Source organism: Pseudomonas xionganensis (assembly GCF_009763245.1).
In the GTDB taxonomy this organism is placed as follows: Bacteria; Pseudomonadota; Gammaproteobacteria; order Pseudomonadales; family Pseudomonadaceae; genus Aquipseudomonas; species Aquipseudomonas xionganensis.
In genome coordinates, this window is the sequence record NZ_WKJZ01000005.1 from 96,716 (window position 1) to 147,436 (window position 50,721).

At 63.5% G+C, this 50,721-nt stretch carries 42 protein-coding genes, 3 tRNA genes and 1 pseudogene (1 of these 46 running past the window's edge); 7 read left to right on the forward strand and 39 right to left on the reverse strand.

From position 1 onward, the window contains the following. The 5 genes from GJV18_RS18220 to GJV18_RS18240 all read right to left on the reverse strand — a co-directional run. On the reverse strand, positions 1–112 hold the start of the coding sequence (locus GJV18_RS18220) for a cyclic nucleotide-binding domain-containing protein (protein ID WP_160347911.1). Its footprint begins 995 nt before the window's first position; 112 of the gene's 1,107 nt are visible here — the first part of the coding sequence; its start codon is at positions 110–112; its stop codon lies off the left edge, out of view. Next, positions 109–1,107, reverse strand: coding sequence for a 1-aminocyclopropane-1-carboxylate deaminase/D-cysteine desulfhydrase (locus tag GJV18_RS18225; protein ID WP_160347912.1), 999 nt, complete (start codon positions 1,105–1,107; stop codon positions 109–111). Before GJV18_RS18225 ends, GJV18_RS18220 begins: the two co-directional genes overlap by 4 nt. A gap of 3 nt (positions 1,108–1,110) precedes the next feature. Further along, positions 1,111–2,487 (reverse strand): chromosome partitioning protein ParA, encoded by a 1,377-nt coding sequence (locus tag GJV18_RS18230; RefSeq protein ID WP_160347913.1) that lies wholly within the window; start codon positions 2,485–2,487, stop codon positions 1,111–1,113. A 299-nt stretch (positions 2,488–2,786) separates the two neighbouring features. Next, positions 2,787–3,158 (reverse strand): nuclear transport factor 2 family protein, encoded by a 372-nt coding sequence (locus tag GJV18_RS18235; protein ID WP_160347952.1) that lies wholly within the window; start codon positions 3,156–3,158, stop codon positions 2,787–2,789. Between the two features lie 128 nt (positions 3,159–3,286). Next, positions 3,287–5,320, reverse strand: a complete 2,034-nt coding sequence (locus tag GJV18_RS18240; protein ID WP_160347914.1) for an NADPH-dependent 2,4-dienoyl-CoA reductase — start codon at positions 5,318–5,320, stop codon at positions 3,287–3,289. Positions 5,321–5,528: 208 nt separating this feature from the next. Between GJV18_RS18240 and GJV18_RS18245 the strand changes: the two genes are divergently transcribed. Continuing rightward, positions 5,529–6,566 (forward strand): AraC family transcriptional regulator, encoded by a 1,038-nt coding sequence (locus GJV18_RS18245; protein WP_160347915.1) that lies wholly within the window; start codon positions 5,529–5,531, stop codon positions 6,564–6,566. A 260-nt stretch (positions 6,567–6,826) separates the two neighbouring features. On the opposite strand, the gene GJV18_RS18250 is transcribed toward GJV18_RS18245, so the two are convergent. The 12 genes from GJV18_RS18250 to gspE form a co-directional block, all read right to left on the reverse strand. Next, positions 6,827–6,903: transfer RNA gene (locus GJV18_RS18250), tRNA-Asp, on the reverse strand. 98 nt (positions 6,904–7,001) lie between these two features. Next, positions 7,002–7,078 (reverse strand) — tRNA-Asp (locus tag GJV18_RS18255). 32 nt (positions 7,079–7,110) lie between these two features. Continuing rightward, positions 7,111–7,186: transfer RNA gene (locus GJV18_RS18260), tRNA-Val, on the reverse strand. Positions 7,187–7,327: 141 nt separating this feature from the next. Next, positions 7,328–7,834, reverse strand: coding sequence for a type II secretion system protein M (locus tag GJV18_RS18265; RefSeq protein WP_407692374.1), 507 nt, complete (start codon positions 7,832–7,834; stop codon positions 7,328–7,330). An 11-nt stretch (positions 7,835–7,845) separates the two neighbouring features. Then, positions 7,846–8,973 (reverse strand): type II secretion system protein GspL, encoded by a 1,128-nt coding sequence (gspL, locus tag GJV18_RS18270; RefSeq protein WP_160347917.1) that lies wholly within the window; start codon positions 8,971–8,973, stop codon positions 7,846–7,848. Beyond that, entirely contained in the window at positions 8,970–9,935 is a 966-nt protein-coding gene (gspK, locus tag GJV18_RS18275) for a type II secretion system minor pseudopilin GspK (RefSeq protein ID WP_160347918.1), read from the reverse strand. The genes gspL and gspK overlap by 4 nt, the downstream gene beginning before the upstream one ends. After that, positions 9,932–10,621: a type II secretion system minor pseudopilin GspJ gene (gspJ, locus tag GJV18_RS18280; protein ID WP_160347919.1), complete on the reverse strand. Its 690-nt coding sequence runs from the start codon at positions 10,619–10,621 to the stop codon at positions 9,932–9,934. The genes gspK and gspJ overlap by 4 nt, the downstream gene beginning before the upstream one ends. After that, positions 10,618–11,007, reverse strand: coding sequence for a type II secretion system minor pseudopilin GspI (gene gspI / locus GJV18_RS18285; RefSeq protein ID WP_160347920.1), 390 nt, complete (start codon positions 11,005–11,007; stop codon positions 10,618–10,620). Before gspI ends, gspJ begins: the two co-directional genes overlap by 4 nt. Beyond that, entirely contained in the window at positions 11,004–11,528 is a 525-nt protein-coding gene (gene gspH, locus GJV18_RS18290) for a type II secretion system minor pseudopilin GspH (protein ID WP_160347921.1), read from the reverse strand. Before gspH ends, gspI begins: the two co-directional genes overlap by 4 nt. Before the next feature lie 6 nt (positions 11,529–11,534). Continuing rightward, a complete protein-coding gene (gene gspG / locus GJV18_RS18295) occupies positions 11,535–11,960 on the reverse strand; it encodes a type II secretion system major pseudopilin GspG (RefSeq protein ID WP_160347922.1) in 426 nt (141 codons plus the stop codon). A 3-nt stretch (positions 11,961–11,963) separates the two neighbouring features. Next, positions 11,964–13,181 (reverse strand): GspF family T2SS innner membrane protein variant XcpS, encoded by a 1,218-nt coding sequence (gene xcpS / locus GJV18_RS18300; RefSeq protein ID WP_160347923.1) that lies wholly within the window; start codon positions 13,179–13,181, stop codon positions 11,964–11,966. Continuing rightward, the gene (gene gspE, locus GJV18_RS18305; RefSeq protein ID WP_160347924.1) at positions 13,181–14,668 is read right to left on the reverse strand and encodes a type II secretion system ATPase GspE; all 1,488 of its coding nucleotides are present in this window, start codon (positions 14,666–14,668) and stop codon (positions 13,181–13,183) included. The genes xcpS and gspE overlap by 1 nt, the downstream gene beginning before the upstream one ends. 248 nt (positions 14,669–14,916) lie before the next feature. On the opposite strand from gspE, the gene GJV18_RS18310 reads away from it, so the two are divergent. Together GJV18_RS18310 and gspD are read left to right on the forward strand one after the other, a co-directional pair. Next, positions 14,917–15,549, forward strand: a complete 633-nt coding sequence (locus GJV18_RS18310) for a type II secretion system protein N (RefSeq protein WP_160347925.1) — start codon at positions 14,917–14,919, stop codon at positions 15,547–15,549. Positions 15,550–15,553: 4 nt separating this feature from the next. Continuing rightward, on the forward strand, positions 15,554–17,503 hold the full coding sequence (gene gspD, locus GJV18_RS18315) for a type II secretion system secretin GspD (RefSeq protein ID WP_160347926.1): 1,950 nt from the start codon (positions 15,554–15,556) through the stop codon (positions 17,501–17,503). Positions 17,504–17,592: 89 nt separating this feature from the next. Here the strand turns inward: gspD and GJV18_RS18320 are convergent, their stop codons facing one another. The 16 genes and pseudogenes from GJV18_RS18320 to leuC all read right to left on the reverse strand — a co-directional run bounded on the left by GJV18_RS18320 (position 17,593) and on the right by leuC (position 38,872). Next, positions 17,593–20,337: a peroxidase family protein gene (locus tag GJV18_RS18320; RefSeq protein WP_160347927.1), complete on the reverse strand. Its 2,745-nt coding sequence runs from the start codon at positions 20,335–20,337 to the stop codon at positions 17,593–17,595. 117 nt (positions 20,338–20,454) lie between these two features. After that, positions 20,455–23,073 carry a LuxR C-terminal-related transcriptional regulator gene (locus GJV18_RS18325; RefSeq protein WP_160347928.1) on the reverse strand — a complete coding sequence of 873 codons (2,619 nt, stop codon included), beginning with the start codon at positions 23,071–23,073 and terminating at the stop codon, positions 20,455–20,457. Between the two features lie 161 nt (positions 23,074–23,234). Then, on the reverse strand, positions 23,235–24,446 hold the full coding sequence (locus tag GJV18_RS18330) for an O-succinylhomoserine sulfhydrylase (protein ID WP_160347929.1): 1,212 nt from the start codon (positions 24,444–24,446) through the stop codon (positions 23,235–23,237). Positions 24,447–24,554: 108 nt separating this feature from the next. Further along, complete coding sequence (gene purF, locus GJV18_RS18335; RefSeq protein ID WP_160347930.1) at positions 24,555–26,063, reverse strand: amidophosphoribosyltransferase; 1,509 nt, start codon at positions 26,061–26,063, stop codon at positions 24,555–24,557. A 58-nt stretch (positions 26,064–26,121) separates the two neighbouring features. Then, the gene (locus GJV18_RS18340; protein WP_160347931.1) at positions 26,122–26,670 is read right to left on the reverse strand and encodes a CvpA family protein; all 549 of its coding nucleotides are present in this window, start codon (positions 26,668–26,670) and stop codon (positions 26,122–26,124) included. A gap of 69 nt (positions 26,671–26,739) precedes the next feature. After that, positions 26,740–27,306, reverse strand: coding sequence for an SPOR domain-containing protein (locus GJV18_RS18345; RefSeq protein WP_160347932.1), 567 nt, complete (start codon positions 27,304–27,306; stop codon positions 26,740–26,742). Then, a complete protein-coding gene (folC, locus tag GJV18_RS18350; protein WP_160347933.1) occupies positions 27,290–28,597 on the reverse strand; it encodes a bifunctional tetrahydrofolate synthase/dihydrofolate synthase in 1,308 nt (435 codons plus the stop codon). Before folC ends, GJV18_RS18345 begins: the two co-directional genes overlap by 17 nt. Beyond that, on the reverse strand, positions 28,594–29,478 hold the full coding sequence (gene accD, locus GJV18_RS18355; RefSeq protein ID WP_160347934.1) for an acetyl-CoA carboxylase, carboxyltransferase subunit beta: 885 nt from the start codon (positions 29,476–29,478) through the stop codon (positions 28,594–28,596). Before accD ends, folC begins: the two co-directional genes overlap by 4 nt. Positions 29,479–29,675: 197 nt before the next feature. Then, positions 29,676–30,302, reverse strand: a complete 627-nt coding sequence (locus GJV18_RS18360) for a phosphoribosylanthranilate isomerase (protein ID WP_160347935.1) — start codon at positions 30,300–30,302, stop codon at positions 29,676–29,678. Between the two features lie 50 nt (positions 30,303–30,352). After that, positions 30,353–31,219: a tRNA pseudouridine(38-40) synthase TruA gene (gene truA, locus GJV18_RS18365; protein WP_160347936.1), complete on the reverse strand. Its 867-nt coding sequence runs from the start codon at positions 31,217–31,219 to the stop codon at positions 30,353–30,355. A 3-nt stretch (positions 31,220–31,222) separates the two neighbouring features. Continuing rightward, positions 31,223–34,072 carry a FimV/HubP family polar landmark protein gene (locus tag GJV18_RS18370; protein WP_160347937.1) on the reverse strand — a complete coding sequence of 950 codons (2,850 nt, stop codon included), beginning with the start codon at positions 34,070–34,072 and terminating at the stop codon, positions 31,223–31,225. 154 nt (positions 34,073–34,226) lie between these two features. Continuing rightward, positions 34,227–34,316: pseudogene (locus tag GJV18_RS18705) on the reverse strand (hypothetical protein); the annotation flags it as partial. Between the two features lie 118 nt (positions 34,317–34,434). Then, a complete protein-coding gene (gene asd, locus GJV18_RS18375) occupies positions 34,435–35,547 on the reverse strand; it encodes an aspartate-semialdehyde dehydrogenase (protein ID WP_160347938.1) in 1,113 nt (370 codons plus the stop codon). A 55-nt stretch (positions 35,548–35,602) separates the two neighbouring features. Then, positions 35,603–36,685 (reverse strand): 3-isopropylmalate dehydrogenase, encoded by a 1,083-nt coding sequence (leuB, locus tag GJV18_RS18380; RefSeq protein WP_160347939.1) that lies wholly within the window; start codon positions 36,683–36,685, stop codon positions 35,603–35,605. 100 nt (positions 36,686–36,785) lie between these two features. After that, on the reverse strand, positions 36,786–37,433 hold the full coding sequence (gene leuD, locus GJV18_RS18385; RefSeq protein WP_160347940.1) for a 3-isopropylmalate dehydratase small subunit: 648 nt from the start codon (positions 37,431–37,433) through the stop codon (positions 36,786–36,788). Between the two features lie 11 nt (positions 37,434–37,444). Beyond that, positions 37,445–38,872 carry a 3-isopropylmalate dehydratase large subunit gene (gene leuC / locus GJV18_RS18390; RefSeq protein ID WP_160347941.1) on the reverse strand — a complete coding sequence of 476 codons (1,428 nt, stop codon included), beginning with the start codon at positions 38,870–38,872 and terminating at the stop codon, positions 37,445–37,447. A 161-nt stretch (positions 38,873–39,033) separates the two neighbouring features. Between leuC and GJV18_RS18395 the strand changes: the two genes are divergently transcribed. Continuing rightward, positions 39,034–39,915: a LysR family transcriptional regulator gene (locus GJV18_RS18395; RefSeq protein WP_160347942.1), complete on the forward strand. Its 882-nt coding sequence runs from the start codon at positions 39,034–39,036 to the stop codon at positions 39,913–39,915. Between the two features lie 115 nt (positions 39,916–40,030). Next, entirely contained in the window at positions 40,031–43,327 is a 3,297-nt protein-coding gene (locus GJV18_RS18400; RefSeq protein WP_160347943.1) for a sensor domain-containing protein, read from the forward strand. 47 nt (positions 43,328–43,374) lie between these two features. Here GJV18_RS18400 and GJV18_RS18405 read toward each other — a convergent pair whose 3' ends face one another. Beyond that, a complete protein-coding gene (locus tag GJV18_RS18405) occupies positions 43,375–43,824 on the reverse strand; it encodes an Hsp20 family protein (RefSeq protein WP_160347944.1) in 450 nt (149 codons plus the stop codon). A 126-nt stretch (positions 43,825–43,950) separates the two neighbouring features. On the opposite strand from GJV18_RS18405, the gene GJV18_RS18410 reads away from it, so the two are divergent. After that, complete coding sequence (locus GJV18_RS18410; RefSeq protein WP_160347945.1) at positions 43,951–44,697, forward strand: SDR family oxidoreductase; 747 nt, start codon at positions 43,951–43,953, stop codon at positions 44,695–44,697. A 3-nt stretch (positions 44,698–44,700) separates the two neighbouring features. On the opposite strand, the gene GJV18_RS18415 is transcribed toward GJV18_RS18410, so the two are convergent. The 3 genes from GJV18_RS18415 to GJV18_RS18425 form a co-directional block, all read right to left on the reverse strand. Then, on the reverse strand, positions 44,701–45,681 hold the full coding sequence (locus GJV18_RS18415) for a tRNA dihydrouridine synthase (protein ID WP_160347946.1): 981 nt from the start codon (positions 45,679–45,681) through the stop codon (positions 44,701–44,703). Between the two features lie 121 nt (positions 45,682–45,802). Next, a complete protein-coding gene (locus GJV18_RS18420) occupies positions 45,803–46,252 on the reverse strand; it encodes an acyl-CoA thioesterase (protein WP_160347947.1) in 450 nt (149 codons plus the stop codon). After that, positions 46,249–46,899 carry a bifunctional 4-hydroxy-2-oxoglutarate aldolase/2-dehydro-3-deoxy-phosphogluconate aldolase gene (locus GJV18_RS18425; RefSeq protein ID WP_160347948.1) on the reverse strand — a complete coding sequence of 217 codons (651 nt, stop codon included), beginning with the start codon at positions 46,897–46,899 and terminating at the stop codon, positions 46,249–46,251. Before GJV18_RS18425 ends, GJV18_RS18420 begins: the two co-directional genes overlap by 4 nt. 231 nt (positions 46,900–47,130) lie before the next feature. Between GJV18_RS18425 and GJV18_RS18430 the strand changes: the two genes are divergently transcribed. Next, positions 47,131–48,996, forward strand: a complete 1,866-nt coding sequence (locus tag GJV18_RS18430) for a sensor domain-containing diguanylate cyclase (RefSeq protein ID WP_233280219.1) — start codon at positions 47,131–47,133, stop codon at positions 48,994–48,996. Here the strand turns inward: GJV18_RS18430 and GJV18_RS18435 are convergent. After that, the gene (locus GJV18_RS18435; RefSeq protein ID WP_160347949.1) at positions 48,966–49,805 is read right to left on the reverse strand and encodes an alpha/beta fold hydrolase; all 840 of its coding nucleotides are present in this window, start codon (positions 49,803–49,805) and stop codon (positions 48,966–48,968) included. The two genes, GJV18_RS18430 and GJV18_RS18435, sit on opposite strands and share 31 nt — an antisense overlap. An 11-nt stretch (positions 49,806–49,816) precedes the next feature. Further along, entirely contained in the window at positions 49,817–50,356 is a 540-nt protein-coding gene (locus GJV18_RS18440; protein ID WP_160347950.1) for a TetR/AcrR family transcriptional regulator, read from the reverse strand. Between the last annotated feature and the right edge of the window lie 365 nt (positions 50,357–50,721).

A 50,721-nucleotide genomic window follows, 5' to 3' on the forward strand; every position in this document is an offset into this window, starting at 1 on the left:
GGAGTAAAGGCTGGGGCGTCAACTGGCCACGCAATTCGCGCCACTGCTGCTCGGACAACACATTGAGCGGCGTCAGGCTGCGTAACTGTTCGGGGTTGAGGGGTTCGCTCATGGAATTTCCAGGCTCCGCTGGTCAGACTTCAGTGTAGCCATCTTGCTTGGCTCGGCATATGCGCTGGCTCGACACGCCTGCACTGCAGCCTTGCGCCCTTGCAAGCCACCTGTGTGCACAAACAGCAGGCGGCTGCCGCGAGCAAAATAACCGGCCTGCACGCGCTCACGCAACGCCAGCAATGCCTTGGCGGTATAAACCGGCTCCAAAGGCAGGGCCGTTTCGTCTTCGCACTGGCGCATAAAGGCCAGTAACTCGTGATCAACCCGGGCAAAACCGCCCCGCGCCGCCGGCACCAGTGCGTAGCCCTGATCCGCCGCGCCGGCCTCTCGCAGGATCTCCCGCACCTGGGTGGCGATGCCATAACGTTCGGGCACCGCCAGCGCCCCATAGACCACACGCCGCCCCGCCTCGGCCAGCACCAGCCCGGCCAGGGTAGTGCCACTGCCGACAGCCAGCCACCAGGCATCAAAGTCCGCCCAGCCGATGGCGGCGAGTTGGCTTTCCAGCAGTTCGCGCAACACGCCACAACCGCGCGCACCCAACAAACCGCCGCCACCCTCGGGCACGGCATGAAATGCCGGATATCGTTCCAGCCAGGGCCACCAGAACCCAGGCTGATGGCGAGCCCGATAAGCGCCATAGTCGAGCCAGTGCAGCTGCATGCCAAAAGCCTGCAGATCGCGCACCGTAGGGGTGTCTTGAGGTTCGCCACGCAGCAGGCCAACCGTGGCAAAGCCGAAACGCCGGCCCGCAGCGGCCAGGGCATGCAAATGATTGGAATGGGACCCGCCCAGGCTGATCAGGCCTTGTGCCTCCTGGGCCGCTGCCTGTTCCAGGTGATACCTGAGTTTGAACCATTTGTTGCCGCTGATCAGCGGATCCAGCAGATCCAGGCGCAATACCGCCAACTCAACCCCAGCCGCAGCCGCCCAGGACGTGGCGAAGACCTGCAGGGGTGCCGACGGCGACCAGGCTGGCGCGATAACAGGCAAGGCTTAGCTGACGGTGCGCAGGCGGCTGCTGGCTTTGTGCCGGGCACAGCAGTTGGAGTCACCCATGATAAAGCGGCTCGGCGTATCCACCCGGTCGATGGGGATGGCGCAGCGTTCGCCACTGGACAGCAGCCCCTCGCAGCAGGGCTGCTGATAATGGGCCAGCCACTGGCGATACTGCTCTTCGGAGACATAACACTTGGCCGCCACATAGGCCATGGGATTGTCCTGATAGGCGGCGATATCCTGCAGGGCAATGGTCAGGTGACCGGCGCCCGGGTGATACACGACAAAGACCACGCCCAGTTTGGCCAGACGCTCAAGCACCTGTCCGCCGCCCTGGCTGGCCAGCTCGTCACGCTCACGTTTGAGACGCTCGATCTCTTCCTTGAGACGAGCCTCCTGCTCGCCGTGATAGGCCAGTTCGACATCACGGATGGCGATCTGTTCCTTGTACTCGATGACCGCGCTGGCCACTTTGGCCTGCAGCTCGCTCTCCAGCTGCGCGCGCAGGCCATCGCTGGCACTGCGACCATGCTGCTCCAGCGCCTGAATCTGCTTGGTCATTTCCTCACGGGAACGTTGCAAGCTCTGAGCCTGGGCAGCTAACTCCTGCTTCAGGCTGGCATTCAGGGCTTCCTGCTGCTGCAGGGCCTGATGCAGGCCATGTATCTGAGCCTGCAGGCCCTTACTCTGCTCATCATGGACCAGCTTCAGCTTGGCCAATTCTTCCTCATGCTGGCGAGTCAGACTGCTGATGCGCAGGCGTTGTTGCTTGATCAACTGCGCCGTCTTGAGGCGATGCTCCTGGTCGTGTTTTTCCCCGCTGCGCTCCGCTTCGGCCTTCTCCAGGGCCTGTTCCTGGGTATACCAGCGGTCTTCAGAGGCCATCTGCAAGCGTTCGGGTGCCACCACCTGGGACGCTTCTTCTTCAATCAGAATGCCCAATACATTGCGTTTGACCGCATCGCGCAACAGAATCAGGTCGTTCTGCCCCGGTGCAAGGCTCGGGTCCCACATATGCATCTGGTGCCAGGACACCGGGCACTGGCTGCGACAGGCCAGACGAATCGGTCCGGCGCCCAGATCGGGGCCACGACCGGCCTTTTCCGCCAGGTGCTGCAGGGGCATGTTCCAGCCCGAGTCGGGCGCACCCTTCTCGTCGAAGTCCAGATAGAAGAACACCAGCGCCTTGATCATCAACCGCGGATTGATCAGCACATAGGCCACGCGCATCTGCTGATCGGCAAACTCAGGCAGGTTGACCACGCCATCGAGCAGGGCTTCAAACTCGGGCAGGAACATCTGCTTGCAGATACCGCCGCGTTCGCTGAAGAACATCACGGCCTCAACCATCTGCGGCTTGCTCTGCATGCTCATGGACTTTCCTCTATGCCGAAACGGGGCGCACCGTTCAACGCGTAACAGCAGTTCGCTCAATGACACCACAGCCAGGCGCATTGAACAAACAGACCATCATCTGACAGCTCAAGTTCTGCACCTGTGGAGGCAGCACGGCTGAATTCAGACAAGTCTAGGGGAAAAGCTGCGCGCAGCAATGTGACTGGGTTGGCACTGACCCGGCAGGTGCTGCGACAAAAGCACGATGGCAGGGAAAAAATGTGATGGGTTTGGTGCAACCAGCCGAAAAACGGCTGGCACACCGGTACTCGATCGGCTTACACGCCCTTGGCGGCAGCCAAGAAAGGCGCCAAACGCCGCCCCATTTCATCGCCAAGGGCCTGCAGGCCGCTCATGGGCCGAATCATCACCTCGAACTCGACGATCTTGCCCGCCTCATCGAAGCGGATCATATCGATTCCCTTGAGTTCACGCTCGCCCACCCGGGCACTGAATTCCAGCACCACGCTCAGGCCATCGGCCGTGCCCAGCTCGCGGTGGTAGGCAAAATCGACAAAGACCTTGCTCACGGTATTCAGGATCAGCGACACCATGGGGGCGCCGACGTATGGCTTGAAGGCCATGGGGGAACGGAACACCGCTTGCGGATGCAGCAGCTCAGGCAGCCGGCTCAGGTCATTGCCCTGCATCAGGCCATGCCACTGCGCAAGGGTGGCGGCCGCAGCCAGCTGCAGTTGGAGGTTGGCGGTCACGGGTTTCTCCTTTTTTATTATTGGCCATCTGCAAAACGCCCCGCACGAGGCGGGGCGTTTTGTCATCAGAGGGCAGCGGCGAGGCGCGAGCCCTGGTTGATCGCCCGCTTGGCATCCAGCTCGGCGGCGACGTCGGCACCACCAATCAGGTGCACAGTCTGCCCGGCGGCCACCAGGTCGTCGTGCAGCTCGCGCAGCGGGTCCTGGCCGGCGCAGACGATCACGGTGTCCACCGGCAACACCTGCGGCTCACCTTCGCCGATGCGGATATGCAGGCCGGCGTCATCCACCTTGAGGTATTCCACCGAGTTGAGCATCTGCACGTTCTTGTTTTTCAGGCCCGTGCGGTGAATCCAGCCAGTGGTCTTGCCAAGACCGTCACCGACCTTGGTTTTCTTGCGCTGCAGCAAAAATACCTCACGCGCCGCCGGATGCGGATGGGCCTGCACGCCGGCAACACCGCCACGGGCTTCCAGGGCGGTGTCGATCCCCCACTCTTTCCAGAACTCCTCGCGGTTGAGGCTGGTGGCCTCGCCCTGGTGGGTGATGAACTCGGAGACATCGAAGCCGATGCCGCCGGCACCGATCACCGCCACTTTCTGGCCGACCGGCTTGCGCTGCAGGATGGCGTCCAGATAGCTGATCACCTTGGCATGCTCGATACCCGGAATGGCTGGGGTGCGCGGGGCGATACCGGTGGCCAGGATGATCTCGTCATAACCGCCCTTGGTCAGATCCTCGGCAGATACACGGGTATTCAGGCGCAGGTCGACACCGGTGGTTTCCAGCTTGCGCTTGAAGTAACGCAGGGTCTCGAAGAACTCTTCCTTGCCCGGCACACGCTTGGCCACGTTGAACTGGCCGCCGATTTCGCTGGCCGAATCGAACAGGGTAACGCTATGGCCGCGCTCGGCGGCTACGGTGGCGGCGGACAGACCGGCCGGGCCGGCGCCGACCACGGCGATCTTCTTCACCGCAGTGGTAGGGATATAGTTCAGCTCGGTTTCGTGGCAGGCGCGCGGGTTGACCAGGCAGCTGGTCAGCTTGCCGCCGAAGGTGTGGTCCAGGCAGGCCTGGTTGCAGCCGATGCAGGTGTTGATCTCGTCCGCGCGGCCTTCGGCGGCCTTGTTGACGAAATCCGGGTCGGCGAGGAACGGACGGGCCATGGACACCATGTCGGCATCACCCTCGGACAGCACCTGCTCGGCCACTTCCGGGGTGTTGATGCGATTGGTGGTAATCAGCGGAATGCTCACCTCGCCGCGCAGCTTGGCGGTGACCTTGGTGAACGCCGCACGCGGCACCTTAGTGGCGATGGTCGGGATGCGCGCCTCGTGCCAGCCGATACCGGTGTTGATCAGGGTCGCGCCAGCCTGCTCGATGGCCTTGGCCAGCAACACGATCTCGTCCCAGGTGCTCCCGCCCTCGACCAGGTCGAGCATGGACAGGCGGTAGATGATAATGAAATTCGGACCGACGGCCTCGCGCGCACGGCGCACGATTTCCACCGGCAGGCGCATGCGGTTCTCATAGCTACCGCCCCAGCGGTCGGTGCGCTGGTTGGTGTGGGCCACCAGGAACTGGTTGATGAAGTAGCCTTCCGAGCCCATGATCTCGACGCCGTCATACTCGGCCTGCTGGGCCAGCACGGAGCAATTGACGAAGTCCTGGATCTGCTTCTCGATGCCCTCCTCATCCAATTCCTTGGGTTTGAACGGGTTGATCGGCGCCTGGATGGCGCTCGGTGCCACCGATTTGGGGCTGTAGGCATAGCGGCCGGCATGCAGGATCTGCATGCAGATCTTGCCGTCGGCTTCATGCACCGCGCGGGTCACGATCTTGTGCTTCTCGGCTTCTTCCGCAGTGGTCAGCTTGGCCGCCCCGGAATACACGCCGCCTTCCTCGTTCGGGCCAATACCGCCAGTCACCATCAGGCCGACACCGCCACGGGCACGTTCGGCGAAATAGGCCGCCATGCGCTCGAAGCCACCCGGCTTCTCTTCCAGCCCGGTGTGCATGGAACCCATCAGGGTGCGGTTCTTCAGGGTGGTGAAGCCCAGATCCAGCGGGGCAAGCAGGTGCGGGTAGTGAGCAGTCATGAAGATCTCCACATCGGATGTCGGCTTTTCACGGAAGTGCTGCGGCCTCTTGATGGGCTGCAGTCGATATGGTCTAGACGATAATCAGGCCAGGCGAGAGCCTCAATGACTTAAAGTGACAAGTTATTGATCAAAAATAACAGTACAGTCTTGGCAGATCACCCGGCCCTGCCTAAGCTGCCGCACAAACGCCCAACACGAGCTCAGCATGCAAGCACCGCGCATCCGCCTTGGCGATCTTTCGGTCGGTTTTGTCAACAGCCTGGCCGACGCCATGCGCCACCAGGGGCATGACCCGCAACCCTTGCTGCTCAGCTATGGCCTGGATGCCGCACGCCTGGCTGAACCCCGTGCCCGCCTGTCGATCCCGCGTTATATGCGCCTGGGTCATGCGGCCATCCATCTGACTGGGCAACCCGGCCTGGGCCTGCTGATGGGCAGCTGCAGCCGCCTGAGCCAGGCCGGCCTGGCGGGCGTCACCGCGGCCCAGGCCCCTACCGTGCGTGAAGCCGCCCGCGCCCTGATCCGCTTCGAGCCGCTGTATGCCGCCAACTACCGGGGCCGGTCGAGCCTGCACGAAGACGCCCAGGGCGCCTGGCTGCGCTTCTACTCGATCAGCCCTTACAACGCCTATAACCGTTTTGTGGTGGATTCGCTGCTGGCGGGCTGGGCACAGCAACTGGGTCGCCTGGCCCAGCAGCCATTGCCGGTGGAGAAAGTGCAAATCGAATTCTCCGCCCCCGACTATGCCGAGCAATATGCCGAGCTCTTCGCCTGCCCGGTGGAGTTTGCCAGCCCACTCAATCAGCTGCGCCTGAGCCAGGACAGCCTGAACCTGCGCAACCCGGAACACTGCCCGAGCACCTGGCGACACTTGTTAGAGATTTGTGAGCGGGAGCTGGAGCAGTTGACCCGTACCCGCAGCCTGCGCGAGCGCGTTATCCAGTTGCTGGGCCCTCTGCTGCATGGCCGTGAACCGGACCTGAGCGAGGTGGCGAACCGCCTGCAGCTGCCGACCTGGACCCTGCGGCGCAAGCTGGCCGAGGAAGGCACCCAGTTTCGCACCATCCTCAACGACACCCGCCGCGACCTGGCCATGGCCTATATCCGCGACACCGAACTGGCCTTTGGCGAAATCGCCTACCTGCTCGGCTTCGCCTCGGCCGAAGCCTTCCAGCGCGCCTTCAAGCGCTGGAACCAGCAAACCCCAGGGGAATTTCGCCGCAGTCAGCGGCGCGGCGCCTGAGTCCAAACCCAAGCCCAAGCCTTTACAGCTCGGTGGCATCCTCATCCCAGGCCACATCATCCTGCTCCACGGCACGGGATTCGAGCAGTTCTTCCTGATAATCGTCCATCGCAATGCCCTCCAAGCGGCCTTGACCTCGATGGAAAACATCCATCAAGGAATATGCCAATCAAGCTAGAGAAGGCCGATGAAGAAAAGATGACACTTTGTCGCGGACAAGAAAAAACCCGCTGATAGTGCTATCAGCGGGCTTCTCGATATGGCGCAGCGGACGGGACTCGAACCCGCGACCCCCGGCGTGACAGGCCGGTATTCTAACCGACTGAACTACCGCTGCGTGTCGGTGGACTTGCGTCCTTGGAACTCTTGCTTCGTCTGATGCAGCAGCCTTGAGGCTTCTGCATCTCAGCCTGAGCGAACTCAAACTGGAAAATATGGCGCAGCGGACGGGACTCGAACCCGCGACCCCCGGCGTGACAGGCCGGTATTCTAACCGACTGAACTACCGCTGCGCGTCGGTGGACTTGCGTCCAATTCGCAAGAGTGGTGGGTGATGACGGGATCGAACCGCCGACCCTCTGCTTGTAAGGCAGATGCTCTCCCAGCTGAGCTAATCACCCGCTGCTTGCGAGGCGCGAAATTTACGCAAGGGCCGCAGCTAAGTCAACACCCTGCTTAAAGTTTTTCTAAAAAGGCGGAAATCCGCATGCCCATTTCCAGGGCCCATCAGAGTGCCATGCACCAGCCTGGGGCTGTCGGTACTAGGGGGCAACGCGCAGACTCAGGCGGGCCAGCACCCGATTGTCGTCGCTGCGCTCCAACCCGGCTTCGGCGATTTCCACCCCCTGCTCCTGCAGCACGGCGAACCAGCGCAACAGCTGGGCAAAGGGCGCGGCCTGCAGATTGACCTGCAACATACCGGCACCATCACCATCCAGGCGTTCGATGCTCAGGCCCTGCTGCTGGGCGCTGCTGGTCACCAGGCCCTGCAGGCGTTCCGGCTCGACCCGCTGCTGGGGGCTGGCAGACAGGCCCCGGGCCAGATCGGCATGGGCCTGCAGATAGGCATGCAGCTCACGCTGCTCGGCAAAGGCCTGGCGCGCCTCCAGCAGTTGCCGCTGAGCGGGCTGCCAGATGCCCAGGTACAGCAGCACCAGCGCCAGAAACAGCCCCAGGGCAGCTAACGCCATTTGCTCCCGCGCTGCCAATGCGCGCCAGCGTTGCAACAGCTGTGACTGTTCAAGCTGCCCGCGCCAGTCTTTAGTCATTTGGCTCATCGTTATCCCCCTATCACCACGCGCGCACTGACCCCTTCAGCCTCGCGACTGGCCGAGCCCAGTTGTACCGCCAGGCCGCTTTCCTGCAAACGCTCACGCAGGCGCTCCAATTCGGCAAAGCCCGGCGCCTGCACCTGCAAGGCCAGATCGCCGCGCTGCTCGCTGTAGTCCAGCTGGCGAATGCGCACCGAACCCTCACTCAACAGCGCCTGACTGACCTGACCGAGCAGGCCCAGCAACTGCGCCTCGCCGCCACCCGAGGCCTGACGCAGGTGCTGATCGAACTGGGCACGGATATCCACCAGGCGCGTATCCTCGGGGAACAGCTCGCGGTACAGCGCCTCGCTGGCCGCCCCATAGCGATCAGCCTCGCGCTGTAGGTACCAGCCTTGGCCCAGGTTGAAGCCCAGCTGCAGCAGCAACCACAGCCCCAGCACCGCCGCCAAAGGCTTCCAGACCTGCCACTGCCCCGTTGTTTCGCGCACGGCGAACTCGCCCTGGGCCAGGTTGTTGCGCAGTGCCTGGCTGGCGAGCCAAGCGCAGGGTTCGTCGATTCGCTGCACCTCGCAAGCGCCCAGCGTCTGCCCGCTCGGGCTTAACAGGCGATGAGGCGCGGGACAACTGGCCGCCAGCGCCGGCCAATCATCCAGATCAAGGGCCAGACGCGCGGCGCCCGCACCGCCGAGCAGCCAGCGCCCGTGCAGCTCCAGCAGCTGGGTGCCTTCGCCCGGCAGCAGATCGGCATCCACGGCAATCCGACTCGGCGCCTGGGGACACAGCTGCAACCAGGCGGCCAGCCAGCTGCGGCGCAGGGCAAAGACCCGCTGGCGGCCATCGGCCAGGGACTCGCCGAGGGCCAGATGCATCAGCTCCACCTCTTCGGCCAGCAGCTCCTCCACGGCGAAGGGCAGCGCCTGACGCAGCCAGCGAGCCTTGCGCGTGGGCAGGCTGACGGCGCAGGCGGTCACTGCCTCCACCGGCAGCACCAGGGTCCAGTCTGCCCCTGTCGCGGCCACGGCCTGCTCGAAGGGCAGCTGCTCGACATGCCCCTCCTGTACCCGCTGCACGGGCAGCTCGGCCTGCACTGTGGCGCAGGCCGCCGGCGGCAGAAACACTGTGATATGACTCATGGTTGAAGATCCTCAATGGGCGCCGCCGGCATGGCGGTCAGACCCAGACCACGGGAGAGTACATACACGCGGCCATCACTGGCCCGCTGCAGGGTGCTGCGCAGCAGCTGCCGACGATCGCCGACGCTGACCTCGCTGACCACCTGAAAATATTCGCTGCCGATCGCCAGGCCCTGGCTCTGCACCGCCAGACCACCGAGCTGGGCGAGAAAAGCCTGCACATCCTCGAAGGGCCGCCCGGCCCTGGCCGCCACCAAGCCCTCGGCAGTACCCAAGGCGATACCCTCGGCCAGGCTGGCCAGCACCTCGGCGCTGGCCGTGTTGACATTCAGCGCAGCGCCGGCCGGCAGCACACCAACATGGGGCAACAGACGCTGGTAATCCTCCTCGCTCATCTCCAGCAACAGGCGCAGCTCGGAGACATCGCTGAGCAGACGATTGCCGGCGCGGTAGGCTGGCTGCAACAGCAGGTACTGATTGTCCTCGGCGCCATAACCCCCTGTGGGTTCCTGATCGGCATCCAGCCAGTCGAGCAGGCGTTCGGCATAGGGCGTTTCAATCTGCAGCAGACGCAACAGGCGGCGGAACTGCGCCACGGCAGCCTCGTTGGGCTGGCCCTCGCGCAGCAGACTGTTGAGGTTAAAGCGTGCGCTCAGATCACTGATCTGGGTACGCAGCTCGCCGCCCTCGTCCAGAGTGAAACTGGCCAGGGACCTGGCCCAGGCCTCACCCAGATGATCCAGAGGCGCGCGCGGATCGCCGGCGGCCAGGTCGCGCTGCAGCACCGCCTTGGCCAACATTTCACCGCCCAGGGCATAGTGCAGGGCCTGGCGCACATGCAGCTGGTTGGCGCTGCTGCGAATCGACAGCTGCTGACGAGCAATGATCCCGGCGCTGACCACGGTGACCACCACCACCACCAGCAACACGGTGATCAGGGCCATGCCCTGCTCGCGCCTCATAACTGCGACTCCGGCTCAGGTGCAGGCTGCTGCGGGTTCTCGGCGCCCTCCTCGGGCGCGCGCGTCAGCTGTTCGGGCAGCACATCGGGCAGGCGCAACAGGCGGCGCAGCTGACCATAGCGGCGGTGCTCCAGCAGCAGCTCGACCGCCACCGGCAGCGCTGTCAGGGCCCTGGCCGCTTCCACCCCAGAGGGTGGCCAGGCGTCATGCCAGACGCCCTTGTCATCCAGATAGCGCAGTTCAAGACTGGTGACGCCCTCCAGGGCCTGCTGCACCTGCGGCTGGCTGTCCTGGGCCTGATCCAGCACACCCCAGTACTGGCGCTGCCACTGCTCGCCACTGCGTTGCCAGCGCACCCGCTGCAGGGTCGAGCGTGGCTGCGCCAAAGGATTGCGCCAACCGGCGCGGGTCAGCTCGATACTCGCACCGCCGCTGTCATCGCCCAACAGGGCTGGGCGTGCATCACCGAAGGCATCGCGCACCGGCCGCGCCAGTACCTGCAACAGGTCACGTTCGAACACCGCCATGGCCCGCACCAGCTCGCGCAACTGCGCCTCATGGGCGCGGGTCACCTTATCGGTCTGCAGCACGCTGTCGAGCATGCGATAGGTGCCCAGCCCCAGCAGGGCGAAGATGGCGATGGCGATCAGCAACTCCAGCAGGGTAAAGCCGCGGCACTGCCTCATGGCCGCACCTCGACGAAACCATTGAGGCTGACCACCGCCCGCTCACTCAGGTCATCGCGCAGCCCGGCCTGCTCATGGGGCGCGACCCACAGGGTGACCCGGCGCATGCCCGGCTCGCTGGTGGCCTTGATCTCGCTCTGCCACTGCCAGCGCCGCCCGGCGAACTCCAGCTCACCCTGCTCGCGACCCTCGGCCGGCGCACTCGCTGCCAGCTGCAGCTCGGTCAGGCGGTTATCGGCGATCCACATGGCCAGGGTCTTGTCTTCCAGGCGCGCGGCGGTCTGCAGGCTGCGGGCGGTGGCGCTCAGCACGCTGGCGGCGACCAGGGCGAAAATCGCCAGGGCCACCAGCACCTCCAGCAGGGTAAAGCCGGCGCTGCGTTTCATCGCGGCCGTCCTGCGGCGCTGTCGATCTCGACCCTGGGCAGATTGAAGCCATCGCTGGCCAGCAGCAGGCGCAGGCCATCGGCGCGGCGCTCGGCCAGATGCAGGCGGAAGGGGCTGATCTCACCGCTGGAGAGCAGCAACAACTGCGGGGTTCTGGCTGACTCCGGCGCATCAGTGGGCGCCGGCAGCGTCAAGGCGGCGCCTTCCAGCTCAAGGCTCAGCTCGGCCCAGGCTGGCAAGGCATGGGGCTTGCCCGGCACGGGCTGCCAGCCCTGGCTGGCACTGTCATAGCGCAGCACCTGGTAACTGTCGCGGCCGAACCAGAGGCCGTATTCGCGGTTATCCAGCACCGCCTCCTCGACCAGCACGCCGATCAGCCCGGTCAGGCGCTCGGCCTCCTGTTGCAGCTCGCGCCCAGGGCCGGCCACGCCCATGCTGAGCACCGTCAGGCCGATCAGGCTGCCGAGGATGACCAGCACCACCAGCAGCTCGACCAGGGTAAACGCGCGACTGCGCCGCATCGGGGCTTAGAGATCCCAGTTGCCGATATCGGCATTCAGCTCACTGCCGCCCTGCTTGCCGTCGGCACCCAGGGAATACAGATCGAAGGGCCCCTTGTTGCCCGGCGCCAGGTACTGATAGGGATTGCCCCAGGGGTCCACCGGCAGGCGCTTGAGGTAACCGTCGCGGTTCCAGTTGCGCGCCTGGGGGTTGCCCGAAGGCTTGTTGACCAGGGCCTCCAGGCCCTGCTGGGTGCTCGGGTAGCTGTGGTTATCCAGCTTGTACATATCCAGCGCCGCGGCGATGGCCTTGATATCGCCCTGGGCCACGGTGACCTTGGCCTGGTCGGGCCGGCTCATTACCTGGGGCACCACCAGCGCGGCGAGGATGCCGAGGATGACCACCACCACCATGATTTCGATCAGCGTAAAGCCCTTCTGCTTGTTACTCACTGCTTACCCCACCAGTTGGTTCAACGAAAGAATCGGCATCAGAATCGCCAGCACGATGACCAGCACCACGGCGCCCATAAACACCAGCATAAAGGGCTCGAACAGCCCCACCAGCAACGCCACCTGGGCGCCCAGATCGTTCTCCTGATTACGTGCGGTGCGCGCCAGCATCTGGTCCAGCTCGCCGGAGCGCTCACCGCTGGCGATCATATGCAGCATCATCGGCGGAAACTGGCCGCTGGCCTCCAGGGCGCGGGTCAGGCTGCCGCCCTCGCGCACCTTCTGCGCCGCCACCACCACCTCGGCCTGGATCACCCGGTTGCTGATTACCTGGGCGGCAATGCCCAGGGCCTCCACCAGGGGCACGCCACTGCGGGTAAGGATGGCCAGGGTCGAGGCAAAACGGGCGCAGTCGGTGGCGCGCATCAATCGTCCGGCCAGGGGCAGGCGCAGCAAGAAAGCGTGCCAGCGCTTCTTCAGGGTTTCGTCACGCAAGGCCCAGCGCAGGCCGAATCCGCCGCCCAGCACCAGCAGCAGGGCCAGCCAACCCCAATGTTTGACCCCATCACTGAGGGCAATCAGGCCCCGGGTCAGGGCCGGCAGGGTCTGCCCGGAATCGATAAACACCCGCACCACATCCGGCACCACGTAGCCCAGCAGAAAGCCGACGATCAGCAAGGAGGCGCACATCAGAATCAGTGGATAGAGCAGCGCCAGCTGGATCTTCTGCCGCGACTGCTGGCGTTGCTCGGTGTAGTCGGCCAGTTGTTCCAGCACCGGGCCCAGATGGCCGGCATGCTCGCCCGCCGCCACCGTGGCGCGGTACAGCTCGGGGAAGGCCGAGGGGAATTCTTTCAGGCTGCTGGCCAGGTCATGGCCTTCCAGCACCCGCGCCCGCACGGCCAGCAGCATGCCCTGGATACGCGGCGAGCGGGCCTGGGCGGCGGCGGCGCGCAGGGCCTCCTCGATGGGCAGGGCCGCCTGCACCAGGGTCGCCAATTGGCGGGTGAGCAGGGCCAGATCGCTGGCACCCAGCCCCCGGGATAAACTGAAGTGCCCGGCCGCGCCGCTGTTCTCCCGGGTGCGGGTGGCCTTGACCTCAAGTGGCGCCAGTTGCCGATCACGCAACAGCTGGCGCACCTGGCGCGCGCTGTCGGCTTCCAGCACACCCTTCTGCTGACGGCCCTTGGGGTCCAGGGCCAGGTATTCGAAGGCGGCCATTATTCCTCTCGCGTCACTCGCAGCACTTCCTCGACCGTGGTCGCCCCCTCCAGCACCTTGCGCCGGCCATCGTCGCGGATGCTCGGCCCCAGGCTGCGGGCGTGGCGCAGCATGTCCTGCTCGGCGGCGCCGTTATGGATCAGCGTGCGCAGCTGGTCGTCGAACACCACCAGCTCATAGATCCCGGTACGGCCGCGATAGCCTTGCTGGTGACACTCATTGCAGCCACAGGCGTGATACAGGCTCGGCGGATTGTCTGCCGCCACCCCGAGCAAGGCGCATTCGGCTTCATCGGCCTGATAGGCCTGCTTGCAGTGTGGGCAGAGCACCCGCACCAGGCGCTGGGCCAGCACCCCGAGCAGGGACGAGGACAGCAGGAAGGGCTCGATGCCCATGTCCACCAGACGGGTGATGGCGCCGATGGCGCTGTTGGTGTGCAGGGTGGAGAGCACCAGGTGGCCGGTCAGGGAGGCCTGCACGGCGATCTCGGCGGTTTCCTTGTCGCGAATCTCGCCGACCATCACTACGTCCGGGTCCTGACGCAGGATGGCGCGCAGGCCGCGGGCAAAGGTCATGTCCACCTTGGTGTTGACCTGGGTCTGGCCGATGCCTTCCAGGTGGTATTCGATGGGGTCTTCCACCGTGAGGATATTGCGCGTGCGGTCGTTCAGGCTGCTCAGGCTGGCATACAGGGTGGTGGTCTTGCCCGAGCCGGTGGGGCCGGTGACCAGCAGAATGCCGTGGGGCTTGCGTACGGTGGCTTCCATCAGCTGGCGATCACGCGGGCTCATGCCCAGGTGCTGCAGGTTGAGGCGCCCGGCCTGCTTGTCCAGGAGGCGCAGCACCACCCGCTCGCCATTGGCCGACGGCAGGGTGGAAACCCGCACGTCCACCTCGCGGCCACCGACCTTGAGGGAAATCCGTCCGTCCTGGGGGATGCGCTTCTCGGCAATATCCAGCCGCGCCATAACCTTGATCCGTGACACCAGCAAGGCCGCCAGCTCGCGCTTGGGCTCCAGCACCTCACGCAGCACGCCATCCATACGAAAGCGCACCACCAGGCGTTTCTCGAAGGTTTCCAGGTGGATGTCCGAGGCGTTTTCCTTGATCGCCTCGCCGAGGATGGCGTTGATCAGGCGAATGATCGGCGCGTCGTCTTCCTGCTCCAGCAGGTCCTCGGTCTCCGGCACCTGCTCGGCCAGGGCCGCCAGATCCAGGCTGCCGCCGATATCCTCGGCCAGCTGCATGGACGCCGAATCGTGCTGATAGGCCTGCCCCAGGGCCTGCTCGAAAGCCTCCGGCGTCAGGCTGCGCAGGGCCAGGCGGCTGCCGGCGAAGCGCTGCGCCTCAGCCAGGGCCACCAGCTCAACCCCGGGCCGGTGGCCCAGACAGGCCACGCCCCCCTCCACCAGCAGCACCACGCCATGACGCTTGGCAAAACTGAAAGGCAGACGCCGCACAGGCACCTCGGTGAGCAACGCATTCATAAGCGACAAGCCTTGATCTGGTCACCCTCGCCAGCCAGCCTGTTATCAGGGCTACACGGGGTTCCACGATTAATTGTTGTATTTCGCCCAGAGTCACGGGCAAACAGGTCGCTATCTTTAGCATATTGAGCGGCTGCGCACACCACCCCGACGGGGGGCTGTCAAACGCGGCAAAGCTGTCTATGATCAGCGCGCGAACCACGCCACATAACCAGCACCACATAATAAGAAGCCCTGGAGTGTCGCCCTTGCCCCTTTCGGCAATATCCCCCCGGCTGCGTCAGCATGCCCCCACCCTGCTCGGTTTTGCCCTGATTCTGGCCATGAGCATCAGCCTGGCCTGGCAAACCGCTGACTGGCTGCGCCTGCTGCGCGAGCCCGTCACAGTGACCAGCAGCGAGGGCAGCCGCCCCCATAGCCGCGCCCTCGACCCGCAACTCGGCCAGCTATTTGGTGCCAGCCAGGCCAGCGGCGACGCCCCAGCGCCGGCCACCAGCCTGCGCCTGACCCTGCTGGGCAGCTTTGTGCATGCCGACCCTCATCGCTCCAGCGCGATTATCCGCAGCGAGGGCAGCAGTGCCCGACGCTACCTGATCGATGAAGAAATCAGCAGTGGCGTGCGCCTGCACGCGGTGGCCGCCGACCATGTGCAGCTGCTGCGCAATGGCCGGCGCGAAAGTCTGAGTTTTCCCCAGGCAGCTGGCGACAGCCGCTTCAGCGCCCCAGAGCAGCAGGACAATCTGGAACAGCTACGCGCCCTGGAAGACGACAACATGACGCAACTGCGTGAACGCATGGAGGCCCTGCGCGAGCAGATGCAGGTTTCCGGCGCCCTGCCCAACGATAACGAGCCCGAGGCTCAGCCCACGGAAACCCCCTGATCCCATGATGCCGACTCTCTCCCGCCTTACCCTTGCCCTGCTGGCCGCCGGCCTGAGTCTTGCTCCCCTGCCCGCCCTGGCAGTCAGCAGCGCCAACTCGCCCGCCGCCAATCAGCAGCAGGACAGCTGGACCATCAACCTCAAGGGCGCCGATATCCGCGAGTTTATCGACCAGGTGGCGCAGATCAGCGGCCAGACCTTTATCGTCGACCCGCGGGTCAAGGGTCAGGTCAGCGTGGTGTCGAGCACGGCGCTGAACCTCAGCGAGGTCTATCAGCTGTTTCTCTCGGTGATGGCCACCCACGGTTTCAGTGTGATCACCCAGGGCGAGCAGGCGCGCATCGTGCCCAATGCCGAAGCCAAGGCCGAGGCGGACAGCGGCCGCGCCGCGCCGGATCGCCTGGAAACCCGGCTGATTCAGGTGCAGCACGGCTCAGCCACCGAGCTGATCCCGCTGATCCGCCCGCTGGTACCGCAATACGGCCACCTGGCAGCGGTGACCTCGGCCAATGCCATCATCATCAGTGACCGCTCGGCCAATATTCAGCGCATCGAGGACCTGCTGCGTCAGCTCGATCAGAAAGGCGGCAACGACTACAGCGTGCTCGACCTGCAGCACGCCTGGGTCATGGACACCGCCGAAGTGCTGCGCAATGCCGCCGATCGCGGCCAGGCCAAGGGCGCCTCGGGCACCCAGGTGATTGCCGATGGGCGCAGCAACCGCCTGATCATCCTCGGCCCGGCCGCCGCCCGCAGCCGCCTGCTGGCCCTGGCCCAGTCCCTGGACACCCCGGCCAGCCGCTCGGCCAATACCCGGGTGATTCGCCTACGCCATGGCGACGCCAAGAGCCTGGCCGAAACCCTCGGTGAGCTGTCCGAGAAGCTCAAGCCGGAAACCGGCGGCGAAGGCGGCGGCAAACCGCAGAATATCCTGATCCGCGCCGACGAAAGCCTCAACGCCCTGGTGCTGCTGGCCGAACCGGATGTGGTGGCCACCCTGGAAGATATCGTGCGCCAGCTCGATGTGCCGCGCGCCCAGGTGATGGTGGAAGCCGCCATCGTCGAAGTCTCCGGCGATATCAGCGATGCCCTGGGCGTGCAGTGGGCGGTGGATGCCCGTGGCAACAGCGGCGGCCTCGGTGGCACCAGTTTCAGCGGCACGGGCCTGGCCATCGGCCGGGTGCTGCAGGCGATCCAGGATCAGCGCGCCGGCACCGCCAACAACACCCTGAGCAATCTGCCGGACGGCGCCATTATCGGCCTGGGCACCGACGACTTCGGCGTGCTGATCACCGCCCTGTCGGCCAACAGCAAGAGCAACCTGCTGTCCACGCCGAGCCTGCTGACCCTGGATCACCAGAAGGCGGAAATCCTGGTGGGGCAGAACGTACCGTTTCAGACTGGCTCCTTCACCACCAGCGCCTCGGGGGCGGACAACCCCTTTACCACCATCGAACGCCAGGATATCGGCGTAACCCTCAAGGTCACCCCGCATATCAACGAAGGCGCCAGCCTGCGCCTGGAGATCGAACAGGAGATTTCATCCATCGCCCCCACCAGCCAGGGGGTCAACGCGGTGGACCTGATCACCAACAAACGCTCGATCAAGAGCACCATCCTCGCCGAAGACGGCCAGGTCATCGTCCTCGGCGGGCTGATTCAGGACGACGTGACCCAGGCCGACTCCAAGGTGCCGCTGCTCGGGGACATCCCGGTGCTGGGCCGGCTGTTCCGCTCCAGCAAGGAGACCCGGATCAAGCGCAATCTGATGGTGTTCCTGCGCCCCACGGTGGTCCGCGATGGCGCCGGTCTGGCCGCCCTGTCCGGGCGCAAGTACAGCGATATCCGCGTGCTCGGCAATGGCCGCAGCGATTACCGCCCTGGCGTGCTACCGCTCAATCCCGTGCAGCTGTTCGACGGTGACGCCCAGCCTGCGGTAGATCTGCGCAACTAAACCAGCGCCCTTTATCACCTAGATGGGCAGGCGGCAGATAGCAAAAGGCCTCGGTAGTTACCGAGGCCTTTTGCTTTGCGGGTATTGCCTTACTTGTCTTCGCTGCGCTGGTGCTTGAAGAACACCCCGTTATCGCCGAAGGCCGAGGCGATAAAGTCCGAGGTCAGTTCCAGCTCCCCGACCTTCACCGCGCTGTTGCGCCGCTGGGCGGCATAGCCGCGGCTGATGGAGGGGAAGATCGAGGTCTTGATCGCCATGGAGGTGGCATAGACGTCATACACCTTGGTACCCGCCTTGAGGCTCAGCAGGTCCTCACGGAAATCGTGGGGCGTGCTGACAAAGCGGTTGCGCAGCTCGCTACGCGGCACGAAATACACCTGGGTCGGCGCCCTGGGGCTGGCCACCGGGGTTCCGGCCTGGGTCACTTCGGCCAGATCGTCGAGCAGCAGCAGGGTCGGTTTCAGGCTCACCGCAGAGAACAACAGGGTGGTGCCCAGGGTATCGTTGGCTTCCGGCACCACATACTGCGACAGCTCGTTGGCGAAGAAATTGTAGTTACCGCCCTGCCCGCTCAGGTTATAGAGCGCCGAGACGTTCTCCGATGGCTTGCCGTCGACAAAGGCCTTCCACGCCAGCCCCGGGGCGAAGCCGCGATCTGCCGGATCACCGGTCAGCGACAGGCGCAGCAGGCCGTGTTCGGCGCCCTGGAACAGGCCGCTGTAGGGGTTGCCCGGTACCGCCACGAAGCGCGCCTTGGCCATCACGCCGTGGGGGTGAATCGGCTTTGCATAACCGGCCGGCGCCACATCGGTACGGCTCTTCACCTTGTTCCACAGGATCGAGCCGATCAGGCCGCCCACATCCACCGGCTGCAGGGCCGGCAACTCGCCTGCCGGGTACTGACTGCGCTGCGCCCCGTTGACCCAGAGGTGCTCCTGCTTGCTCGCCGCCGGCCAGCTTTCATAGTCGGCCGGAATCTTCAGCCCCCAGGGTTTGAAGGCATTGTCCACCCCGGCCAGGCTGGTGTGCAGCTGCGGGTTATGCCGGCGCAGCACGTCGACCATGGTGGTGTGCTCGACCCAGTCGATACCTTCCGGGGTGTACACCTCGGGGCGGTAGTCCTTGGTGTAGAAGCGGTCGGTCATCAGGCGCCGCGAGGCGTTCATGATAAAGATCTGGAAGGCCGTTTCGCCAAAGGCGAAGCCTTCCGGCCGCACGGTTTCGGCGAGCATGCCGACCAGGGTATCGATGCGTTCGATGTCATTGCCGTAGACACGCTTGAGCTCGGCCAGGGTGGCCGCGTCCTTGGTCAGGTCTTCAAACTGGGTGATGGGGTTGAGGCCGATCTGCCGGCGAAACTCGTTGTAGCGCGGCACGCCACGCTCCCGGTCGCGCAGTACGTCGATGGTGGCCAGGTCGATATCGCCCACCAGCGGCATGGACAGGTTGCGCAGGAAGTTGGGGTAGTTGTTCAGGGTCAGGGACCCCGGATTGGTGATGCCGAAGGAATACCACAGGCGATCGGCGCGCTCACGGGCCAGCAGCTGCTCGGCGTCGCGGTCACGGGTGTCCTGCAGGGCAATACTGCGGCTCAGCTGGTTGGAGCCGATATCGTAGACCTGCACGTCGTCGCGCATCAGCGGGTGCATGCGATAGACCGCGACAAACTCCTCGGTCAGGGTAAAGGGCACCCCATAGTTGTTCGGCGCGGTGGAGCCGACGATGCCGGTCAGGGCATGGTCGATGGCGCTATTGCCCACACCGGGGGCGACATTGGGGTCAAAGCCGAGGATACGCTTGACGAAGGAGTCGGAGCGCGCCAGGTCTTCCTGCAGCATGCGCACTTCGGCCTGGAAATCGTCACGCGGGCCACCCTGACCGAGCAGGCCCCACCAGTTGGAGTACATGGCGCGTTCGGTGATGGGGTTGGCGATCACCGCCGGGGTCCATTCCACGGTGTGGATCTTGGCCATCAGCGCCGAGTTGATCAGGCGCGCGCGGTCATACAGCCACTGGTCGCTCTGGCCCGGGTAGGCCTGCTTGAGCTTGCTGGCAATGGCGTTGTGCTCCAGGGTGAACAACTGGTGCAGCATGCTCAGGCCCAGCCACCAGTTCTCGTTGAACCCGGTGATCGGCTTGCCGCTGAGCAATTCGGTGGGCAGGCTGCCATCGGCATTGACCTTGAGCTTGCCATCGACAAAGGCCCGCACCTTGTCGTTGCTTGCCTTGCTGCTGCCATACAGCTGCGAACCATCCCACCAGTGGGTATTGTGGTTGCGGTAGGTCTGCGGCTTTCCGGCGTCGGCACTGCTGCGGGTCGGGTCAGGCTGGGTGCGCTTGACCGACAGGCTGCCGCTGCCCAGCACATCGCCGGCCGGCAGCGGCACCTGGATCGGGTCGGCCTCGGCGTTGGGGCCATGGTCGAACCAGTCGTGGACCATGAACTGAATCCAGGCGGCGGCGATAAAGTTCAGGCTCGGCGCCGGCTTGAACTCGCCCCGGGCCATCAGGCTGTTACTCACTTCCCGGGGGTTGGGGCTGAGCAGCGTGCTGCTCTCGCCATGGGTCACGGCCGGGTCGACGTTGCGCCCGAAACGCCGATACACCGAGCCCTCGGCCGGGTTGTCGAGGATATTGCAGGTGCCGTCCTCGGTGCGCGCCGCCAGGCTGCGGGCATTGCACTGGATGGCGGCGTTGTAGGCGGCGTAATGCTCCACATCAAACAGATTGTTCTCGAACAGTGCCTGGCGCTCGACCGCCAGCACCAGCAGGCCGGAGACGACCCCCAGCGTTCCCAGCTTGGTTAGAGCTGGCCAAGTGACCCATACCGACATGACAAGGCTCCCGTTGTTATTGTTGTACGGACATGGCGACGCCGAATGGCAGCCGCACGGGGAGCCTAAGGTAGGGAGGCAGACGGGCGCCCCCTCCCCTCGGAGGGGGTGGGTCAATCAGGGCGCGCTGCGACGCAGGCTGAGAATGGCCTCGGTACGGCTGGAGACCTGGAGCTTGGCGTAGATGTTCTTCAGGTGCCATTTGGTGGTGGACAGGGCGATCCCGGTGCGATCGCTGATCTGGCTGTTGGACAACCCCGCCAGCAGGCATTCGAGCACCTCCATTTCGCGCTCGGTCAACGGTTCGGTCTCCAGCACCCGCCCCTCGGCCAACTCGGTCTGCCTCTGCAGAAACTCGCCATAGAGCTGCCGGTAACGCTCAGGCAGGGTCAGCAGCCCGGCCTCGGCCAGACGCAGGATTCCGGCGGCAAAGCCTGGCGCTTCATCAAACACCGAACGGTTGATATTGACGATGCCGTAGGCCTCCACCAGACGGCTGAGGCCGCTCAACTGCCGCGCCGGATTCTGCCCGGTGGCGGCCAGTACCAACTGATTGGCCTCGATGACCAGCAAGCGCGCACGCATCTCGCTGCGGCGCAGCGCCCCGGCCACCACCTGCAGAATCTGCTCGGCCTGGGCCAGGGCACCCTGCCCGCGCAGCCAGTAGACGCAGGCCAGCCCCTCGCGCTCCCAGCACTCGTCGTAAGTGCGGCTGCGCGCCCAGTCACCGGCCTGCAGACGCTGCCGCAGCCCATGCTGCTGAGCCAGATGCTCCATCAAAGCCGTCTTGCCCTCCAGAAAGGCCTGGCGCATGGACTCCTGAATCACCTGGCTGACAAACCGACGGTAATTGCCCAGCTGCAGAATGCAGCTCAACTGCTCAAGCAGGCGCGTGGCGCGCGCACCTTGCTGACGGCGATAGAGCAAGCGCGACAGGGTGATATGCACGGTGGCGATGGCTTCGGTGGCCGAGGACGAGTTGACCAGGGTCATCAGCTCCTCGCACAGCTGCTGGGCGTCACTCAACTGATTCTGTTCATAGAGCACCACCACCATGGCGGTGGCACGGTTGATCCAGGCCGGCTCGCTTTTAGCGGTGCCGGCGTAGTCGCTGCAGACCTGCTTGCGTGCCTGAGGTGCATGGCCGGCATTGCGCTGGGCCAGGGCGATAATCAGGTCGGCGTAGCTTTCCAGAAACCGCTGCCCACACTGGGCCAGCAACTGTTTGGCCTCGCAGGCACAACGCAGCGCCTGTTGCAGACGCGCGGCCAGCAGGTGCTGGTAGGCGAGCACCGCCAGGGTCGAGGCACGGATTTCCAGATCCTGCCCAGGTTCGAGCAGATCGGGCCAACTGTCCGGGGCAACAAAGTCCTTGTCCTGCTCGAACAGCCCCAGCAGCAGATCAAGAAACTGCCGGGTGGCCGACGCCAGTGGCGGCGCAGCGTTTGCCGGCGCCGGTGCATCGAGCAACTCCAGATAGTAGTGAGCCTGATGAAAGCGCCGTGACAGCGCCAGGGCGGCGACCAGCCAACCCAGCAAGCGTGGGCGCAGACGCAATGCATCATCGGCCAGGCCTTCCAGCCGGCGCAGAATGTCGGCGAACTGGCCGCTGCGCACCCAGGCCGCACAGCTGTGTTCCAGCATTTCCAGCCACAGATTGTGCTCAGTGCAACCCCGGGCATGCTGCAGGGCCTGTTCGTACTCACCCCGCCCCAGACAGTACTCGGCCGCTCGCCGGCGCAGGTTATCCAGGCGGGCGTATTCCTCGATCAACAGGCGGCGACCGAGAAAGTCCTGCAGCAGTGCATGGAAGCGATAACAGCCCGGACGGTTCTCCACTGGAAGCAGGAACAGTTGGCGCTCGGCCAGCTCTTCAAGCAACAGGGCCGAGCCTCGGCGCTGCAGCACATGGTCACAGAGGTCGCCATCGAAGCGCTCGAACATCGCGCAACACAGCAAAAAGCTGCGCAGCGCTGGAGATAGCTGACGCAGTACCACATGGGCGAAGTAATCGACGATTTCCGGTTGACTGCCATTGAAGCGTTCCAGGGCGCAGGTACCGAAACGGGCATAAGCCAACAGAGCGATCTTGACCCCAGCCACCCAGCCTTCGGTCATCTGCAACAGGCTGGCGACATAGTCCTGGCTCAGCGCCTGGCCGCCCAGATGGACGTTGAGCCGCTGGATCTGCTCGGCGCACAGGCGCAGATCCTGCTGGCCGATGCACAGCAGGCGATTGTCCAGCTGCAGGCGCGTCAGGCTGAAGCCTGGCTGCTTGCGACTGGCCAGGATCAGCCGGATATGGCTCGGCAGCCGCTCCAGTAGACCGGCCAGCACCTCAAGGATCAGCGGCTCATCGATGCACTGGAAATCATCCAGCACGATATAGAGCGGCTGCTGGAGACTGGCCAGCGCCTCCAGCAGCTGTTCACCCAGTTGCTCGCCAGCCACGGCGCCCACAGGGTTGAACCAGGACGTATCGAACGCACCGAACTGCCGGCGGATGCGTTCACCCAGGCGGCGAAAGAAGCACAACGCCTGATTGTCGGCCGCCTGCAGCGGATAGTGGACCACGGCATGGGGGCAGGCAGCACGCCAGTGGTCGAGCAGGGTCGATTTGCCCGAACCCGCCGGAGCCAGCAACAGCGTCAGGGCATAACGCTCGCTGCATGCGAGCAGATCCACCAGCTCCTGCCGTAGCAGGCCCTGGGCGAGCGGCGATGGAGAAAAGTCCATGGGCAGGCATCCGGTTTGGGCATGTGTTGTTGTTTTGCGCAACAGCCCTATGCGCTGGCCTGGATGCTAGCGCGGCGGATTCCTGGAGTTTTGCAGTGGATCATGTTTTGCCGGTGCCCAATCTAAGGTTGGGCACCGGCAGCAGTTGAACGAGCAGACGTTTAGAGCGCAGCCAGACCCCGGGCCAGATCAGCCTGCAGATCGGCCACGTCTTCAAGCCCCACCGCCAGACGGATCAGGTTGTCGCGGATGCCGGCATTGGCCCGCCCGGCCGGCGACAGGCGCCCGTGGGAAGTGGTAGCCGGGTGGGCGATGGTGGTCTTGGTATCACCCAGGTTGGTGGTGATGGAGATCACCCGGGTGGCGTCGATAAAGCGCCAGGCCGCCTCCTTGCCGCCCTTGACCTCGAAGCTGACCACAGCACCGAAGGCACTCTGCTGCCGCTTGGCCAGTTCATGCTGCGGGTGACTGGGCAAACCGGCGTAATAGACCTGCTCCACACCTGGCTGCTGTTGCAGCCACAGGGCCAGTTGCAGGGCGCTGGCGCAATGGGCCTGCATGCGCACACGCAGGGTTTCCAGGCCCTTGAGGAAGATCCAGGCATTGAAGGGGCTCAAAGTCGGGCCTGCGGTGCGCAGAAAGCCCACCACTTCCTTCATCTGCTCGGCACGCCCGGCCAGTACGCCGCCCATGCTGCGACCCTGACCGTCGATAAACTTGGTGGCCGAATGCATGACGATATCGGCACCGAGTTTGATCGGCTGCTGCAAAGCCGGGGTACAGAAGCAGTTGTCCACCGCCAGCAACGCGCCACGACTGTGGGCAATCTCGGCCAGGGCGGCGATATCCACCAGCTCGGCCAGCGGGTTGGAAGGCGACTCGACAAACAGCAGCTTGGTGTTGGGCTTGAAGGCGGCGGCCCAGGCATCCAGATCGGCCAGGGGCACATAGTCGACCTCGACGCCGAAGCGCTTGAGGTACTTCTCGAACAGGCTGATGGTGGAGCCGAACACGCTGCGCGACACCAGCACATGGTCACCGCCGCTGCACAGGCTCATCACCAGGGCCAGGATGGCCGCCATGCCCGAAGAGGTTGCCACCGCCTGCTCGGCCCCTTCCAGGGCGGCGATACGCTCCTCGAAGGCGCGCACCGTGGGGTTGGTGTAACGGGAGTAGACGTTGCCCGGCGCTTCGCCGGCAAAACGCGCGGCGGCATCGGCGGCACTGCGGAAGACATAGCTGGAGGTCGGGTAGATCGCTTCGCTGTGCTCGGCTTCCGGTGAACGATGCTGGCCTGCACGCACCGCCAGGGTATCGAAGCCCGCACCATCCAGCTCGCTATCCAGGCGGCCAGCATCCCATTCCAGTGTCATATCGCTACCTCAAGAAAAATATCCCGGGTTGCACCCGGGATTGGCGCCTTGTACGGCGTACGCCAAGCGCGCTGGCAACAGGCAGGGCCACACCCTGCCCGCCCACACTCAGTTGTTGTACAGGTCGATAATCGCGCTGACCGCCTGGGATTTGACCTTGCTGGCATCGTTGCGCGCCTGCTCAATCTTGTCCAGGTAAGCCTCGTCGACGTCACCGGTGACGTACTTGCCGTCAAACACCGCACAGTCGAAGTTGTCGATCTTGATCTTCTTGCTGCCACTGACCGCTTCGATCAGATCCGGCAGGTCCTGATAGATCAGCCAGTCGGCGCCGATCAGCTCGCAGACTTCCTCAGTGGTGCGACCGTGAGCGATCAGCTCATGGGCGCTGGGCATGTCGATGCCGTATACGTTGGGATAACGCACCGCCGGCGCCGCCGAGCAGAAGTACACGTTCTTCGCCCCGGCTTCACGGGCCATCTGGATGATCTGCTTGCAGGTGGTGCCGCGCACGATGGAGTCGTCCACCAGCATCACGTTCTTGCCGCGGAACTCCAGCTCGATGGCGTTGAGTTTCTGCCGCACGGATTTCTTCCGTGCCGCCTGGCCGGGCATGATGAAGGTACGGCCGATATAGCGGTTCTTGACGAAGCCTTCGCGGAACTTCACGCCCAGGTGGTTGGCCAGTTCCAGTGCCGCGGTACGGCTGGTATCGGGAATCGGGATCACCACATCGATATCGTGCTGTGGACGCTCACGGAGGATCTTGTCGGCGAGCTTCTCACCCATGCGCAGACGCGCCTTGTACACCGAGATGCCATCCATGATCGAGTCCGGGCGCGCCAGATAGACATGCTCGAAGATGCAGGGTGCGTACTTGGGGTTGGCCGCGCACTGACGGGTGAACAGCTTGCCTTCCTCGGTGATGTATACCGCTTCGCCCGGCGCCAGATCGCGGATCAGGGTGAAGCCGAGCACGTCGAGCGAAACGCTTTCCGAGGCGATCATGTATTCCACGCCTTCGTCGGTATGGCGCTGGCCGAAGACGATCGGGCGAATACCATTGGGGTCGCGGAAGCCGACGATGCCATAACCGGTGATCATCGCCACCACGGCGTAACCGCCCAGGCAGCGCTTGTGCACATCGCTGACCGCGGCGAACACGTCATCCTCGGTGGGCTGCAGCTTGCCGCGCTGGGCCAGCTCATGGGCGAACACGTTGAGCAGCACTTCCGAGTCGGAATTGGTGTTCACATGACGCAGGTCGGACTCGTAGATTTCCTTGGCCAGCTGCTCGACGTTGGTCAGGTTGCCGTTGTGCGCCAGGGTAATGCCATAGGGCGAGTTGACATAGAAAGGCTGGGCCTCGGCCGAGCTGGAGCTGCCGGCGGTCGGGTAGCGCACATGGCCGATGCCCATATGGCCAACCAGGCGCTGCATATGGCGCTGCTGGAAGACATCGCGCACCAGGCCGTTGTCCTTGCGCAGAAACAGGCGGCCATCATGGCTGGTGACGATACCGGCAGCATCCTGGCCGCGGTGTTGTAGGACGGTGAGCGCGTCATACAACGCCTGATTGACGTTCGATTTACCGACGATACCGACAATGCCGCACATGTGACGCAACCTCTAGTCAATAAAACAGAAAAATCCTGACGGGCAAACCCGTCGTACCTCAGGGCAGTTTAGGCCCCGAGAGCACTTCGTTGAACGGTAATTGCGGGGCAGTGCCGCTGCCCAGCCACTGGCTGGACAGGCCGAGAATCAGATTCTTCGACCAGTCGGCCACCAGCAGAAAATGCGGCAGCAGCTGTGACTCGCGCCACCAGATGTCCTCCTGAACCGGCGCCAGGCTGATCAGACCGACCAGCACCACCACCAGCAAACCGCCGCGAGCCGCACCGAATACCATGCCCAGCAGGCGGTCGGTGCCGGACAGGCCGGTGGCCTTGACCAGCTCCCCGATCAGATAGTTGACCAGCGCCCCAACCATCAGGGTGACCACAAACAACAAGGCACAGGCGGCGATGATGCGTACCGAGGGGGTTTCGATATAACCGGCCAGATGCTGCGCCAAGGCACCGCCAAACAGCCAGGCGACCACGCCGGCGACGATCCAGGTGAGCAGCGACAGGGCTTCCTTGACGAAACCTCGACTCAGACTGATCAGACTTGAGATGGCGACAATGGCGATAATCGCCCAATCGACCCAGGTGAATGCCACGATACGGTTACCGACGGAAAAGGCGCTGCATTTTAGCAGAGCCCTCCCCCACAGGTAAGCAAAGCTTTATCAGCCCGGCTCGGGCTGAAAGCGCACGACAAAACCATTGAGCTTGTGCTGACGATTGAGCTGGTCACGCACCCGATCCGCTTCGTTGCGCTCGATCAGAGGACCGACAAACACCCGATTCATGCCATCCACACTGCGGATATAGGCGTTATAACCCTGACTGCGCAGGGTCTTCTGCAAGGTTTCGGCGCCAGTACGACTGGACAGGCTGGCCAGCTGTACCGACCAGCTGATAGGCAGGCCATTACCATCCAGACGCTTGCTCGGCGAACTGGCAGGCGGAGCCGGCGTGGCCACCACTGGCGCCGCACTGGCAACCGGCTGGACAGGCTCAACGGCGGGCTCGGCAGGTTCAGGCTCGTCGAATACCTGCGGCTCGGGCACGATCACCGGCTGCGGCTCGGCCACAGGTGCAGTCGGCGCAATCGGCATCGCCGGCGCATCGACCACCACGGCTGGCGTCTCGTCCTGGCGGGAGAACAACATCGGCAGAAAAATCACCGCCAAGGCCAACAATACCAGCGCACCCACCATGCGCTGCTTCAATCCTTTATCCAGCAAAGCCATCCTGCAGCTCCCCATGGGTCTGGCGGGCCAGCCAATCCAGGGCCTCAGCCACGCAATAGAATGATCCGAACAGCAGTATTTCATCCCCGCTCTGTGCCTTTGCACACTGGGCCTGCAGCGCCGTCAGCACATTGGCATGGGCCGAAACAGTGGCACCGGCGTTGTGCAGACAGGCTTGCAGCTCGGCCACTGGCCGGCTACGCGGTGTCGGTAGGGGAGCCACCGCCCAATCGGCAACCTCGCCCAACAGCGGCGCGACCACCCCGGCTAGTTCCTTGTCGGCAAGCAAACCGAATACCGCCAGACGCCTGCCTGCCAAGGGTCGCATCGCCAGGCGCTGAGCCAGGTACTCGGCAGCATGGGGATTATGCCCAACATCGAGCAGCAGGGTGAGGGACTTGCCCTGCCATTGCAAGGTGCGCCGATCCAGACGCCCGGTCACACGGGTCCCGGCAAGCGCCTGGGCCAGGATCTCGGCCTGCCAGGGCAAGCCGGTCAGGGCGTAGGCCTGCAGGGCCAGGGCGGCGTTTTCCATGGGCAGATCCAGCAGCGGCAGCTGACTCAATTGCAGCACCTCGCCCCGCTCATTCAGGCCAAACCAGGACCAGTGCTGATCCTCGACACTCAGGTCATAGTCGCGCCCACGCAGGAAGAACGGTGCATCCAGCAGGGCCACCTGATCCAGCAGCGGCTGCGGCGGATCCAAGTCGCCACACAGTGCCGGCTTGCCGGCGCGGAAGATACCGGCCTTTTCGAATGCCACCGACTCGCGGCTATCGCCCAGCCAGTCGGCATGGTCGATACCGATGCTGGTGACCAGGGCAATATCGGCATCGATCAGGTTGACCGCATCCAGGCGCCCGCCCAACCCCACTTCCAGCACCAGGGCATCCAGGCCGGCACGCCGGAACAGCCAGAAGGCGGCCAGGGTACCCATTTCGAAATAGGTCAGGGAAATATCGCCGCGGGCCGCCTCGACTGCAGCAAAGGCCTCGCACAGGGCTTCATCGTCGGCCTGAACGCCGCAGATCTGCACCCGTTCGTTGTAACGCAGCAGGTGCGGCGAGCTGTAGACCCCAACCCGCAAGCCCTGCGCCTGCAGCAGGGCAGCCAGAAAAGCACAGGTCGATCCCTTGCCGTTGGTGCCGGTGACGGTAATCACCCGCGGGGCCAGAAGCCCCAGATTCAGGCGCTCCAGCACCGCCCGGCAACGCTCCAGCCCCATATCGATGGCACTGGGATGCAGTTGCTCCAGGTAGCTCAGCCACTGGGCAAGGGAACGTTCGGTCATGCCGTGGCCGGTAGCGCGGCAGGCGATGGCAGCCCCATCAGCTGTGCCAGCAGACGAGCCAGGCGCGGACGCAGTTCGGCACGGTGAATGATCATGTCGATGGCGCCATGCTCCAGCAGGAACTCACTGCGCTGGAAGCCTTCCGGCAGTTTCTCGCGCACGGTCTGCTCGATCACCCGCGGCCCGGCAAAGCCGATCAACGCACGCGGCTCGGCGACAATCACATCACCGAGCATGGCCAGGCTGGCCGACACGCCGCCGTAGACCGGATCGGTCAGCACCGAGATAAAGGGAATACCCTCTTCACGCAGACGCGCCAGCACGGCCGAAGTCTTGGCCATCTGCATCAGGGAAATCAGCGCTTCCTGCATACGCGCACCACCGGAGGCGGAGAAACACACCAGCGGGCAACGCTTGTCCAGCGCGACATTGGCGGCCTGAACGAAACGCTCACCAACGATGGCGCCCATGGAGCCACCCATAAAGGAGAACTCGAAGGCACAGGTCACCACTGGCATACCTTCCAGAGTACCGGCGATGGCAATCAGGGCATCCTTTTCGCCGGTCTGCTTCTGCGCAGCCGCCAGACGATCCTTGTACTTCTTGCCGTCACGGAACTTCAGACGGTCGACTGGTTCCAGATCGGCGCCGATTTCCTCGCGCCCCTCGCTATCGAGGAACAGATCCAGGCGCGAGCGGGCATCGATGCGCATGTGGTGGTTGCACTTGGGGCAGACATCCAGGGTCTTCTCCAGCTCGGGCTTGTACAGCACTGCATCGCAGGACGGACACTTGTGCCACAGCCCTTCCGGCACCGAACTCTTCTTGACCTCGGATCGCATGATCGATGGGATCAGTTTATCTACCAACCAGTTACTCATGCTCAGCATCTCCAAGCTATGGGGCCAGACCGGCCAAGGGCGCGAGGCACCTGGCCTGTCCAGGCAAATTCAGGGAATCAGTCCGACCGGGCGCAAATCATGCAACTTATGCAGCCAACAGCGTCGTGACATGCCTGCAGTGTTTATCCAACCGCTGCAACAGGGGTATGGACGGCCTGGTCTCGAATGCCGTCACATCAACTGCCCGCCTGCTTTACCGCCTGCATGAAGCCATAAATCTTTTGCGCATCCTTGATGCCCTTGGCTGCTTCCACGCCGCCACTGACATCAACCCCATAGGGGCGTACCTGCGCGATTGCGGCCGCGACATTATCGGCGGTCAGGCCACCGGCCAGAATGATCGGCTTACTTGCCGCCTGCGGCACCAGGGACCAGTCGAATGCCTCGCCGGTGCCTCCCGGCACACCAGGCACAAAAGTGTCCAGCAGCACACCGCGGGCACCATCATAAGCGTCGATCTGCGCGCCTACATCATCCCCCGGTTTGACCCGCAGCGCCTTGATATAGGGCTTGCGCCAGCCATCACAGTAGGTGGGCGCCTCATCACCATGGAACTGCAACAGATCCAGGGGCACAGCATCGAGGATTTCACCCAACTCACAAGGGCTGGCGTCAACAAACAACCCCACGCTGGTCACAAAAGGCGGCAAGGCAGCGACTATGGCGCGAGCCTGCTGCACCGTTACCGCCCGCGGACTCTTGGCATAGAACACCAGACCAATGGCGTCAGCGCCAGCTGCCGCGGCGAGCAATGCGTCTTCTATGCGGGTAATACCACAGATCTTGCTGCGAACGCCTGACAAAGGTACGGCCTCACTGGGGTGCATTGCGTTCGATGGTAGCAAAGGCATTTTCAGGCGTCAGCCGCCACGTCCGGCAGACCGGAAAGAAAATGCGGCCCCAGATAACGCTTGGGCAAATCAAACTCTTCCGGATAATCGACCTGCACCAGATACAACCCATAGGGGTGCGCGGTCACCCCACCCTCGCGACGGATGCGGGTTTCCAGCACTTCCCGCGCCCACTCAACCGGCCGCTCGCCGGCGCCGATGGTCATCAGCACCCCGGCAAGGTTGCGCACCATATGGTGCAGGAAGGCATTGGCGCGGATATCCAGCACGATAAAGCGGCCGTGCTGCAGCAGCTCCAAGTGGTGCACGGTTTTCACCGGCGACTTGGCCTGGCACTGGCGGGCGCGAAAGGCGCTGAAGTCATGGGTACCGAGAAACACCTTGGCCGCCTCGCGCATGCGCTCGATATCCAGCGGGCGGTGATTCCAGGTCACCTCTTCAGCCATATGGGCCGGGCGAATCTGGTCGTTATAGATCACATAGCGGTAACGCCGGGCCATGGCGCAGAAGCGCGCATCGAAATGCGCCGGCATCAGCTTGGCCCAGGTGACGCTGATATCAGCCGGCAGATTCATATTGGCGCCCATGACCCAGGCGTGCATAGAGCGCTCCACGGGCGTGCTGAAATGCACCACCTGACCACTGGCATGCACCAGCGCATCGGTGCGCCCGGCGCAACTGAGGACGATAGGCGCGCCACCCGCCACCTTGGACAGGGCCCTCTCCAGAGATTCCTGAATGGAAGGCACGCCCGCCCGCTGCCGCTGAAAGCCACGATAACGGGAACCCTTGTACTCAACCCCGAGGGCCACCTTGAAAACGCCAACGGCAGCCGAATCGGCTGCCGCTGCAATTACACCATCAGACATTTATCAACTCAGTTTGGCGATCAACTCACGCGCTTCCTGCTGCTGGGCTTCGCTACCCTCGGCGACCACTTCATCGAGAATGTCGCGGGCACCTTCGGCATCGCCCATATCGATATAGGCGCGGGCCAGATCCAGCTTGGTTGCGGTTTCATCAGTACCGGAGAGGAAGTCGAAGTCATCCTCGTCTTCCAGACCGGCGGGCGCACTGGCGCCAGCAAGCTCGGGCATGGCTTCATCCAGATCGGCAGGCTGCTGCAGGTTGTCGCTGAGCTGCTCCAGCTCGGCACTCACTTCATCCAGCTGAGCGGCAAAGCTATCGGCGACGGGCGCAGCAGGCTCTTCCTCGCTGACCGACAAGTCGAAGTCCGTCGGCAGATCGAAAGCGTTATCGGCATCATCTTCCAGCGACTCCATGCTCAGTTCCGGCACTTCACTCGCAACGGCTTGCGGGGCTTCGTCCTCGTCAAGGCTGAGCAAGAAATCGTCTTCCTCGGGGGTCGCAGCAGCTTTAGCCGGCTCATCCAGGTCCAGACTGAAATCCGCCAGATCGGTATCCAGGGACAGGACATCAGCCTCGGCTTCAGCTGCGGGGGCATCAGGCTCATCCAGACTCAGGTCGAAACCCAGGTCATCAGCATCGGCAGCCGGAGTTGCTGCAGGCGCATCGAACTCCAGATCTGCATCCAGAGACAGGCTGTCACCAGACTTGTGCGGGGCTTCCTGATCAGTCTCGAAATCATCCAGACTCAGATCGAAGGCATCGTCCAGATCGCCGGCAGTTTCGCTCGCTGCGGACGATACCGGCTCATCCAGAGTCAGATCATCCAGGCTAAAGCTATCGAGGTCTGTGTCATCGGCAGCAGCTGCCGCCAGACCACCGCCCAGTGCAGCTGCCATGCTCGGATACTTGGCCTTGAGCTGATCAACTTCAGCCGCACTGCCGCCGATCTCACGCAGCTCGTTGTCCTGACGGGCAAAACCTTCGCGGTCACCCATCTCGGCATAGACCTCCATCAGCTTCAGGCGCAGATCAGCGCGATGGGGCTCCTGATTCAGGGCATTCTCCAACAGCTCGGCCGCCTGATTGAAACGACCATAGGCGATATAGATATCCGCCTCGCCCAAGGCATCGCCGGTTTGCGGGGTAATGGGCGCTTGCGCCTCACCCGTCGCAAGGTCGGCGGAAGTCAGATCATCGCCCAGGCCCTCGAAGGTATCATCCTGCAGGGCCTCGCCACTTGCCAGTTCGGTTTCAGCCATGGCCAGGCTTTCCTGCAGCTCCGCCTCTTTCATCGCGTTGCGACGGGACAGCATCATCAGCGCCAGCAGCAGCACCAACAGTGCACCGCCACCAGCGGCGCCCAGCATCATCGGATTCTGCAACATCTGGTCAACGAAACCTGGCTCCTCGACGGGAGCCTGAACTGGCGCTGGCTTGCTGACCGGTTTTACCGGGGCCTCAGGCTTGACCGGGGTGACGGGGGCTTCGCTGACCACCGGCTTTACCGCAGCGGGAGCCACCTGCTCTTGCGCTACAGGTTCTGCAGCCTGGCTGGCGGGCTCTTCGCTGTAGTTGAAGTCTGGCTCTTCACTCGCAACCGCTGGCGCCTCAACCACCGGCTGAGCAGGGGTTTCAGCCGGCACTGCAGCCGGTTCAGCTGCCACGGGTGGTGTTTCGATTGCCTCAGGGGTTTCAGCAACCGCTGCCGCCTCACCGGCCTTGGCCTGGGCGGCCAGATCGGCCTGCAGCTTGGCCATCTGATCATCTTTGAGCTGAATCAGACGTTGCAATTTATCCAGCTGACTCTGCAGATCACCCATACGATCTTTCAGCTCGGCGTTCTCACGGCGGCTGGAATCCAGGCTCTCCTGGGTAACGGCCAGCTTGTCGGTCAGGGCCTTGGTATCTTCACTGCCCTTCTCGCTACCACTGGTGGCCTTGCCACTCTCGGCAGAAACCAGCTTCAGGGTGTCGCGACTCTCGACCTGAGCCGGTGCAGCACCGGCGGTTTCACGCTTGGTCGCATCCAGCTGACGCGCGCTGGCGGCCAGACTACGGCCCTCGCGCCAGGCATTATTCTGTTCAGCAACCTGGGCAATGGCCTCAGCCTGACTGCGACTGCGCAGTTGCTGCTCATCCGGCAAGCGCAGCACCTGGCCACTCTTCATCCGGTTGATATTGCCGTCGATAAAGGCATTCGGGTTCAAATCCTGAATCGCCAACATGGCCTGATGCACACTGCCGCTGCCACGAACCTGCTGGGCGATTTCCCACAGGGTGTCGTTCTTGCTGGTGGTGTACTCGCTGCCTTCGATGCTGCGGGGTGCGGCCGGGGCAGTTGGTCGCGGAGGCGTGCTGGTTGCCGGAGCGGCGGTGCGGGCAGGCGCCTGAGCGACAGGGGTCGGCGCAACTGCCGGAGCCTGGGCCACTGGAACAACACTTTGCGGGCTATAGAGAGGGGGATCAAGCAGCAGGGTGTATTCACGCAACAGGCGACCGTTGGGCCACAACACCTCAACCAGGAAGTTCAGGTAGGGCTCGCGCATCGGCTTGCTGGAAGTCACCCGGATCACGCTCTTGCCATTGGGCTTGAGTACAGGGGTGAACTTGAGATCGGTGAGGAAATACTGGCGATCGACACCCGCCTTGCTGAACTCCTCAGGGGACGCGAGGGTGGGCAGCACCTCGCCCGTGGCCAGGTCGCGCACCTCAAGCAGCTCGATCTCAGCCACCAGCGGTTGATTGAGCGCCGACTGCAGAGTGACTTCCCCCAGCCCCAACGCATGCGCCATACCGGAGGACAGTGCCGAAGCAGCTGCGATTGCCAGCGCCAGTTTGCGAACCCGAACCATAGCGTTATCCCTTGTTTTATCTTTTTTTCTCGCGGCGCGAGAGGATCTTGGAAACTGCTGCCTGCCCAAGCCTAAGGCTCAACCCCATACAGCAATTAACTCAGCCAGTATTGCCAAGCTCGAAAGATTCTTCAAATTTCTAGGTAAGTATCTTTTACAGATAGTGTTTTATCAACAACTCGGCCAATTGCACAGCAGCAAGCGCAGCGCCTTTTGGCACATTATCAGACCCAATCCACAAATTAGGTTCTGCACTTTATAGCGCCAGGCAGTTAGCGCAAAGCAAAAAGCCAGGATCGGCAGCACCGACCCTGGCTTTTATCCACAGCCCGCAAACACTCAATGCGGACAAATACAGCAGCTTAGCGCTCCAGCAGGATGCGCAGCATGCGCCGCAGCGGCTCGGCCGCGCCCCACAGCAACTGGTCACCGACGGTGAAGGCGCCGAGGTACTGCGAGCCCATGTTGAGCTTGCGCAGACGACCGACCGGCACGCTCAGGGTGCCCGTTACAGCGGTCGGACCCAGCTCGCGGATGGAATCCTCGCGATGGTTCGGCACCAGCTTGACCCAGGGATTGTGCTGGCTGATCAGCCCTTCGATGTCGGCCATCGGCACATCCTTGTTCAGCTTGATGGTCAGCGCCTGGCTGTGGCAACGCATGGCGCCGATGCGCACGCAGATGCCATCCACCGGGATCGGGTTCTTGAAGCGGCCGAGGATCTTGTTAGTCTCAGCCTGGGCCTTCCACTCTTCGCGGCTCTGGCCGTTGGGCAGCTCCTTGTCGATATAGGGAATCAGGCTGCCGGCCAGCGGCACGCCGAAGTTGTCGACCGGGAAGGACTCGCCGCGCATGGCCTCGGCGACCTTGCGGTCGATGTCGAGGATGGCGCTGGCCGGATCACTCAGCTCATCGGCGACGGAGGCGTTGATCGCACCCATCTGCTTGATCAGCTCGCGCATGTTCTGCGCCCCGGCGCCCGAGGCCGCCTGGTAGGTCATGGCACTCATCCACTCGACCAGACCCGCCTCATACAGGCCACCCAGGGCCATCAGCATCAGGCTGACGGTGCAGTTGCCACCGATGTAGTTCTTGCTGCCGGCATCCAGCGACTGGTCGATTACCTTGCGGTTGACCGGATCGAGCACGATCACCGAGTCATCGGCCATGCGCAGCGACGAGGCCGCATCGATCCAGTAGCCCTGCCAGCCGGCTTCGCGCAGCTTGGGGAAGACTTCATTGGTGTAATCGCCGCCCTGGCAGGTCAGGATCACGTCCAGGCCCTTCAGCTCGTCGATGCTGTAGGCATCCTTCAGCGGCGCGATGTCCTTGCCAATGGCCGGGCCCTGGCCGCCGACATTGGAGGTGGTGAAGAACACCGGCTCGATCAGGTCGAAGTCCCGCTCTTCCAGCATGCGCTGCATGAGCACGGAACCGACCATGCCACGCCAACCGATCAGACCTACACGTTTCATAACGACTACACCTATATAAGCAGCCCGCCGGAACCACCCCGGCGGGACTGGAAGATTACAGACTACGCAGCGCTTCGACTACCGCATCACCCATGGCTGCAGTACCGACGCGGGTCTTGCCTTCCGACCAGATGTCGCCGGTACGCAGACCCTGATCCAGCACCAGGCTCACCGCGTGCTCGATGGCGTCAGCGGCAGCAGACTGGTTGAAGCTGTAACGCAGCATCATCGACACCGAGAGGATGGTCGCCAGCGGGTTGGCGATGCCAAGGCCTGCGATATCCGGGGCGGAGCCGTGGCACGGCTCGTACATGCCCTTGTTGTTGGCATCCAGGGATGCCGACGGCAGCATGCCGATGGAGCCGGTGAGCATCGAAGCCTCGTCGGACAGAATGTCACCAAACATATTGTCGGTGACCATCACGTCGAACTGCTTGGGCGCGCGGACCAGCTGCATGGCGGCGTTGTCGACGTACATATGGCTCAGCTCGACCTGCGGGTAGTCCTTGGCCACTTCCTCGACCACCGCGCGCCACAGCTGGCTGGAGGCCAGCACGTTGGCCTTGTCCACCGAGCAGAGCTTCTTGCCCCGCACCATGGCCATGTCGAAACCGACCTTGGCGATACGGCGGATCTCGCTCTCGCTGTACGGCAGGGTATCAAAGGCCATGCGCTCGCCGTTCTCCAGCACCTTGCTCTCGCGTGGCTGGCCGAAATAGATGCCGCCGGTCAGCTCACGGACGATCAGGATATCCAGGCCCGCCACAACCTCAGGCTTGAGGCTGGAAGCCTCGGCCAGTTGTGGGTAGAGGATGGCCGGACGCAGGTTGCCGAACAGGCCCAGCTGCGAGCGGATCTTCAGCAGGCCGCGCTCCGGGCGGATAGCCGGATCGATGGCGTCCCACTTCGGCCCACCCACGGCGCCGAGCAGCACGGCATCGGCAGCGCGGGCACGCTCCAGGGTCTCGTCGGCCAGAGGCACGCCGTAACGGTCGATGGCGGCGCCGCCCAGGTCGTCGAAGCTCAGTTCGAAACCGAGGCTGTACTTGTCATTGGCCAGGTTCAGCACCTTGACCGCCTCGGCCATGATTTCCGGGCCGATGCCGTCGCCAGGGAGAACCAGAATCTGCTTGCTCATTGCATTCCTCAATCTATCCGTAGGGTGGATGACGTTGTTTTCATCCACCGAAACCCAGCATGGTGGATGGATAAAGCGCCATCCACCCTACCCTCTGTTCTTACTTGATCGCGCCGAACAACCAAGGGCTGCTCTGCTGGTGTTGGGCTTCGAAGGCCTTGATCGCCTCCTGGTCCTGCAGGGTCAGGCCGATGTCGTCCAGGCCGTTGAGCAGGCAGTGCTTGCGGAAGGCATCGATCTCGAAGCTGTACTGCACGCCATCCGGACGGGTCACGGTCTGTGCCGCCAGGTCCACGGTCAGCTGATAGCCCTCGGTGGCTTCGGCCTGCTGGAACAGTGCATCGACCTCATCCTCCTTGAGGATGATCGGCAGCAGGCCGTTCTTGAAGCTGTTGTTGAAGAAGATGTCGGCGAAGCTCGGCGCGATAATGGTGCGGAAACCGAACTCTTCAAGCGCCCAGGGCGCGTGCTCACGGCTGGAACCGCAACCGAAGTTCTCACGGGCCAGCAACACGCTGGCGCCCTGGTAGCGCGGGAAGTTCAGCACGAACTCCGGGTTGACCGGACGCTGGGAGCAGTCCTGGTTCGGCTGCCCCACATCCAGATAACGCCACTCGTCGAACAGGTTGGGGCCAAAGCCGGTGCGCTTGATGGATTTCAGGAACTGCTTGGGAATGATCTGGTCGGTGTCGACGTTGGCGCGATCAAGTGGGCAGACCAGGCCGGTGTGTTGGGTAAAGGCTTTCATCTTGCTACTCCTTAAGGCCGGATCAGTTCGCGCACGTCGATGAAATGGCCAGTGACGGCCGCCGCCGCAGCCATGGCCGGACTGACCAGATGGGTACGGCCACCGGCGCCCTGACGGCCTTCGAAGTTGCGGTTGGAGGTCGAGGCGCAATGCTCGCCGCTGCCCAGCTTGTCCGGGTTCATCGCCAGGCACATGGAGCAGCCCGGCTCACGCCATTCGAAGCCCGCGTCGATAAAGATCTTGTCCAACCCCTCGGCCTCGGCCTGCGCCTTGACCAGGCCGGAACCCGGCACTACCAGCGCCTGCTTGACGGTCGCAGCGACCTTGCGGCCCTTGGCCACCTCGGCGGCGGCGCGCAAATCTTCGATCCGCGAGTTGGTGCAGGAGCCGATAAAGACGCGATCCAGACGAATATCGGTAATGGCCTGATTGGCCTGCAGGCCCATATATTTCAGCGCGCGGGTGATCGAATCCTTCTTCACCGGGTCGGCTTCAACGGCCGGATCCGGTACCTTCTGGTCTACGGCCAGGACCATTTCCGGCGAGGTGCCCCAGCTGACCTGCGGCTTGATGTCTTCAGCCTTGAGCTCGACCACGGTATCGAATACCGCGTCGGCGTCGGACACCAGGTTCTGCCATTGCGCCACGGCCTTGTCCCAGTCGCTGCCCTTGGGCGCGAACGGGCGATCCTTGACGTAGGCGATGGTCTTCTCGTCCACCGCCACCAGGCCGACGCGGGCCCCGGCTTCGATGGACATGTTGCAGATGGTCATGCGCCCTTCCAGCGACAGATCGCGGATCGCGCTGCCGGCGAACTCCAGGGCGTGGCCGTTGCCGCCTGCGGTGCCGATCTTGCCGATCACCGCCAGGACGATGTCCTTGGCGGTTACGCCGAAGGGCAGCTTGCCTTCGACGCGTACCAGCATATTCTTCATCTTCTTGGCCACCAGACACTGGGTGGCGAGCACATGCTCGACCTCGGAGGTGCCGATACCATGGGCCAGCGCACCGAAGGCGCCGTGGGTGGAGGTGTGCGAGTCGCCACAGACCACGGTCATGCCCGGCAGGGTGGCGCCCTGCTCCGGGCCGACCACGTGGACGATGCCCTGGCGCACGTCGTTCATCTTGAATTCGAGGATGCCGAAGTCGTCGCAGTTCTCGTCCAGGGTCTGCACCTGGATGCGCGAGACTTCGTCGGCGATGGCTTCCAGGCCTCCCTGGCGCTCGGCCTTGGTGGTCGGCACGTTATGGTCCGGGGTGGCGATATTGGCGTCGATGCGCCACGGCTTGCGCCCGGCCAGACGCAGCCCCTCGAAGGCCTGGGGTGAAGTCACCTCGTGGAGGATATGACGGTCGATATAGATCAGCGACGAACCATCGTCGCGACGTTTGACCTCATGCATTTCCCAGAGCTTGTCGTAGAGCGTTTTGCCGGCCATCAGCGAGTCCCTCATCAGCGTCTTTCTATGCCTGGGCGGATAGCCCTTTGGCTTATGCATGGAGATGCTATGATTCCGGAGCGAATAACTCAAATTCATATTTTTTATCCTAACGATTCCAAACAGGAATCATTAGATGCCGCAAGCCTGGAGCTGCTGTTATGGACCTGGCCAACCTCAATGCCTTTATCGCCATCGCCGAACTGGGCAGCTTCTCCGACGCGGCCGAACGCCTGCACCTGACCCAGCCGGCGGTCAGCAAGCGCATCGCCAGCCTGGAGCAGCAACTCGGCGTGCGCCTGTTCGACCGCCTGGGCCGCGAGATCGGTCTGACCGAAGCCGGCCGCGCCCTGTTGCCGCGGGCCTATCAGATTCTCAATGTACTGGACGACACCCGCCGCGCCCTGACCAACCTGTCTGGCGAGGTCAGCGGCCGCCTGACCCTGGCCACCAGTCACCATATCGGCCTGCACCGCCTGCCACCGCTGCTGCGCACCTTTACCCGCCAGTACCCGCGCGTAGCACTGGATATCCAGTTTCTCGACTCGGAAGTGGCCTATGAAGAAGTGCTGCACGGTCGCGCCGAGCTGGCGGTGATCACCCTGGCGCCGGAAACCCGCGAGCCGGTACATGCCGTGCCGGTCTGGGACGACCCCCTGGATTTCGTCGCCGCCCCCGAGCACCCCCTGGCCCGCAACGGCCGCATCAGTCTGGCGGACGTGGCCCGCCACCCGGCGGTATTCCCCGGCGGCAACACCTTTACCCACCATATCGTGCAGGGCCTGTTCGAGGCCCAGGGGCTGACACCCAATATCGCCATGAGCACCAACTATTTGGAGACGATCAAGATGATGGTCTCCATCGGCCTGGCCTGGAGCGTACTGCCGCGCACCATGCTCGACGAGCAGGTGGCTCGCCTGCCGCTACCGGGTATCCAGCTGTCGCGTCAGCTGGGCTATATCAGCCATACCGAGCGCACCCTGTCGAATGCCGCCCGGGCCTTTATGACCCTGCTCGACAGCCGTGCCGACAGCCTTGCATAGACCCGCAGCAAGAAGCTAACGTGGGCCTATAACGATAAAAAAGGCCGGTGCATGATCCATTTCAGTCGCCTACTGCGCGGCGCAGTCCATCAATCAGCCACAGGCAGGGCCTACCGTGTCCAGCCCTACTGACCGCCGCCCGCCCCTGCCCTTTATTCCAGCCCTTGACCCCGCCGAGTTCGAGAAGACCTGGAACGATGCCCCGCGCCTGCTGCGCGCCCTCAATGGCGCGCGCCTCGGCACCTGGTACTGGGATATCGAAAGCGGCCGGGTCAACTGGTCGCGTGGGGCTCAGGCACTGTTCGGCCTGGACCCGAAGAAGCCCCTGCAAGAACGGGTCGACTATATCGAGCTGATTCCCGAGGAGGATCGTCCCGGCATCCTCAAGCTGTTCGAACAGATTCTCGCCGGCAATCCCAACCAGGCCTTCCAGCATCGCATCATCTGGCCCGACGCCAGCCTGCACTGGCTGGAAATCACCGGCAGCCTGCAGCACGATGCCGATGGCAAGCCGCGGGTGATGGGCGTGATCCGCGATATCACCCGCCAACGGGAGCGGGAACAGGCCCTGCGCAGCAGCGAAGAGAAGTTTGCCAAGGCTTTCAACTTCACGCCCGACGCCGTGGTGATCACCGAAAAGAGCACCGGGCGCTTTATCGAGGTCAATGCCGGCTTTGAGCGCCAATTTGGCTGGCACAGCTCCCAGACCCTTGGGCGCACCTCGGTGGAACTGGGCATCTGGGCCGCCCCCAAGGACCGTCGACGCATGCTCGACGCCATCGCCAAGGGCCAGCTCAACGGCCTGGAGGTCAGTCTCTACCACCGCAACGGCAGCCTACGGCGCAACCTGCTGTTCGGCGGTGAGGTGGTACTCGACGGCAGCCCCTGCCTGGTACTGTCGCTACGCGATGTCACCCAGCAGCGCCAGCAGGAACAAGCCCTCAAGGACAGCCAGGAGCGCCTCGACCTGGCCCTGGATTCGGCCGCACTCGGCACCTGGGACTGGCATATCCCCAGCAACATGTTGTTCGGCTCAGCCCGCGCCGCCAAGCTGCACGGTCTGGCCGAAGAGCCCTTCCATGATGATTTCCGCAAATTCTTCTGCTTCGTGCCGATGGAAGATCGGCAGGCCATGCGCCAGCACTACAACAACCTGCTGCAGGGGGTAAGCGAGTCCTATCAGGTTACCTACCGCGCCATCTACGGCAACCAGGAGGTGCATTACCTGGAGAGCACCGCCAAGCTCTACCGCGACGCCCAGGGCCAACCGCTGCGCATGGCCGGCATTCTCATGGACATTACCGAGCGGGTGCTGCGCGAGCAGAGCCTGAGCGCCTCGGAGGAAAAATTCTCCACCCTGTTCCAGGCCAGTCCCGATCCGGTCAGCCTGACCACACTGCCCGACGGCATCGCCCTGGAGGTCAACGCCAGCTTCTGCCAGACCTTCGGCTGGCAAGCGGAAGAAGTGGTGGGCCGGCGCATGATGGATATCGCGCTGTGGGCCGATCTGGAGCGACGCACCGAACTGTACGAACAGATCAGGCGTGATGGCAGCCTGCATAACGAAATTGCCGAGTTCTGCGACAAAAAGGGCCACAGCCTGACGTGCGTGGTCTCCTCGCGGCCCATCCAGGTGGGTGAACAGACCTGTATTCTCACCACTTTCCGCGACATTACCGAACGCCAACGGGCCGAGGCCGCACTCAAGGCCAGCCAGGAAAAGTTCGCCCTGGCCTTCCACTCCAGCCCCGACGCCATCACCATCACCGAGCGCGATACGGGTCGCTATATCGAAGTCAACCAGGGCTTCTGCCGCCTCACGGGCTATCAGGCCGACGAGGTCATCGGCCGCTGCGCCAACGAGCTCAGCGTCTGGGCCGATCCGCACGAACGCGAGCTGATGGTGCAGCGCATCATCAACGACGGCCATGTCTACCATATGGAAATGCATGGCAAGCACCGCGACGGCACCATCAAGCTGGTGGAAGTGTCGGTGGAGCCCATCGAACTCAATGGCAGGGCCTGCCTGTTGCTGACCGCCCGCGACATCAGTGAGCTGAAAAGCATCCAGGCACAGATTCAGCACCTGGCCTACCACGACTCCCTGACCAACCTGCCCAACCGCGCCCTGCTGCTTGATCGTCTGACTCAACAGATCGCGCTGCTCAAACGCCATGAGCTGCGCGGCGCCCTGCTGTTTCTCGACCTCGACCATTTCAAGCACATCAACGACTCGCTCGGCCACCCGGTGGGCGATGCCGTGCTCAAGCTGGTGACTGCACGCCTGGAGTCCAGCGTGCGCCAGGAGGACACAGTGGCGCGCCTGGGCGGCGATGAATTTGTCGTGCTGCTTTCAGGCCTGGAAGGCAAACGCTCGACCGTCGTCAAGCAAGTGCGGGTTGTCGCGGAAAAACTGCGTCAACTGCTGACCGAACCCATGCTGCTGGACGGTCACCAGTTACAAGTCACCCCCAGCATCGGCATTGCCCTGATTCCCGATCACGGCGACACCCCGGCCGACCTGCTCAAGCGCGCCGACATTGCCCTGTACCGAGCCAAGGATTCGGGGCGCAACTGCATCCAGCTATTCCGCCAGACCATGCAACAGGCCGCCAGTGAACGCCTGCGCCTGGAAAACGACCTGCGTCTGGCCTTGGCCCGGGGCGAGTTCGAGCTGCACTTCCAGCCCCAGGTGGATGCCCGCAGCAACCTGATCACCGGCGCCGAGGTGCTGCTGCGCTGGGCCCATCCGACCCTGGGCCAGCAGTCACCGGCCCTGTTTATCCATATTCTCGAAGAAAGCGGCCTGATCCTCGAAGTGGGTGGCTGGGTCCTGGCCGAAGCCTGCCATGCCTGTGCCGAACTGCTGCGCCAGGGGCTGGCCGATACGCAGAGCTTCAGCCTGTGCGTCAATATCAGCCCACGGCAGTTCCGCCAGCACGATTTTGTCGAACGGGTGGAAAACAGCCTGGTGAGCAGCCAGCTGCCAGCCAACATGCTCAAGCTGGAAATCACCGAAGGCATCGTCATCCAGAATATCGACGACACCATCGCCAAGATGAACCGCCTCAAGCGCCTGGGGGTGAGCTTTGCCATGGACGACTTCGGCACCGGCTACAGCTCCCTGACCTACCTCAAGCGCCTGCCGGTGGATGTGCTGAAGATCGATCAGTCCTTCGTCCGCGACGCCACCCTGGACGCCAACGATGCGGAAATCATCCGCGCCATCGTGGCCATGGCCCGCAGCCTGGGCCTGGACATGATCGCCGAGGGGGTGGAACAGACCGATCAGCTGGACTTCCTGCAGCAACAGGGCTGCCATCACTATCAGGGCTACCTGTTCAGCAAACCGGTACCCCTGGAGGCCTTCCGCCAGCTCCTGCAGCACAACCACCCAACCGGCCCGCGCTGAAACGAACAAGAGCACCCGAAGGTGCTCTTGTTCGTTTCTAGCCGTGCTTAACGCTGCAAGGCCGGGTGCTGGCTGCCGATGGGAATACGCTTGGCCTTGGCCTCTTCCGGCACGATGCGCACCAGATCGATATTGAGCAGACCGTTGACCAGGCTGGCGGCCTTGACCTCGATATGGTCGGCCAGGCGGAACGACAGCTTGAACGCACGCTGGGCGATGCCTTGGTACAGATAGGTAACGTTCTCGGCACTGGTATCACGCTTGCCGCCGGTCACAGTCAGCACACCGCGCTCGACCTGCAGTTCCAGGTCTTCTTCCTGGAAGCCGGCGGCGGCGACGACGATACGATACTGATCGTCGGCGTACTTCTCGACGTTATAGGGCGGATAGCTGCTGCCCGCCGACTCATTGCGCATGGCCGACTCGAACAGGTCATTGAAACGATCGAAACCCACGGACTGACGAAACAACGGGGTCATGGAAAATGCGGTGCTCATGGCGTCTCTCCTGATATTCAGCGAGTTAAGGTGCGGGACCCGCTTGCGGCGTCCCACAATGCTGAAAATGTGGCGCCTCGGTTAGATTTCAAGCCTGTGCAAAATTTTCTTACAGGGAGCAGGTCGATGAGCAAAGTCATGCTGATTACCGGCGCCAGCCGTGGCATCGGTGCCGCCACCGCCAGGCTGGCAGCCGCCCAGGGCTATGCCCTGTGTCTGAATTATCAGCGCCAAGCGGCGGCGGCGCAGGCGCTGGCAACAGAGATCATCCAGGCGGGCGGCCAGGCCATTGCCGTACAGGCCGATGTGGGCGATGAGCGCCAGGTAATGCAGCTGTTCGCCCGCCTCGATCAGCAGTTTGGGCGCCTCGATGTACTGGTCAACAATGCCGGCATGCTGGAGCCCCAGATGCGCCTGGAGCAGATGGACCTGGCGCGCTGGCAGCGGGTTTTTACCACCAATGTGTTCGGCAGCTTTCTCTGTTGCCGCGAGGCGATCAAACGCATGTCGACGCGCCAGGGTGGCAGCGGCGGCGCCATCGTCAACCTGTCCTCGATGGCGGCACGGCTGGGGGCTCCCGAGGAATATATCGACTATGCCGCGGCCAAAGGCGCGATCGATAGCCTGACCCTGGGCCTGGCCAAGGAAGTGGCGGCCGATGGCATCCGGGTCAACGCGGTGCGGCCGGGGGTGATCGCCACTGAAATTCATGCCAGCGGCGGCGAACCTGAGCGGGTGGCCCGGGTCAGCCGAAGCGTGCCCATGGGCCGCGGGGGCCAGGCCAGTGAGGTGGCCGAAGCCATTCTCTGGCTGGCCAGCGAGCAGGCTTCCTATACCAGTGGGGCACTGCTGGATATCAGCGGCGGGCGCTGAGTATCAGGCGCTGACCTGTTGATAAGGCTGCGACACCGGCATGTCGATGCCGAGCAGGGCATCAATACGCAGGCAGTCGTTTTCCCGGCGGAGCAGGTTGAACAACTCGGTGGCCTCTGGATAGCTGCGGGTCAGCATCGCCAGCCATTGCTTGAGTCGCCCCGGCGCATAACGCGGTGACAGCTTGCGCCGCGCCTGCAGCCAGAAATCCGCCAGCAGCGGCTGCAGCTCGCCCCAGCTCATGACTGATACCTGCTGCCCTGCCCGGACGGCAGCAATCTGCCGAGCCAGATCCGGGCACGCCACCAGACCACGGCCGAGCATGATGTCCTTGACGCCACTGATCTCACGGCAGCGCTGCCAGTCATCCAGGGTCCAGATCTCGCCATTGGCGAACACCGGCACGGCCACCACATCCTGCACCCGCGCCACCCATTCCCAGTGGGCCGGCGGTTTGTAGCCCTCGACCTTGGTCCGCGCATGCACCACGATCTGGCTGGCCCCGCCCTCGGCCAGGGCCCGGGCGCAATCCAGGGCGCCGTCCTTGTGCTCGAAACCCAGGCGCATCTTCGCCGTCACCGGAATAGACGCCGGCACCGCGCGCCGCACCTCACGGACGATGGCATGCAGCAGCTCCGGCTCCTTGAGTAGCACCGCGCCACCGCGGGACTTGTTCACGGTCTTGGCCGGGCAGCCGAAGTTCAGGTCGATCACCGGCGCCCCCAGGGTGCAGGCAAAGGCGGCGTTATCTGCCAGACAGGCGGGATCGGAACCGAGCAACTGCACCCGCAGCGGCGTGCCTGCAGCCGTACGCGCCCCCAGGAACAGCTCGGGCGCCAGCTTGCGGTAGGTACTGGCCGGCAACACGCGATCGCTGACGCGGATAAATTCGGTGACGCACCAGTCGATGCCTCCCACTCGGGTCAGCACGTCGCGAAGGATGTTGTCGACCAACCCCTCCATCGGGGCCAGGGCGATTTGCATGGGGCAGGCTCTTGAAGTTTCGGGTAAAAACTATGGAGTGCAGCTCAGAAGATGGCACAGCGGGCCAAGCGCCGCGTAGTGTACGCGGCACACGGGCCTGGATGAATGGCCGACTATCGTCTCAGAGCTCCATGGGAAAAGGCGGCTGCAGCGCCTTGCCATAGCCCTCGACAAATTCCGCCGGCATACGCTTGGGTTTGCCGCTGGACAGCTCGATGCAGACGAAGGTGGTCTTGGCCCGCAACAGGGTCACGCCATCCTCCGGGCGCACCAGTTGAAAGCGCCGGTCCATTTTCAAACGCTGGTCCGACTCGACGATCCAGGTGGCCATCTGCAGCTCTTGCTCTTCGTAAGCGCTGGCCAGGTAGTCGATTTCGTGGCGCAGCACCGCCATGGCACGGTCCAGACGTCGGTATTCGGCCAGGTCCAGGCCCAGGTACTGGGAGTGGCGCCAGGCGCAGCGCTCCAGCCAGCTGACATAGACCGCATTGTTGGCGTGCCCCAGGCCATCGATATCCTCGGCGCCGACCTGAATGTCGATTACAAAAGGGTTGGCCAGATCCCAGCTCATAGGGGCTGCTCCAGGCTGCTGGCCAAGGCCCGGGCTTCGGCAGCCAGCTGGGTAATCTGATCCCAGGCGCGGGCACGCACCAGATTGCTCGGGGCGATCCAGGTGCCCCCCACACAGGCGACATTGGGCAGGCGCAGAAAACTCAGCAGGTTGTCCGGGGTGATACCGCCCGTGGGGCAGAAGCGAATACCGGTAAAGGGGCCCTTGAAGCTCTTGAGCATCTTGATGCTGCTGGCGCCATTGGCCGGGAAGAGCTTCAGCGAGCGATAGCCGTACTCCAGCGCCAGCAGCACTTCGGAGGGTGTCATCACCCCAGGCAGGTAGGGCAAACCGGCATCATCCGCTGCAGCGGCCAGGCGTTCGGTGCAGCCCGGACTGACGGTAAACTGAGCGCCGGCATCGCGGGCCTCGGCAAACTGCTCGGCATGGATCAGGGTACCCGCGCCGATCAGCAGCTCCGGCAACTCCTTGCGCATGGCCGCCAGGGCATCCAAAGCTCCCGGCGTGCGCAGGGTCACCTCCAGCACACGCACGCCACCGGCATACAAGGCGCGCGCCAGGTCCACCGCCAGGCCCACATCCTCGATCACCAGCACCGGCAACACCGGGCGGGCCTGTTGCAGCACTTCATCCATTGTCAGTTGCATCGTGTCTCCCCTGCTTGTCTAGCAGCCCCGCTATCTGGCGGCGCCGACTACAGCTTGCCTGTATGGGCGTTGGAAGGCCAGTCAATCACCCCGGTCACCGCAAAAGTCAATTAGCCCTAACGCGGGCCGTATCGACAGCTCGATTCATCTAAGCTATCGGTATGTCATATGGCCATAGGATAATGCCCCGGTTATCGACCCCGGATCATTCTGTCGCATGGAGCACCTGCATTGACCACCCTGCTGCGCCTGTCCCTGTTCCTGTTGCTGCTGCCGGCACTTAGCCAGGCGACGCCCATGCCGCTGTGGCCAGGGGAACAGAGGCTCCTGCCTGGCCCCTATATGCAGGTGTGGGAAGATCCTGAAGGCCTGGCCGATATCCAGCAGGTGCGCCAACTACCAGGGAGCGCCTGGCAGCCGGTGGCGCGGCGTGACGCCAGCTTCGGTTACAACGGCCACGCCTACTGGTTGCGCCTGCAGGTGCATAACCCCACGGCCCAGCCCCAGGACTGGATACTGCTGATCGGCAACCCGCTTCTCGACCACCTGGACGCCTATGGCCTGGATGGCGAGCGGGTCTACCAGGCCGGCGATCAACGCCCCTTTGGCGCCCGCTGGATCGAACACCGGCAACTGCTGCTGCCCCTACGTCTGGCCCCGGGAGAACAGCGCGAGCTGTTGCTGCGCATGCAGACCGAGGGCTCGGCCAACCTCAGCGCCAGCCTGATGACTGCAGCCACCTTCAACCTTCACGAACAGCGCATGCTGTTACTCCAGGGTCTGTTCTTTGGCGCCCTGCTGGTGATGCTGATCTACAACCTGTCGATCTTTATCATCACCCGCGACCGCAACTACCTGTGGTACAGCCTGTTTGTCGCCAGCTTCACCCTCTACCAATTTATTCAGCTGGGCTTTGCCTTCCAGTGGCTGTGGCCCGAAGCCCTCTGGTGGCAGCAGCTGAGCTTCCCCTTCAGTTCGGCCCTGGCCACCCTGTTCGGCATTCTCTTTACCTACGGCGTGCTGGACCTCAAGGCCGGGCCGCCACTGTATACGCACCTCACCCGGTGTCTGCTGGCCGCCAGCCTGCTGGTTATCGCCCTGGCCCTGCTCGCGCCCTACAGCCTGGCGCTGATCGGCAGCTTTGCCCTGCTGGTGGCCTGCGCCCTGCTGGCCTTTGTCTTTACCCTGCTGCGCTGGCGCCAGGGCTATCGCCCGGCCAAGCTATTTGCCCTGGGCTGGTCGATGCTGATCATCGCCAGCCTGTTCAGCATCCTCAGCGGCACCGGGGTGATCGCCAATTCCCAGCTCACCCTGCATGCCCAACAGATCGGCGGCCTGCTGGAGCTGGTGATTTTCTCCATCGCCCTGGGTTCACGCATTCGCCAGGCCCAGCAAGCGCAGCAACTGGCCCAGGCCCGGTTGCTGGCCAACGAACAACAGTTGCGCCTGGAGCAGGCCAAGAGCCTGCAGCTGCAACGGGAGATCAGCGAAGGTCTGGAAACCCGGGTGCAGGAGCGCACTGCTTCCCTGCAACAAGCCCTGCGGGAGCTGTCCAGCGCCAACCAGCGCCTAGCCGAGTTGAGCCGACATGACAGTCTCACCGGCCTGTTCAATCGCCAGGTACTCAACGAAGAACTGGAGCGGGTACTGGCCCAGGCCCGGCGCAGCCGTCAGCCCATGGCCATCCTGATGCTGGATCTGGACTTTTTCAAAAAGGTCAACGATGACCATGGCCACCTGGCCGGCGATGCCTGCCTGCAGCACGCGGCCAGACGCATGCAACAACGCATGCGCAGCAATGACCTGCTCGCGCGCTTTGGTGGGGAAGAGTTTGCCGCAGTCCTCAGTGACACCCACCTAGATGGCGCCCGCGACCTGGCCGAGCAATTACGTCTCGACCTGCAGCAAAACCCCTGCCACTACCAGCAGCAGGTCATCCCCCTGAGCCTGAGCATCGGTGTCTGCGCCCTGGTACCGGACAAGCATACTGACCGCGAACAGCTGCTGCGTCAGGCCGACCAGGCCCTGTACCAGGCCAAGGCCGGCGGACGCAATCAGGTGCGCTGTTACGAAGCCAGCACGCCAGGCGAAGCCTGAGGCACCGCTTCCAGTAGCTGCAGTACCGCCTGATGCAGCCTGGGATCGGCCAGCACGCGCTGATGACCGCCCTCTTCCAAACGCAGCAGACGGCTGTCGAACCAGGCCTTGTGCATGGCCTCCGCTTCGCCATAGGGCACCACTGGATCATCCACCGCATGAACGATCAACCCGGGGAAATCCAGCTGATAGTGCGCCACATCCAGACGCCCCGCCGGCATTCCGGCCTTTTCCTCGACCAGGCGCACGAAATGCGCACCAGCCCTGGCGGGTAAGCCCATATAGCGGGCAAAGCGCCGCAACACGGTAAGAATCCGACTGGGTCCGGCAATGCTGACCAGGCTCTGCGTACGCAGGCCCATCTGAGTGGCCAGCAGAGCACTGGCGGCTCCCATGGAGTGACCGATCACCGCCCGCAGCGGCGGCAGTTCACTGGCAGCCTCCAGCAAAGCCCTGGCAAATACCACCACATTGGCCTCACGCCCAGGCGAGCGCCCATGGGCTGGCCCGTCCAGAGCCACTACCGCATAGCCCGCGTGCACCAGAGCCCTGATCAGGCCGGCAAACTGGGTTGGGCGCCCCTCCCAGCCATGCATCAGCAACACTGTCGGGCCGCTGCCCCAGCGCAGGGCCGAGAGGCCGAAGCGCAGGGTGATGCGCTCGGCCTGGGCCAGCAGGGGCAGCTCCCAATCCCGCGGCAAGGACTCGCGCGGGGTCATAAAGGCGCGACGCATCTTGCCAGCCAGGGCATGGGGGGCCACATGGCCAACCGCCGCGTTGAAACCACGTACCCAGGTCATATTGCTCATGGTTCAGTACCTCACAGAATGGCCGACTTGGCGGCACGCAAGACGCGGTCGGATAACTCACAGGGACCCAGCGCCCGCGCCAGCGCCAGCCCCCCCACCATCAACGCCATATCGGCGAGCACCTTGGGCGCCTCTTCGGCATTGCCGGCCAACTCGGCCATCAAACGTTCCAGATACTCGGCCAATGCCTGACGAAAGCCTTCGGGTAGGTGAGCCAGTTCACCCAGGGAGCTGGGCAGCGGACAGCCCTGCTCCTGACTGTCGCGGTGCTTGCGTGACAGATAGAAGGCCGCCATCAGCGCCCGCCGCTCTTCGGCAGGCAAGGTCGGATCCAGCTGTCCGATCAGCTCGCGGCGCTGCCCCAGCATTTGCCGGAATACCTCCAGCATCAGCGCATCCTTGCTTTCGAAGTGGGCATAGAAACCGCCCACGGTCAGCCCGGCGGCGCCCATCACTTCACTCACACTGGGCTCGGCCGGACCGCGCTGCAGCAGGGCACAACTGGCAGCCGCCAGAATGCGCTCGCGGGTCTGAGCTTTCTTGTCGTTCATGCTTGCCTCCAAAATATTACGATTGAAATATTATGCTCGTAATAAATTTAAGCAAGTACTGCATGCGACCGTTGATCGGCCGGCGAGAAAAATCTACGGGAGGCGCAAAAAATTGCCTGGAGCCATTTTTAACGTCGCGCAGCGACGGCCCGCAGGGTGGCCGCCAGGGATGGTAGGCCATAAAAACAAAAGGGCCATTCCGAAGAATGGCCCTTCAAAAAATCGCCTGGAGTGATTTTTAGCGTCGCGTAGCGACAACCCGTAGGGTGGTCGCCAGGGATGACAGACAATAAAAACCCCGCATAGCGGGAAAAATGGCGTCCCCTAGGGGACTCGAACCCCTGTTACCGCCGTGAAAGGGCGGT

Bases quoted from the DNA above. Each gene is read 5' to 3' on its own strand.
- GJV18_RS18370 (WP_160347937.1), bottom strand. From the start codon at position 34,072: ATGGTTCGGGTTCGCAAACTGGCGCTGGCAATCGCAGCTGCTTCGGCA.
- gspK (WP_160347918.1), bottom strand. From the start codon at position 9,935: ATGAGGCGCGAGCAGGGCATGGCCCTGATCACCGTGTTGCTGGTGGTG.
- GJV18_RS18405 (WP_160347944.1), bottom strand. From the start codon at position 43,824: ATGAGCACCGCATTTTCCATGACCCCGTTGTTTCGTCAGTCCGTGGGT.
- gspJ (WP_160347919.1), bottom strand. From the start codon at position 10,621: ATGAGGCAGTGCCGCGGCTTTACCCTGCTGGAGTTGCTGATCGCCATC.
- gspI (WP_160347920.1), bottom strand. From the start codon at position 11,007: ATGAAACGCAGCGCCGGCTTTACCCTGCTGGAGGTGCTGGTGGCCCTG.
- GJV18_RS18420 (WP_160347947.1), bottom strand. From the start codon at position 46,252: ATGAGCTGGGATCTGGCCAACCCTTTTGTAATCGACATTCAGGTCGGC.
- gspE (WP_160347924.1), bottom strand. From the start codon at position 14,668: ATGAATGCGTTGCTCACCGAGGTGCCTGTGCGGCGTCTGCCTTTCAGT.
- GJV18_RS18440 (WP_160347950.1), bottom strand. From the start codon at position 50,356: ATGAACGACAAGAAAGCTCAGACCCGCGAGCGCATTCTGGCGGCTGCC.
- leuB (WP_160347939.1), bottom strand. From the start codon at position 36,685: ATGAGCAAGCAGATTCTGGTTCTCCCTGGCGACGGCATCGGCCCGGAA.
- gspL (WP_160347917.1), bottom strand. From the start codon at position 8,973: ATGAGTCATATCACAGTGTTTCTGCCGCCGGCGGCCTGCGCCACAGTG.
- GJV18_RS18240 (WP_160347914.1), bottom strand. From the start codon at position 5,320: ATGACTGCTCACTACCCGCACCTGCTTGCCCCGCTGGATCTGGGCTTC.
- GJV18_RS18345 (WP_160347932.1), bottom strand. From the start codon at position 27,306: ATGGCTTTGCTGGATAAAGGATTGAAGCAGCGCATGGTGGGTGCGCTG.
- truA (WP_160347936.1), bottom strand. From the start codon at position 31,219: ATGTCTGATGGTGTAATTGCAGCGGCAGCCGATTCGGCTGCCGTTGGC.
- GJV18_RS18245 (WP_160347915.1), top strand. From the start codon at position 5,529: ATGCAAGCACCGCGCATCCGCCTTGGCGATCTTTCGGTCGGTTTTGTC.
- leuD (WP_160347940.1), bottom strand. From the start codon at position 37,433: ATGAAAGCCTTTACCCAACACACCGGCCTGGTCTGCCCACTTGATCGC.
- GJV18_RS18320 (WP_160347927.1), bottom strand. From the start codon at position 20,337: ATGTCGGTATGGGTCACTTGGCCAGCTCTAACCAAGCTGGGAACGCTG.
- GJV18_RS18235 (WP_160347952.1), bottom strand. From the start codon at position 3,158: ATGCAGGGCAATGACCTGAGCCGGCTGCCTGAGCTGCTGCATCCGCAA.
- GJV18_RS18395 (WP_160347942.1), top strand. From the start codon at position 39,034: ATGGACCTGGCCAACCTCAATGCCTTTATCGCCATCGCCGAACTGGGC.
- xcpS (WP_160347923.1), bottom strand. From the start codon at position 13,181: ATGGCCGCCTTCGAATACCTGGCCCTGGACCCCAAGGGCCGTCAGCAG.
- purF (WP_160347930.1), bottom strand. From the start codon at position 26,063: ATGTGCGGCATTGTCGGTATCGTCGGTAAATCGAACGTCAATCAGGCG.
- leuC (WP_160347941.1), bottom strand. From the start codon at position 38,872: ATGGCCGGCAAAACGCTCTACGACAAGCTCTGGGAAATGCATGAGGTC.
- asd (WP_160347938.1), bottom strand. From the start codon at position 35,547: ATGAAACGTGTAGGTCTGATCGGTTGGCGTGGCATGGTCGGTTCCGTG.
- GJV18_RS18265 (WP_407692374.1), bottom strand. From the start codon at position 7,834: ATGACTAAAGACTGGCGCGGGCAGCTTGAACAGTCACAGCTGTTGCAA.
- GJV18_RS18410 (WP_160347945.1), top strand. From the start codon at position 43,951: ATGAGCAAAGTCATGCTGATTACCGGCGCCAGCCGTGGCATCGGTGCC.
- accD (WP_160347934.1), bottom strand. From the start codon at position 29,478: ATGAGTAACTGGTTGGTAGATAAACTGATCCCATCGATCATGCGATCC.
- GJV18_RS18325 (WP_160347928.1), bottom strand. From the start codon at position 23,073: ATGGACTTTTCTCCATCGCCGCTCGCCCAGGGCCTGCTACGGCAGGAG.
- gspD (WP_160347926.1), top strand. From the start codon at position 15,554: ATGATGCCGACTCTCTCCCGCCTTACCCTTGCCCTGCTGGCCGCCGGC.
- GJV18_RS18415 (WP_160347946.1), bottom strand. From the start codon at position 45,681: ATGCAAATCGCCCTGGCCCCGATGGAGGGGTTGGTCGACAACATCCTT.
- gspH (WP_160347921.1), bottom strand. From the start codon at position 11,528: ATGCGGCGCAGTCGCGCGTTTACCCTGGTCGAGCTGCTGGTGGTGCTG.
- GJV18_RS18230 (WP_160347913.1), bottom strand. From the start codon at position 2,487: ATGAGCATGCAGAGCAAGCCGCAGATGGTTGAGGCCGTGATGTTCTTC.
- folC (WP_160347933.1), bottom strand. From the start codon at position 28,597: ATGACCGAACGTTCCCTTGCCCAGTGGCTGAGCTACCTGGAGCAACTG.
- GJV18_RS18435 (WP_160347949.1), bottom strand. From the start codon at position 49,805: ATGAGCAATATGACCTGGGTACGTGGTTTCAACGCGGCGGTTGGCCAT.
- GJV18_RS18425 (WP_160347948.1), bottom strand. From the start codon at position 46,899: ATGCAACTGACAATGGATGAAGTGCTGCAACAGGCCCGCCCGGTGTTG.
- GJV18_RS18330 (WP_160347929.1), bottom strand. From the start codon at position 24,446: ATGACACTGGAATGGGATGCTGGCCGCCTGGATAGCGAGCTGGATGGT.